53 protein-coding genes and 1 pseudogene (2 of these 54 cut by a window edge) are annotated in these 57,671 nt (G+C 51.2%); 21 read left to right on the top strand and 33 right to left on the bottom strand.

Translation table 11 applies throughout. The features are described from left to right. From SK35_RS12610 to sra, 3 genes are all read right to left on the bottom strand, one after another. Nucleotides 1–679: the start of an ABC-F family ATP-binding cassette domain-containing protein gene (locus SK35_RS12610; RefSeq protein WP_048214182.1), read on the bottom strand. 1,037 nt of this gene lie to the left of the window's left edge; only the first 679 of its 1,716 coding nucleotides appear in the window; it begins with the start codon at nucleotides 677–679; its stop codon lies off the left edge, out of view. Nucleotides 680–988: 309 nt separating this feature from the next. After that, nucleotides 989–2,686: a malate dehydrogenase gene (gene maeA, locus SK35_RS12615; protein WP_048214183.1), complete on the bottom strand. Its 1,698-nt coding sequence runs from the start codon at nucleotides 2,684–2,686 to the stop codon at nucleotides 989–991. A 179-nt stretch (nucleotides 2,687–2,865) separates the two neighbouring features. After that, nucleotides 2,866–3,006, bottom strand: coding sequence for a stationary-phase-induced ribosome-associated protein (gene sra / locus SK35_RS12620; RefSeq protein ID WP_003833009.1), 141 nt, complete (start codon nucleotides 3,004–3,006; stop codon nucleotides 2,866–2,868). Between the two features lie 227 nt (nucleotides 3,007–3,233). On the opposite strand from sra, the gene osmC reads away from it, so the two are divergent. Then, a complete protein-coding gene (gene osmC, locus SK35_RS12625) occupies nucleotides 3,234–3,665 on the top strand; it encodes a peroxiredoxin OsmC (protein ID WP_003833007.1) in 432 nt (143 codons plus the stop codon). 84 nt (nucleotides 3,666–3,749) lie between these two features. Here the strand turns inward: osmC and SK35_RS12630 are convergent, their stop codons facing one another. From SK35_RS12630 to SK35_RS12655, 6 genes are read right to left on the bottom strand one after another with little or no spacing between them, the layout of a single operon-like run. Next, nucleotides 3,750–4,520, bottom strand: a complete 771-nt coding sequence (locus SK35_RS12630; RefSeq protein WP_048214184.1) for a 3-hydroxybutyrate dehydrogenase — start codon at nucleotides 4,518–4,520, stop codon at nucleotides 3,750–3,752. Nucleotides 4,521–4,531: 11 nt separating this feature from the next. Next, nucleotides 4,532–5,926 (bottom strand): GntP family permease, encoded by a 1,395-nt coding sequence (locus SK35_RS12635; protein WP_196776256.1) that lies wholly within the window; start codon nucleotides 5,924–5,926, stop codon nucleotides 4,532–4,534. Between the two features lie 43 nt (nucleotides 5,927–5,969). Beyond that, a complete protein-coding gene (locus tag SK35_RS12640; RefSeq protein ID WP_048214185.1) occupies nucleotides 5,970–6,893 on the bottom strand; it encodes a 3-hydroxyacyl-CoA dehydrogenase family protein in 924 nt (307 codons plus the stop codon). Further along, entirely contained in the window at nucleotides 6,883–8,088 is a 1,206-nt protein-coding gene (locus SK35_RS12645; RefSeq protein WP_048214186.1) for an acetyl-CoA C-acetyltransferase, read from the bottom strand. The genes SK35_RS12640 and SK35_RS12645 overlap by 11 nt, the downstream gene beginning before the upstream one ends. Before the next feature lie 10 nt (nucleotides 8,089–8,098). Beyond that, nucleotides 8,099–8,755, bottom strand: a complete 657-nt coding sequence (locus tag SK35_RS12650) for a CoA transferase subunit B (RefSeq protein ID WP_032943469.1) — start codon at nucleotides 8,753–8,755, stop codon at nucleotides 8,099–8,101. Nucleotide 8,756: 1 nt separating this feature from the next. Beyond that, nucleotides 8,757–9,464, bottom strand: coding sequence for a CoA transferase subunit A (locus SK35_RS12655; protein WP_003020020.1), 708 nt, complete (start codon nucleotides 9,462–9,464; stop codon nucleotides 8,757–8,759). A gap of 142 nt (nucleotides 9,465–9,606) precedes the next feature. On the opposite strand from SK35_RS12655, the gene SK35_RS12660 reads away from it, so the two are divergent. Beyond that, nucleotides 9,607–10,497, top strand: coding sequence for a LysR family transcriptional regulator (locus tag SK35_RS12660; RefSeq protein ID WP_048214187.1), 891 nt, complete (start codon nucleotides 9,607–9,609; stop codon nucleotides 10,495–10,497). A gap of 19 nt (nucleotides 10,498–10,516) precedes the next feature. Here the strand turns inward: SK35_RS12660 and SK35_RS12665 are convergent, their stop codons facing one another. The 7 genes from SK35_RS12665 to SK35_RS12695 are packed head-to-tail and all read right to left on the bottom strand — an operon-like array spanning nucleotide 10,517 to nucleotide 17,434. Beyond that, nucleotides 10,517–11,452, bottom strand: a complete 936-nt coding sequence (locus tag SK35_RS12665) for an ABC transporter ATP-binding protein (protein ID WP_032943466.1) — start codon at nucleotides 11,450–11,452, stop codon at nucleotides 10,517–10,519. After that, nucleotides 11,445–12,431, bottom strand: a complete 987-nt coding sequence (locus SK35_RS12670; protein WP_048214188.1) for an ABC transporter ATP-binding protein — start codon at nucleotides 12,429–12,431, stop codon at nucleotides 11,445–11,447. The genes SK35_RS12665 and SK35_RS12670 overlap by 8 nt, the downstream gene beginning before the upstream one ends. Beyond that, nucleotides 12,428–13,324, bottom strand: coding sequence for a D,D-dipeptide ABC transporter permease (gene ddpC / locus SK35_RS12675; protein ID WP_048214189.1), 897 nt, complete (start codon nucleotides 13,322–13,324; stop codon nucleotides 12,428–12,430). The genes SK35_RS12670 and ddpC overlap by 4 nt, the downstream gene beginning before the upstream one ends. Next, nucleotides 13,321–14,343 (bottom strand): ABC transporter permease, encoded by a 1,023-nt coding sequence (locus tag SK35_RS12680; RefSeq protein WP_048214190.1) that lies wholly within the window; start codon nucleotides 14,341–14,343, stop codon nucleotides 13,321–13,323. Before SK35_RS12680 ends, ddpC begins: the two co-directional genes overlap by 4 nt. A 44-nt stretch (nucleotides 14,344–14,387) precedes the next feature. Further along, complete coding sequence (locus tag SK35_RS12685; protein ID WP_048214191.1) at nucleotides 14,388–15,950, bottom strand: ABC transporter substrate-binding protein; 1,563 nt, start codon at nucleotides 15,948–15,950, stop codon at nucleotides 14,388–14,390. Between the two features lie 15 nt (nucleotides 15,951–15,965). After that, nucleotides 15,966–16,553 (bottom strand): D-alanyl-D-alanine dipeptidase, encoded by a 588-nt coding sequence (gene ddpX, locus SK35_RS12690; protein WP_003832991.1) that lies wholly within the window; start codon nucleotides 16,551–16,553, stop codon nucleotides 15,966–15,968. 14 nt (nucleotides 16,554–16,567) lie between these two features. Continuing rightward, nucleotides 16,568–17,434: a MurR/RpiR family transcriptional regulator gene (locus SK35_RS12695; RefSeq protein WP_048214192.1), complete on the bottom strand. Its 867-nt coding sequence runs from the start codon at nucleotides 17,432–17,434 to the stop codon at nucleotides 16,568–16,570. A 401-nt stretch (nucleotides 17,435–17,835) separates the two neighbouring features. Between SK35_RS12695 and hdeB the strand changes: the two genes are divergently transcribed. The 4 genes from hdeB (at nucleotide 17,836) to SK35_RS12715 (ending at nucleotide 22,022) form a co-directional block, all read left to right on the top strand. Beyond that, nucleotides 17,836–18,165, top strand: coding sequence for an acid-activated periplasmic chaperone HdeB (hdeB, locus tag SK35_RS12700; protein WP_003019999.1), 330 nt, complete (start codon nucleotides 17,836–17,838; stop codon nucleotides 18,163–18,165). A gap of 155 nt (nucleotides 18,166–18,320) precedes the next feature. Then, nucleotides 18,321–20,267, top strand: a complete 1,947-nt coding sequence (locus SK35_RS12705; protein ID WP_048214193.1) for a methyl-accepting chemotaxis protein — start codon at nucleotides 18,321–18,323, stop codon at nucleotides 20,265–20,267. Between the two features lie 176 nt (nucleotides 20,268–20,443). Continuing rightward, nucleotides 20,444–20,758, top strand: coding sequence for a helix-turn-helix domain-containing protein (locus tag SK35_RS12710; protein ID WP_048214194.1), 315 nt, complete (start codon nucleotides 20,444–20,446; stop codon nucleotides 20,756–20,758). Next, complete coding sequence (locus SK35_RS12715) at nucleotides 20,751–22,022, top strand: type II toxin-antitoxin system HipA family toxin (protein ID WP_048214195.1); 1,272 nt, start codon at nucleotides 20,751–20,753, stop codon at nucleotides 22,020–22,022. The genes SK35_RS12710 and SK35_RS12715 overlap by 8 nt, the downstream gene beginning before the upstream one ends. A gap of 96 nt (nucleotides 22,023–22,118) precedes the next feature. On the opposite strand, the gene SK35_RS12720 is transcribed toward SK35_RS12715, so the two are convergent. From SK35_RS12720 to SK35_RS12740, 5 genes are all read right to left on the bottom strand, one after another. Then, nucleotides 22,119–23,486, bottom strand: a complete 1,368-nt coding sequence (locus SK35_RS12720; protein ID WP_032943455.1) for a glycoside hydrolase family 10 protein — start codon at nucleotides 23,484–23,486, stop codon at nucleotides 22,119–22,121. Nucleotides 23,487–23,498: 12 nt separating this feature from the next. After that, nucleotides 23,499–23,786 carry a VF530 family DNA-binding protein gene (locus tag SK35_RS12725; RefSeq protein ID WP_048214196.1) on the bottom strand — a complete coding sequence of 96 codons (288 nt, stop codon included), beginning with the start codon at nucleotides 23,784–23,786 and terminating at the stop codon, nucleotides 23,499–23,501. Between the two features lie 102 nt (nucleotides 23,787–23,888). Further along, nucleotides 23,889–25,217 carry an HlyD family type I secretion periplasmic adaptor subunit gene (locus SK35_RS12730; RefSeq protein WP_187426957.1) on the bottom strand — a complete coding sequence of 443 codons (1,329 nt, stop codon included), beginning with the start codon at nucleotides 25,215–25,217 and terminating at the stop codon, nucleotides 23,889–23,891. Beyond that, nucleotides 25,217–26,956, bottom strand: coding sequence for a type I secretion system permease/ATPase (locus tag SK35_RS12735; RefSeq protein ID WP_048214197.1), 1,740 nt, complete (start codon nucleotides 26,954–26,956; stop codon nucleotides 25,217–25,219). Before SK35_RS12735 ends, SK35_RS12730 begins: the two co-directional genes overlap by 1 nt. A gap of 10 nt (nucleotides 26,957–26,966) precedes the next feature. Continuing rightward, the gene (locus SK35_RS12740; protein ID WP_048214198.1) at nucleotides 26,967–32,300 is read right to left on the bottom strand and encodes a peroxidase family protein; all 5,334 of its coding nucleotides are present in this window, start codon (nucleotides 32,298–32,300) and stop codon (nucleotides 26,967–26,969) included. Nucleotides 32,301–32,932: 632 nt separating this feature from the next. Between SK35_RS12740 and SK35_RS12745 the strand changes: the two genes are divergently transcribed. Further along, entirely contained in the window at nucleotides 32,933–34,120 is a 1,188-nt protein-coding gene (locus tag SK35_RS12745) for an OmpP1/FadL family transporter (RefSeq protein WP_048214199.1), read from the top strand. A gap of 239 nt (nucleotides 34,121–34,359) precedes the next feature. After that, the gene (locus SK35_RS12750) at nucleotides 34,360–34,989 is read left to right on the top strand and encodes a winged helix-turn-helix transcriptional regulator (protein WP_008784772.1); all 630 of its coding nucleotides are present in this window, start codon (nucleotides 34,360–34,362) and stop codon (nucleotides 34,987–34,989) included. A 116-nt stretch (nucleotides 34,990–35,105) separates the two neighbouring features. Here SK35_RS12750 and SK35_RS12755 read toward each other — a convergent pair whose 3' ends face one another. Next, nucleotides 35,106–35,492, bottom strand: coding sequence for a hypothetical protein (locus SK35_RS12755; protein WP_008784771.1), 387 nt, complete (start codon nucleotides 35,490–35,492; stop codon nucleotides 35,106–35,108). 243 nt (nucleotides 35,493–35,735) lie between these two features. Between SK35_RS12755 and SK35_RS12760 the strand changes: the two genes are divergently transcribed. From SK35_RS12760 to SK35_RS12770, 3 genes are all read left to right on the top strand, one after another. Next, on the top strand, nucleotides 35,736–37,718 hold the full coding sequence (locus SK35_RS12760) for an alkyl/aryl-sulfatase (protein WP_048214200.1): 1,983 nt from the start codon (nucleotides 35,736–35,738) through the stop codon (nucleotides 37,716–37,718). A gap of 153 nt (nucleotides 37,719–37,871) precedes the next feature. Beyond that, complete coding sequence (locus SK35_RS12765; protein ID WP_008784769.1) at nucleotides 37,872–38,138, top strand: type II toxin-antitoxin system TacA family antitoxin; 267 nt, start codon at nucleotides 37,872–37,874, stop codon at nucleotides 38,136–38,138. After that, nucleotides 38,126–38,608 carry a GNAT family N-acetyltransferase gene (locus SK35_RS12770; RefSeq protein WP_048214201.1) on the top strand — a complete coding sequence of 161 codons (483 nt, stop codon included), beginning with the start codon at nucleotides 38,126–38,128 and terminating at the stop codon, nucleotides 38,606–38,608. Before SK35_RS12765 ends, SK35_RS12770 begins: the two co-directional genes overlap by 13 nt. A gap of 387 nt (nucleotides 38,609–38,995) precedes the next feature. Here SK35_RS12770 and SK35_RS12775 read toward each other — a convergent pair whose 3' ends face one another. Next, on the bottom strand, nucleotides 38,996–40,609 hold the full coding sequence (locus tag SK35_RS12775; RefSeq protein WP_048214202.1) for a mechanosensitive ion channel family protein: 1,614 nt from the start codon (nucleotides 40,607–40,609) through the stop codon (nucleotides 38,996–38,998). 378 nt (nucleotides 40,610–40,987) lie between these two features. Here SK35_RS12775 and SK35_RS12780 point away from each other — a divergent pair, with 378 nt between their 5' ends. Together SK35_RS12780 and SK35_RS12785 are read left to right on the top strand one after the other, a co-directional pair. Next, nucleotides 40,988–41,365, top strand: coding sequence for a hypothetical protein (locus SK35_RS12780; RefSeq protein WP_020996403.1), 378 nt, complete (start codon nucleotides 40,988–40,990; stop codon nucleotides 41,363–41,365). A gap of 52 nt (nucleotides 41,366–41,417) precedes the next feature. Further along, nucleotides 41,418–42,254, top strand: coding sequence for a DMT family transporter (locus tag SK35_RS12785; protein ID WP_082193783.1), 837 nt, complete (start codon nucleotides 41,418–41,420; stop codon nucleotides 42,252–42,254). Nucleotides 42,255–42,263: 9 nt separating this feature from the next. Here the strand turns inward: SK35_RS12785 and SK35_RS12790 are convergent. Next, nucleotides 42,264–42,784: pseudogene (locus SK35_RS12790) on the bottom strand (GNAT family N-acetyltransferase). A gap of 110 nt (nucleotides 42,785–42,894) precedes the next feature. Here SK35_RS12790 and tam point away from each other — a divergent pair. Both tam and SK35_RS12800 read left to right on the top strand, forming a co-directional pair. Continuing rightward, nucleotides 42,895–43,653: a trans-aconitate 2-methyltransferase gene (gene tam / locus SK35_RS12795; RefSeq protein WP_048214203.1), complete on the top strand. Its 759-nt coding sequence runs from the start codon at nucleotides 42,895–42,897 to the stop codon at nucleotides 43,651–43,653. Between the two features lie 131 nt (nucleotides 43,654–43,784). Then, nucleotides 43,785–44,168, top strand: a complete 384-nt coding sequence (locus SK35_RS12800) for a GFA family protein (protein ID WP_048216316.1) — start codon at nucleotides 43,785–43,787, stop codon at nucleotides 44,166–44,168. Here SK35_RS12800 and SK35_RS12805 read toward each other — a convergent pair. The 7 genes from SK35_RS12805 to sad form a co-directional block, all read right to left on the bottom strand. Beyond that, on the bottom strand, nucleotides 44,160–45,074 hold the full coding sequence (locus SK35_RS12805) for a bestrophin family protein (RefSeq protein WP_032943428.1): 915 nt from the start codon (nucleotides 45,072–45,074) through the stop codon (nucleotides 44,160–44,162). The genes SK35_RS12800 and SK35_RS12805 overlap by 9 nt on opposite strands. Before the next feature lie 215 nt (nucleotides 45,075–45,289). Continuing rightward, nucleotides 45,290–46,741 carry a tagaturonate reductase gene (locus tag SK35_RS12810; RefSeq protein WP_032943427.1) on the bottom strand — a complete coding sequence of 484 codons (1,452 nt, stop codon included), beginning with the start codon at nucleotides 46,739–46,741 and terminating at the stop codon, nucleotides 45,290–45,292. 106 nt (nucleotides 46,742–46,847) lie between these two features. Then, nucleotides 46,848–47,375, bottom strand: a complete 528-nt coding sequence (locus SK35_RS12815; protein WP_032943426.1) for a GNAT family N-acetyltransferase — start codon at nucleotides 47,373–47,375, stop codon at nucleotides 46,848–46,850. Between the two features lie 80 nt (nucleotides 47,376–47,455). Then, nucleotides 47,456–47,815, bottom strand: a complete 360-nt coding sequence (locus SK35_RS12820) for a DUF4186 domain-containing protein (protein ID WP_008784753.1) — start codon at nucleotides 47,813–47,815, stop codon at nucleotides 47,456–47,458. Beyond that, the gene (gene glsB / locus SK35_RS12825) at nucleotides 47,815–48,741 is read right to left on the bottom strand and encodes a glutaminase B (RefSeq protein ID WP_003832944.1); all 927 of its coding nucleotides are present in this window, start codon (nucleotides 48,739–48,741) and stop codon (nucleotides 47,815–47,817) included. Before glsB ends, SK35_RS12820 begins: the two co-directional genes overlap by 1 nt. Nucleotides 48,742–48,803: 62 nt before the next feature. Then, on the bottom strand, nucleotides 48,804–50,381 hold the full coding sequence (locus SK35_RS12830; protein ID WP_048214204.1) for a methyl-accepting chemotaxis protein: 1,578 nt from the start codon (nucleotides 50,379–50,381) through the stop codon (nucleotides 48,804–48,806). Nucleotides 50,382–50,484: 103 nt separating this feature from the next. Next, nucleotides 50,485–51,873 carry a succinate-semialdehyde dehydrogenase gene (gene sad / locus SK35_RS12835; RefSeq protein ID WP_048214205.1) on the bottom strand — a complete coding sequence of 463 codons (1,389 nt, stop codon included), beginning with the start codon at nucleotides 51,871–51,873 and terminating at the stop codon, nucleotides 50,485–50,487. Nucleotides 51,874–51,975: 102 nt separating this feature from the next. On the opposite strand from sad, the gene ptrR reads away from it, so the two are divergent. Both ptrR and SK35_RS12845 read left to right on the top strand, forming a co-directional pair. Continuing rightward, nucleotides 51,976–52,851: a putrescine utilization regulator PtrR gene (ptrR, locus tag SK35_RS12840; RefSeq protein ID WP_048214206.1), complete on the top strand. Its 876-nt coding sequence runs from the start codon at nucleotides 51,976–51,978 to the stop codon at nucleotides 52,849–52,851. Nucleotides 52,852–53,073: 222 nt separating this feature from the next. Further along, on the top strand, nucleotides 53,074–54,270 hold the full coding sequence (locus SK35_RS12845) for a sugar transporter (RefSeq protein ID WP_008784749.1): 1,197 nt from the start codon (nucleotides 53,074–53,076) through the stop codon (nucleotides 54,268–54,270). A 43-nt stretch (nucleotides 54,271–54,313) separates the two neighbouring features. On the opposite strand, the gene SK35_RS12850 is transcribed toward SK35_RS12845, so the two are convergent. Next, a complete protein-coding gene (locus SK35_RS12850; RefSeq protein WP_003832936.1) occupies nucleotides 54,314–54,979 on the bottom strand; it encodes a MarC family NAAT transporter in 666 nt (221 codons plus the stop codon). Between the two features lie 257 nt (nucleotides 54,980–55,236). Between SK35_RS12850 and marR the strand changes: the two genes are divergently transcribed. From marR to marB, 3 genes are read left to right on the top strand one after another with little or no spacing between them, the layout of a single operon-like run. After that, entirely contained in the window at nucleotides 55,237–55,671 is a 435-nt protein-coding gene (gene marR, locus SK35_RS12855; RefSeq protein WP_003832935.1) for a multiple antibiotic resistance transcriptional regulator MarR, read from the top strand. Nucleotides 55,672–55,689: 18 nt separating this feature from the next. Then, nucleotides 55,690–56,073, top strand: a complete 384-nt coding sequence (marA, locus tag SK35_RS12860; RefSeq protein WP_003032424.1) for an MDR efflux pump AcrAB transcriptional activator MarA — start codon at nucleotides 55,690–55,692, stop codon at nucleotides 56,071–56,073. Nucleotides 56,074–56,103: 30 nt separating this feature from the next. Continuing rightward, nucleotides 56,104–56,322 (top strand): multiple antibiotic resistance protein MarB, encoded by a 219-nt coding sequence (gene marB / locus SK35_RS12865; RefSeq protein ID WP_008784747.1) that lies wholly within the window; start codon nucleotides 56,104–56,106, stop codon nucleotides 56,320–56,322. Nucleotides 56,323–56,352: 30 nt separating this feature from the next. On the opposite strand, the gene eamA is transcribed toward marB, so the two are convergent. Continuing rightward, nucleotides 56,353–57,252 (bottom strand): O-acetylserine/cysteine exporter, encoded by a 900-nt coding sequence (eamA, locus tag SK35_RS12870; protein ID WP_032943417.1) that lies wholly within the window; start codon nucleotides 57,250–57,252, stop codon nucleotides 56,353–56,355. 198 nt (nucleotides 57,253–57,450) lie between these two features. On the opposite strand from eamA, the gene ydeE reads away from it, so the two are divergent. Then, nucleotides 57,451–57,671, top strand: the start of a protein-coding gene (gene ydeE, locus SK35_RS12875; RefSeq protein ID WP_032943415.1) for an efflux MFS transporter YdeE. The gene runs 967 nt beyond the window's last position; only the first 221 of its 1,188 coding nucleotides appear in the window; its start codon is at nucleotides 57,451–57,453; the stop codon falls past the right edge of the window.

A 57,671-nucleotide genomic window follows, 5' to 3' on the forward strand; every position in this document is an offset into this window, starting at 1 on the left:
CCTTGTGGCGCAAGGCATCGCTGGCGTCTCTTTCTGCCAGAGCCTGACGCGCCGCGCTACAGGGTAGATCGAAGGCATGCAGGGTGCGATCGCGCAAGATCCAGGTTCCGTGAGTCACCGCGTCCAGCAGCTGCGGGTCGTGGGAAACCACCACAAAACTGCCAGACCAGTTCTGTAAGAACTGCTCCAGCCACAGTAATGTTGGCAAATCCAGGTGGTTACCCGGTTCATCCAGCAGCAGCAGGTCAGGATTACGCATCAGCGCCCGCGCTAATAGCAAGCGCGTGTGCTGGCCACCGCTCAACGTTTGCGCAGTCAGAGATAAATTCTCTGGCGTAAAACCCATTTCGGCAAGCAGTGCTTCAACTCGCCACTGCTGAGCTGCGCGTTCATGCTCGGGAAGTTGAGCGAGAACGGCTTCCTGTAGCGTAAGCGGCAGTATATCGTCAGGTAGATGTTGTTCTACACGCGCGAGATGGCAGTGATTCGCCTGCGCGATTGCCCCACTGGTGGGCGAGATCGTGCCATCGAGCAGTTTTAACAGCGTGCTTTTGCCGCAGCCGTTGTAACCGATAAGCCCGATGCGGTCGCCTTTTTTCAGGGTAAAGGAAAGATCGTCGAATAGCGTGCCGAATGCCGTATCAACGTGTAAGGATTGTGCGGTTAGTAATGTGCTCATTGTTGCTTACTCAAGAGTTACAGGCGTGAAAACGCCTCGTCAAACATCGCTGACGATAACCCGGTAAGCCCGAGAGAAGGGGATTTAGAAGTTAGCTTCGCTCAAGCAGAAGTTATCGCAGCACGATACCGATAACGCTTGAGCACTGGCGATCGCCAAAAGCATGTGAAACGATAAAACGTTCACAGTACAGCATAAGTATCCTCCTTTTGTTTTTCAGAATGTTAATCGGTGGTGAAAGTGTAATCGTAAGTTACGCAAAAGCGCAAGTGTTGAACGCCCGGCAGCAGTGTGCCGCCGGGCAAACCGTCAAATAGAGGTACGACGGTAGTCGCGATATTCTGCCTGCCAGAAATTATCGTCAATTGCCTGTTGCAGCGCTTCGGCGGAGGTTTTCACTGCCACACCTTGCTGCTGAGCCATTTTACCGACGGCAAAGGCAATGGCGCGAGAAACGGTCTGAATATCTTTCAGTTCCGGTAGCACCAGACCTTCACCGTTGAGCACCAGCGGTGAATACTGCGCCAGCGTTTCACTCGCCGACATCAGCATTTCATCAGTGATGCGCGACGCGCCAGACGCAATCACACCCAGGCCGATACCCGGGAAGATATAGGCGTTGTTACACTGGGCGATTGGGTAAATTTTATCTTTCCACAGTACCGGTGCGAACGGACTACCGGTCGCAACCAGCGCGTTACCTTCGGTCCAGGCGATAATATCCTGTGGTGTAGCTTCAACACGGGAAGTGGGGTTGGACAACGGCATGACGATCGGACGCGGACAATGCTTGTGCATTTCGCGGATGATCTCTTCGGTAAACAGGCCGGTTTGTCCGGAAACGCCGATCAGGATATCCGGCTTAACGTTGCGGACCACATCGAGCAACGACAGCACATCTTCTTGGGTATCCCAATGCTGGAGATTTTCGCGTTTTTGCACCAGTTTGGTTTGGAAGGAGAGCAGGTTCGGCATTTTGTCTGTTAACAGGCCGAAGCGGTCGACCATGAATACACGTTGACGCGCCGCTTCTTCGCTTAAACCTTCACGCTGGATCTGCGCAATGATCTGCTCGGCGATCCCGCAACCGGCGGAACCTGCGCCGAGGAAGACGATGTTCTGTTCACTCAACTGGCTACCGGCCGCGCGGCTAGCCGCAATCAGCGTACCGACAGTAACCGCCGCGGTGCCCTGAATATCGTCGTTAAACGAGCAAATTTCATCACGATAACGGGTCAGCAGTGGCATAGCGTTTTTCTGGGCGAAATCTTCAAACTGCAACAGCACGTCCGGCCAGCGATGCTTCACGGCCTGGATGAATTCATCAACGAATTCGTAGTATTCATCATCAGTGATACGCGGATTGCGCCAGCCCATATACAGCGGATCGTTCAGCAGTTGCTGGTTGTTGGTCCCCACATCCAGTACCACCGGAAGAGTATAGGCCGGGCTAATTCCGCCACATGCGGTATACAGCGACAGTTTACCGATTGGAATACCCATCCCGCCGATCCCCTGATCGCCAAGACCTAAAATACGTTCGCCATCGGTGACAACGATGACCTTGATATTGTGGTTAGGGACGTTTTGCAGGATATCGTCCATATTGTGGCGGTTCTGATAAGAGATAAACACGCCGCGTGCGCGACGATAAATCTCAGAGAAACGCTCACAGGCCGCGCCGACCGTTGGGGTATAGATAACTGGCATCATCTCATCCAGGTGATTATGCACCAGTCGGTAAAACAGGGTTTCGTTGGTGTCCTGGATGTTGCGCAGGTAAATATGTTTGTCGATTTCGGTTTTGAATCCCTGATATTGGAGCCAGGCGCGTTCAGCCTGTTCCTCAATCGTCTCGACCACTTCCGGCAGTAACCCCAGCAGGTTGAAGTTACGGCGTTCTTCCACACTGAAGGCGCTCCCTTTATTCAGTAAAGGGAATTCCAGCAGTACCGGGCCAGCGTAGGGGATGTAAAGGGAACGCAATTTTTTGGTTTCGTTTTCCATGTCACTCACTCTTTTTTGAATAACCGTCCCTGGCGCTCTTTATGATCGTATGTAGCCTGTCCGCCAGGGAAACGGGCGAAGTATAAAGCATTGTGAATGGGTTAAGGGGTTTTATAAGCAAAAACACCACTGCGGTTGCAATGGTGTTTATCTCGTTACTCAGTCAGACGTGCGAAAGGCTACTTGCCGTCAGTGCGGCGCTTTCTTCCAGTAGGATTATTGACCACGTTGGTTTTGTCACCTTCGGTCACGATTTTACGTTGATTTGAGATTTTGTGGTCCAGTCCGAGAATATGACGGGCCTGACGGTTCGATTTCATTCTAACTCCTTAATCCTGTTACTGGTTTCAAGGGCGAGCCCGTATGAGAACGGACGAAATACAACCTGATATAAAGCCGATGTTCAACATAACGGCTTTCTGGATGGTCGGTCATTTTATCTGAAAGGTCAATGCTTAAGCGGCAAATGAGAACTATCCCGTATGTAACATGCTTTTTCTCAGCCGTCCTATACTAGTAACTCCGACGACAACACAGGAGAGCGGTAATGACTATCCATAAGAAAGGTCAGGCACACTGGGAAGGCGACATTAAGCGCGGCAAAGGCACTGTGTCGACCGAAAGTGGCGTGTTGAATCAGCAACCGTATGGGTTTAATACACGATTTGAAGGTGAGAAAGGCACCAATCCTGAAGAGTTGATTGGCGCGGCCCATGCAGCCTGCTTCTCGATGGCGCTTTCGCTGATGCTGGGTGAAGCGGGGTTTACCCCAGATGCCATTGATACCACTGCCGATGTTTCTCTGGATAAAGTAGATGCCGGGTTTGCGATCACTAAAGTCGCGTTGCATAGCCAGGTGAGCGTGCCGGGGATAGACGCCGCCACGTTTGACGGCATCATCCAGAAAGCAAAAGCCGGATGCCCGGTATCGCAGGTACTGAACGCGGAAATTACGCTGGATTATCAGCTGAAGTCTTAATCGTGGCGTGCCGGATGCGACTGCGTCTTATCCGGCCTACGATTGCGCCGGATGTAAGTCAGTCTTATCCGGCACCTGATGATGTTATTGCGCTACCCAACCGCCATCCATATTCCACGCCACGCCACGCACCTGCGCCGCACCGTCTGAACACAGAAATAGTGCCAGCTCACCTAACTGTTCCGGCGTGACGAATTCGCGCGACGGCTGCTTTTCCGACAGCAGGGCGTCACGCGCAGCCTCAGGTTCTGCGCCTTCGGCAATACGCTTATCGATCTGCTGCTGGACCAGCGGCGTGAGCACCCAGCCGGGACACAGCGCATTGCAGGTGACACCCGTCTGCGCGGTTTCCAGTGCGATGGTCTTGGTGAATCCCACCACGCCGTGCTTCGCCGCTACGTAGGCAGATTTCTCTTTTGAGGCCACCAGGCCGTGAACAGAAGCGATATTAATGATGCGCCCCCAGTTTCGCGCGCGCATACCAGGAAGCGCCAGACGCGTGGTGTGAAAAACGGAAGAGAGATTAATGGCGATAATCGCGTTCCATTTATCAACCGGGAAGGTTTCCACCGGGGATACATGCTGGATTCCCGCGTTGTTGACCAGAATATCAACACCGCCGAATTCGCTCTCGGCATAGCGCATCATGTCGGCAATTTGCGCTTCATCGCTCAGATCCGCGCCATGATAACCTGGCGTTTTGCCATATTGCGCAACAGCGTCTTTGGCGGCATCCACATCACCAAACCCGTTGAGGATCAGGGTGGCGCCCGATTGCGCCAGCACCTGTGCGATACCTAATCCGATACCGCTGGTCGAGCCGGTAACCAGGGCGGTTTTTCCCGTTAAGTTCATGATGATTCTCCTTAAACAATTCCGGTGGTGTAGAAGACGCCGATGACAAACAGTACGGCCAGACTTTTAATGACGGTAATAGCAAAAATTCCGCCATACGCCTGACGGTGGCTGAGACCGGTGATAGCTAATAAGGTAATGACTGCGCCGTTATGCGGCAGGGTGTCCATACCGCCGCTGGCCATAGACGCCACGCGGTGAAAGACTTCAAGTGGGATATTGGCAGCGTGAGCGGCCGCGATAAAGGTGTCAGACATGGCGGCAAGGGCAATACTCATCCCGCCAGACGCCGAACCGGTGATCCCGGCGAGCGTAGTGATACTGATAGCTTCATTGAGCAGCGGGTCAGGAATAGCCGCCAGTGCTTTTGACAGTACAAGGAAACCTGGCAGGGCGGCGATCACTGCGCCAAAACCGTACTCTGACGCGGTGTTCATCGCCGCGAGGATCGCGCCGCCAACCGCCGTTCTGCTGCCTTCCGCCAGGCGACCTTTAATGTTGCGATAGCCGAAGAGCACCACCAGCAGGATCCCAGAAATCAGCGCCGCTTCCACTGCCCAGATAGCAGTGATTTTACCGACTTCGGTGGTAATCGGTTTGGCGAGACCCGGAAGCTCCAGTTGATGCGTGGCGCCATACCATTGCGGGATCCAGCGGGTAAACAGCAGGTTAAATACCCCAACCAGGATCAGCGGAGAGATCGCGATGATCGGGTTCGGCAGATTAATGTTATCCGGCGTTTCCGGCTCGTTTAACAGTTCAGTCCCATAGCCTTCATTCTTTGCCTGCGCTTTACGACGCTGACGTTCGAGATAAACCAGACCAACAACGATGATAAACACGGAACCTATCAGACCCAGCCACGGCGCGGCCCAGGCGTTGGTACCGAAGAAACTGGTCGGAATAATGTTCTGGATCTGCGGTGTGCCTGGCAGGGCATCCATGGTGAAGGAGAACGCGCCCAGCGCGACGGTGGCCGGGATCAGCCGCTTCGGGATATTGCTCTGACGGAACAGTTCGGCCGCGAACGGATACACCGCAAACGCCACGACGAACAGCGATACGCCGCCGTAGGTCAACAGCGCACATACCAGCACAATAACCGGAATGGCATGGCGACGGCCGAGAATGTTGATAGCGGCGGCAACAATGGAACGTGAAAACCCAGATAACTCGATTAACTTGCCAAACACTGCCCCCAGCAAGAACACCGGGAAGTAAAGCTTCACAAAACCGACCATTTTTTCCATAAACAGGCCGGTGAAAGCAGGGCCGACGGCGCTAGGTTCGGTAAGCAATACAGCACCTAATGCCGCGATGGGGGCAAACAGGATAACGCTATATCCGCGATAGGCTGCCAGCATCAGCAGGCCCAACGCTGCCAGGGCGATTAATACACTCATCATGACTCCTCAATATCATTGTTATAGTGGGGTACAGAAAGAGAAGTTACGGTTTCAGGGCAAAGCGCAGTTGATGCTCCCTGCGTTGCTGGATGTATTCCTTGCGCGAATCATCCCAGCGATAAAATCCCTGGCCGCTGCGCAACCCGGTATCACCGTTGGCAACCTTGTCAGCGACCAGCGACATCATGTCGCTGCCTGTTGCCAGTTCCGGAAGCAGATGCCGACAAATGTCCTGCACCGTAGAAAGTCCGGTCATATCAGCAGCCTCCAGCGGACCGACCATTGCATAGCGACGTCCGAGCGAGGCGCGCATCACCTGATCAACCACTTCTGCGCTGGCGATGCCGCTTTTAACGATATGTAGCGCTTCGCGCAGCAGGGCAAACTGCAGTCGATTGCCAACAAACCCTGGAGCGGCGCGGTCGAGCACCACCGCCTCAAGTTGCATCGCGATCAGTTGTTGTTGCAATTCATGGAGATATTCCGGCTTCGTTGCGGTGCCAGGTACAATTTCGACCAGCGGAATAAAATGTGGCGGGTGCCAGAAATGGGCGATCAGCAACCGTTCGGGATGGGCGAGTTTTTCTGCCAGCGCATCAGGCGGCAGGCCGCTGGTATTACTGGCAATAACGGCCTCCGGCGCGATCAGCTCTTCCAGTTGCGCATACAGTGCGTGTTTGAGTTCGAGCCGCTCCGGGATCGCTTCAATCAGTAACCGGCATGCGGCAATATCCTGTAGCGAGGTTGTGCCGTGCAGGCGAGCCACGACCGTCGCTTTTTCACCAATTGCAAATTGATCGGTGACAATCAGCTCATCCAGGATACCGCCAGCAACTCCGCTTATTTCTGCAATTCGGCTGCTATCGGTATCGTATAACCAGACATCGTAACCAAAACGGGCGAAGTGGGTAGCAATGCCGACACCCATTAACCCCGCGCCCAGAATGCAGATAGGCTTACTTTGCATGAGCTACCCCCTGCGGACGTTCTACCGCCAGCGCCACACCTTGACCGCCACCTACGCACAGCGTAGCCAGCCCTTTAGCTGCATTGCTGCGAGCCATTTCGTGCAGCAGTGTTACCAAAATTCGGCAACCTGATGCGCCAATCGGGTGCCCCAGCGCAATCGCACCGCCGTTCACGTTTACCCGGTTGCTGTCCCAGTTCAGGGATTCGCCAACCGCCAGCGCTTGCGCAGCAAAGGCTTCGTTGGCTTCGATAAGATCCACGTCATTTAGCGTCCAGCCAGCACGCTTCAGGCACTGGAGTGACGCTTCTACCGGCCCAATGCCCATAATGGCGGGATCGACGCCAGAAACCGCGTAGCCCGCCACCTGGGCAAGCACTGGCAGATTGAGTTCCGCCGCTTTGGCGGCGCTCATCAACATCACCGCGGCGGCACCATCATTGATGGATGATGCATTTCCGGCGGTCACCGTGCCGTTACCCGGACGAAACGCCGGTTTAAGTTGCGCCAGCTTGTCGGCCTGAGTATCCGGGCGAGGTTGTTCGTCACGGTCCACCACACGTGGCGGCTTTTTGCCCTGTGGGACGCTGACCGGCGTGATTTCCGCGTTAAAACGACCCGCTTCAATGGCGGCGGCAGCTTTTTGCTGGGAGTGCAGGGCAAAAGCGTCCTGCTGCTCACGACTGATTACGAACTTATCCGCCAGATTTTCGGCAGTAATACCCATGTGATAGTCGTTGAACGCATCCCACAGGCCGTCATGCACCACGCTGTCTTTCATACAGGCATGACCCAACCGCAGACCGGCCCGCGCGCCGTCGAGATAATAGGGCGCATTGCTCATGCTCTCCTGGCCCCCGGCAATCACGATTTGCGCATCGCCACAGCGAATCGCCTGTACCGCCTGATGCACCGCCTTCAGACCCGAACCACACACCAAGTTGATGGTTAACGCGGGCGTGGTGACCGGCAGTCCTGCCCGTAACGCCGTTTGTCTGGCCGGATTCTGACCGCAGCCCGCAGTCAGAACCTGACCTAAAATCACCTCATCAATTTGCTCAGGCGCCACAGCCGTTTTTTCCAGCAGCGAACGGATCACCACTGAACCAAGCTCAACCGCGGAAAGTGGTGCCAGCGCGCCATGAAAACTGCCAATCGGGGTGCGCGTCGCCGCGACAATGACAACATCCTGCATGGTCAGCTCCTCAGCTAAAGTGCATTTCGGGGACAGTTTCGGGAACGATCAGCTTGCCTGCGGTTCTGGCGACAATCTCATCCACGCTAATGCCCGGTGCGCGCTCACGCAGAATGAACGCACCGTCGGCAATTTCCAGCAGAGCCAGGTCGGTAAGCACACGTTTGATGCAGGCCACGCCGGTCAGCGGCAGGGTGCAGGCGGGAAGCAGTTTGGACTCACCGCTTTTGGAAGCATGGGTCATTACCACAATGATATTGTCGGCTCCGGCAACCAGATCCATCGCGCCGCCCATGCCTTTCACCATTTTTCCGGGGATCATCCATGAGGCGATATTGCCGTTAACATCGACTTCAAACGCACCGAGCACCGTCAGATCAACGTGGCCGCCGCGGATCATGGCGAAGGATTGCGCCGAGTCGAAAATCGCCGCGCCTTTACGCGCCGTCACAGTCTGTTTCCCGGCGTTGATCATGTCGGCATCAATTTCGTCTTCTGTGGGAAACGGGCCCATACCCAGCAAACCGTTTTCTGATTGCAGCATCACATCCATGCCATCAGGGATGTAATTTGCCACCAGCGTGGGAATGCCGATCCCAAGATTGACGTAATATCCGTCGCGCAGCTCGCGGGCGACGCGCATCGCCATTTGTTCACGCGTTAACATGTCAGGCTCCTTTCTGGCGCAGGGTGCGTTGTTCAATACGTTTTTCAAACTGCCCCTGAATAATGCGGTTAACGAAAATTCCGGGAGTGTGAATCGCAGCAGGGTCCAGTTCTCCGGGAGGGACAATTTCTTCGACTTCCACGACGGTAATGCGCCCGGCGGCGGCCATCAGCGGATTAAAATTCTGTGCGGTGTGGCGATAGATGACGTTGCCGTACCAGTCGGCTTTCCAGCCTTTAACCAACGCAAAATCACCGGTTATCGCCTGCTCAAGGATGTAAGGGCGTCCGGCAAACTCGCGAACCTCTTTCCCTTCCGCCACGGGGGTTCCATATCCGGTCGCGGTAAAAAATGCCGGGATCCCCGCGCCGCCCGCGCGCAACTGCTCTGCCAGCGTACCCTGTGGCGTCAGGATGGCTTCCAGTTCGCCGCTAAGCACCTGTTTCTCAAACAGGGCGTTTTCCCCCACATAGGACGCGACCACTTTGCGCACCTGACGCGTTTCCAGCAGCACGCCAAGGCCAAAGCCATCCACGCCACAGTTGTTTGATACAACGGTAAGTCCCTGAACCTCACGACGGCGTACTTCGGTAATCAGGTTTTCAGGGATCCCACATAAACCAAAACCGCCCGCCAGCAGCGTCATGTTGTCGGTCAGCCCTTCCAGCGCCTCTTGATAAGTGGCAACACGTTTATCCAGTCCAGCCATACACTTGCCTCCCCAGTTGTCCTTGCCGACATCATTGGGGGTGAAAAATGATTTGTTAATTTTAAATTTGTGACTCACTCATTGGGTTTTTTTATCAATTTAATGTTAATTAAAGGTATTCAACAAGTTAAAGGAATGCGAAATGGGAATGAGCATCAAACAGTTACGCGCGTTTTTAGCGGTAGCTCACACTCTGAATTTTGCTCATGCCAGCGAAAGACTGAATATGTCGCAACCCGCGTTAAGCCTGGCGATTAAAGGACTGGAAGATTCGCTGGGCGGGGCGTTACTGTTAAGAACAACTCGCAAAGTGACCCTGACGCAGGAGGGAGAAACGCTGCTGAATATGGGGCGACAGCTGCTGGCGGACTGGGAGAATACGGAAGAAGCCATGCGCCAGCGCTTTACGCTGCAGCGCGGTAAAATATCGATCGCCGCCATGCCCTCATTTGCCGCTAACGTCCTGCCATCGGTACTGAAAACATTTCGTGATTCTTATTCCGGTATCAACGTAACGGTTCACGATGTGATCAATGAACACGTGATTGAAATGGTCAGTGAAGGCCGGGTCGAGATGGGCATAGCCTTCGAGCCGGACTATTCGGGACATCTGCATTTCACGCCGCTCGGCGTGGATCGTTTTATCGCAATTGTGCCGCCAACCTGTCGGCTGGCAGACAGGGATCGTATTGCGTGGCGCGAACTGCTGACGCTGGATTTTATCACCCTGCAACGCCCGTCCGCCGTGCGGCTGATGCTGGAAGAACAACTGGTGCAAAGCGGACATACGCTGGAAGTAGCGCTGGAGAGCCATCAACTGGTGACCGTTGGCCGTCTGGTGGCTAACGGTCTGGGCGGTAGCGCCGTACCTGCACTATGCCGCACGCAAATGACAGAGTTAGGCGCAACCTGTATCGATCTGGATACGCCGGTGATTCAGCGTCGGATCGGGGTTTTGCGTTCGGCGCATCATAAATTATCTACCGCTTCCGAGGTGCTGGTGGACTCACTGAAAAAGGCGTATGGCACCTGACTTTTCTCAACGGCTCAGGTCATGTAACCGCCCGCCAGCAGCGAACGTCACATCCGGTATCACTCTTCAGCAATGCCTGTTTCTTCTCACAACCGTGGGTTGCCAATGGACATCTGTCACGGAAAAAGCAGCCCTGGGGCAACGTTCGGTTTCCCGGTAGCTCGGTTTTACGTAACACCAAATCTTCCGCCAGCGGTGCGCCCGTTTTAGGTACCGAGTCCAGTAATAATCGTGTGTACGGATGGGCGGGATGAGTGAGAACCTGTTGGGCATCACCCAGCTCAACAATTTGCCCGAGGTACATCACCGCCACACGGTCGCTCATATGGCGGACCACCGACACGTTATGCGATATCAATACGTAGGTCAGGTTTCTGCGCGCCTGTAGCGACACCAGCAGGTTGAGAATTTGCGCCTGCACGGAGATATCCAGCGCTGAAGTGGGCTCATCGAGGACGATAACATCCGGCTCTGACGATAGCGCCCGGGCAATAGCAATACGTTGGCGCTGTCCACCGGAAAACGCGTGCGGCAAGCGGTCGAGATATTCAGGACGAATGCCCACCTGCCGTGCCAAATCCTCGGCAAGCATGCGTCGTTCACGCTCCGGGCTCCGTTTTTGGATCCACACCGGTTCGGTAATTATCCGCCACACCGGTAAGCGCGGGTCCAGTGATGAAAGCGGGTCCTGAAAGACCATTTGCATACCGTTATGCTGCTTATCACCACGGCGAGAATAGCTTCCCTGACTGGGTTTCAACATGCCCATCAACAGTTGCGCCAGCGTACTTTTTCCACAGCCGGATTCGCCAACAATCCCCAGCGTTTCACCCTGGCGAATCTGTAAATCCAGACCGTTGAGCGCATGCACCCGTTCCGTAACCTTGCCAAGCCAGTTTTTACGCGCAGGAAAGTTGACATGTACATCCTGCAGCGCCAGTAAAAAATCAGACATGTGTTGTCTCCAGTTGCGGATACCAGCAGGCAGATTGTTGATCTGCACCTCCCTGACTACTTAACACCGGCGTTTCTTCACAACGAGGACCAGCTGCAAAGCAGCGGTCGCGAAACGCGCATCCGGCAGGTAAGCAGGTTAGGTTCGGCACGGTGCCGGGAATGGCGGGCAGCAATGTGCGCGGTTCGCCGTGTTCCGGTGCACATTTCAGCAAGCCGATGGAATAGGGGTGAGTCGGGCGTTGAATAACAGTTTGCGTCGGGCCACTCTCAATCACACTCCCGGCATACATGACATACAACCGGTCGCATAACTGTGAAACCACCGCCATATCATGGCTGATAAATAACACCGCTGTTCCGCTGGCGCGTGCTTTTAACTTCAGCAAACGCAGCACCTGCAGCTGCACCGTGACGTCCAGTGCGGTGGTCGGTTCATCGGCAATGATAAGCTCCGGCTCGCACGAAAAGGCCAGCGCAATCATCACGCGTTGGCGCATACCGCCTGAAAGCTCAAACGGAAAACGTTTCATGACCTCCGGCGCATCCGGGATTTGCATCTCTTCCAGTAGAGCGACGGCTTTCTGGCGGGCATCCGTGCGGCTTAACGCCTGATGATGGCGGATTACCTCCACCATTTGCTGGCCAATACGCCGGGTCGGATTAAGTGCCGTCATGGGCTCCTGAAAGATCATCGCGACGCGTGCGCCGCGCCATTGGCGCATTTGTTTCTCACTGGCGTTGAGCACATCTTCACCCAGCAGCGAAACGCGTCCCTGGTGAATACGATAGCTTCCCTCCGGTAGCAGACGCATGGTGAGCATGGCGGTCACGGACTTACCGGAACCGGATTCACCCACCACGCCAACGATTTCTCCGCGGTTGATATGCAGCGATACATGGTTCAGCGCATGCACATCAGCTTGATAGCCGGGGAAACTCAGATGCAAATCTTCGATTTCCAGTACGGGTTGTGTCATGACTGTTTTCCTCCGGCTTTCGGATCCAGCAGATCGCGAATACCATCGCCAAAGAGATTAAAGCCCACGGCGGTAATCAGAATGGCGGCGCCGGGGAAAGCGCAATACCACCACTGATCAAGCACGTAATTGCGGCCAATTGCGACCATCGCGCCCCATTCAGCGCTGGGCTGCTGCGCGCCCAGACCGATAAACCCGAGCGTGGCGGCCATCAGGATCGCACTGCCGATATCCAGCGACGCCTGAACAATGAGCGGCGGCAGAGAATTGCGTAAAATGTGCCAGCTAATCAGATGCCAGCGTGAAGCGCCGTAGGTCCGGGCAGCCTGTACATAAGTAAACTGGCGCACCACTAACGTCTGACCGCGGGCGAGGCGTACATAGAATGGGATACGGACGATTGCAATCGCCAGCATGGCGTTAAACAGGCTGGGGCCCAACGCGGCGGCCAACGCCATCGTCAGCACCAGCGAAGGAATGGACAGCATAATGTCCATCATCCGCATAATTATCGCGTCGGCACGCCCGCCCATGACACCCGACAAGCAACCCAGCAGTGAACCCAATCCCCCGGCGATACCCACTACCACCAGACCCGCAACGACAGATTGCTGACTTCCTACCAGAACGCGGCTGAACAGATCGCGACCGACTTCATCGGTTCCAAACCAGTGAGCGGCTGACGGGGGCAGCAGGCGCGCACTCAAATTGATGGCATTCGGATCGTGGGGTGTTATCCACGGCGACAGCACCATCAGCAGCAGTATCAATACGATGATGACCCCGCCAACCAGAGTCAGCGGGCTACTTTTCATCATCCAGAACAGTTTGGCCCAGTCCGTGCGGCGACGTGCTGTCTGAGGGGTGGTCGGTGTTTCTTGTGTGAGCATCATTCAGCACCTCCACGTCCAATTCGAGGGTCTACCCACAGATAAAGTAAATCCACCACCAGGTTGACCAGCACATAGGCGAACGAGACCACCACCGCAAATCCCATTACCGCCGGGAAGTCGAGTGCCTGAATAGAGGTCACCACCCAGGCACCCATGCCAGGCCAGGCAAAGACCGTTTCGGTCAATACCGCACCGTAGAGCAGATCGCCCAGCGCCAGGCCGAGGACGGTGATTGATGGGATAAGTGCGTTAGGCAATGCATAGCACAGCACGATGTACCAGCCCGGGAGCCCGCTGGCGCGGGCGGTACGTATGTAATCTTCACTCAGTTGCTCCAGCATGGCGGAACGAATCTGACGGGCAACGATCCCAAGATGTACAAAAGCCAATGTCAGCGATGGCAAAATCAGGTGCTGAAGCGCATTGAAAAAGACTTCGCCGTTGCCTTCCAGCAGAGCATCAATCAGGTAGAAACCGGTGACGTGAGCAGGTGGATCCAGCCAGTCGTCTAAACGCCCACCGCCGGGTAAAATTTGCAGATGACCGTAAAACAGCACGATAACCCCCAGCCCCAGCCAGAATGCAGGCGTGGAGATACCGGTAATTGCCATTAGCCGAACAAGGTGATCAAGCCAGCGGTTACGCCAGACCGCAGATAAAATACCCAGCGGGATACCTATCACCAGCGCCAGCAACAAAGAGCAGAAAGCCAATTCAAGGGTCGCGGGGAAGAAAATGCGCAGCTCATCCAGTACCGGACGTCCGGTGCGAATGGAAGTGCCTAAATCGCCGTGAAAAATATCGCTGACATAGCGAAAAAACTGGACATACAGCGGTTGATTCAGCCCCAACTGTTGGCGAATATTTTCGACAATTTCATCGCTGGCGCGATCGCCCGCCAGCAGCCGCGCGGGGTCGCCAGGTATCAGGTGTGAAATAATAAAGGTGATTACGCAAACACCGATAATCACCAGAATAAGTCCCCAGCATCGCTGGCGTAAAATACTCCAGAACGTCATTAGCTTCCCCTTGCGGAGCCAGAGCGGCTCCGCATAAACGTGGCTTATTTACTCATGGTGGAGATATTGAAGACCTGTTCCAGCATGGGGTTGAATACAAATCCTTTGACGTCTTTATTCATCGCCAGCTGATAGTTTTTCTGGAATAAATAGACGTAGGCCGCTTCATCAATCACGATGGTTTGCGCCTGCTGGTAGTCATTGGTTCTGGCCACCTGATCGGTTGTGGCCAGCGCGCTGCGCAGCAGCTTATCGACCTCACCGTTTTCATAGAACGAACGGTTACCGGGCAAACCCTTCTTATCTGACTCAAACCAGTAGTTCATAAACATGTACGGGTCGGCAAAATCCGGACTCCAGTTGCCAATGGCAATGTCGTAATCGCCTTTGCCCACGCGGTCGCGCATGGTGGCGTTTGCCAGTTTTTCCAATTTCACCTTAATGCCCAGTTTGCCAAGGCTTGCCTGGGTGGCGAGCGCGATAGGTTCCCAGTTAGGGTCATTATCAGAGTACAGGAAGCTCAGGCTTTCAGGTTTGCTAGCAACTTTGTCCCACGCGGCTTTGGCTTTGGCTTCATCGAAGCTGTACTGCATGGCCTTATCGTCAAAACCCCACATGCCTTCAGGGATCGGGCCACGCATTTGCTTTCCATTACCGCTCAGGATCCCGTTAACCATGCCTTTATAATCAGTGGCCCACGAGATGGCACGGCGTAAATCCACCTGATTGAGCGGGGCTTTACTGTTGTTGAGATACAGATAGGTCACGCGCAGCGAGGGATAATCCGCCACGTTCACTTTGCCTTCCTGTTTCAAAGCGGCAAGCTGGTCAACAGGCAGCGCATCGGCAATGTCGATATCGCCACGCGACAATTGCAGGCGACGGGAGGCGCTTTCACCAATGATTTTGACTGAGACACGCTTAAATGTCGGTTTTGTACCGGGATAATGCGGGTTAGGCACCAGCACCAGTTGTTGTCCCTTTTGCCAGCTCTTCAGCATGAAGGGACCAGATCCAGCCGTGTTCTGCGCCAGGAATCCGCGGGCATCGTCTGCGGCATGCTCTTTTAAGATGGCCGGGTTAATGATTGAGGCACCGTCATTTGCCAGCGTATACAGAAACGGGGCAAACGGCTGGCTGAGGGTAAATTTCACCGTGTTGTTATCAATGACGTCGACCTTCAGATCTTTTGGGAAAGCCTCCGCAGGTCCCTGACCAATCTTGAGCAAACGTTCAAAGGATTGCTTTACCGCATCTGCCGTTACCGGCGTTCCGTCGGCGAATTTGGCATCGTTTTTCAGGGTAAACGTCCACTCTTTCTGATCGTCAGAGGCTTTCCAGCCGCTGGCTAAATCACCTTCAACTTCCGTGGAGCCTTTGCCTCCGTCGGTTTTGTATTGAACCAACCGCTGGTAGGAGGGATAGGTGACCGTCCAGTCATTGTTATCGATGGTCACGGCGGGGTCGAGCGTCTGCGGATCGGCGGCTTTACCAATCACCAACATATCTTTGGGAACGGCAGCCTGTGCGGCGGGCAGGGCAAATGCTAACGCAACGGCTATCAGAGCGGGGCGGAAAAACGTGTTTAACGCAGGTGTAGTCTTCATAACCAGGCTCCAGAATTAAAGGGGATGTTGTGTTGTTATGGGCGTGACAGTGTAACAATCTATTTGATCGTCAAGCAGCGGGTAACGGGCGGCATCAGGTAATTCAAAATGCCACCATTCACTGTTAATACCGACAAAACCACCGCCAAACATAATGGCATTGAGCAGCAGGCGGTTACGCTGCGCTGCCGGAGGTACAGACGGGTGCCAGGCGTGGGAACGGTCGTGCATTTCATCAAAACCGGCCCCCATATCAAGGAGATGGCCGCGATCGTCCATCAACGTGACGTCAATGGCCGTACCCCGACTGTGATTGGAACCAATCGCGACATCGACAACATACTGCGGGTCGGGACAGGCATTCCACAGTATCGCCTGCGCCTGCTGGGGGCGATACGCGTCGTACACCACAAGCTGCAGGCCGGCCAGTTGCGCAATACTGATGCTTTTAGCCAGCGCGGTAACCGCCTCAGTGTGCAACAGACAACGCGCTTCCCGGTAGATTGGTGCGCCGGTAATGTTGTCGGCAGTAGCGTATTTAAGATCGATATGCAGCGACGGAAATATCACCGACAGATCGACCAGTTCTGGGAGTTCTGACATAGCACGTTTCCTGTTTATTGTTCGAATTGACCAAATTGTTGTTGTAACTGGCGATTGGTTTGCAGGCGTCCTGCGAGGGCGTCACCCAGTTGTGCCACCACCGCAGAAAGTAATAAGTTGAACAGACAGCTCACCGGTGCCAGTGAGTCCCAGAAATGTCCGGTGTCGGTTTTTACCTGAAGTAAATCAATGGAATAATCCCTGGCCCATGGGCACCACACATCGGTAATGAGCGCCAGCGGAATGCAGCGCTCTGTGGCGACACGGCAATATTGTCGCGAAATAGCGGAGTAGGCGCGCATATCGGTAATAACCACGTAAGGCTGGCTGAATCCCGAGTTCAGCGACTCAACCCAACTGCCGGACAGGCCTTCGGAGTAGCTGACTTTAGGTCGCAGGTATTCCAGGTGACTAAAAAAGGCGTTGGCGATCCCGCGGGTGGACTGGATCCCGAGGATGTACACGGCTTCCGCATGCGCCAACTGCTGTGCAATGCGTAAAAACGTTTCGCCTTGTGCGAGCTGGTAGACGTGGGTAATAGCGTCGATCTCCAGCAACAGCGACTGCTGTGCCCGATCCGGCAGGCTTTGTTGCTGGTGCCAGGAGTCCAGTCGTTCATTCATTCCCCAGGGCTGATACGGAACAACGGGAAGCTCACGCAGACTGGCTTTGGCATCCTCCAGGTTACGAAAGCCCAGTTTACGCAGATAACGTCCGACGGTAATGCCACTGGTTCCGGTTGCTTTGGCGATGCCATCCGCGGTTTCAAATGGGATCTGCACAGCATGGGCTAACAGCCACCCGGCCACGCGCTTTTCGCTGGGCGTTAGCTGGCTAAAGGTTTGCTCTATGCGGGTAAATAACTCTGGTTTGGCTGTCATTACCTTCTCGCTGTTAGTTGTCTGTCAGATTCCGTATCTCTGTTAGCGAATTAACAATGCAGGACGCGTGCCATGTCAGTAACAGCGGCACGTCGGCTGTTTTTGTTAAAAATAAACCGATATTTATTAACCAATGATCAACATTTGTGCAGCGTAGTTCAGTTTTGGTGCAACGGCAGAGGAAGCGGGGTATGAATCTGCTGATTTCGTCGGAACGATCACATTGTGGGCAACATTTATCCCTCAGACATAAGAATCAGTAATGGGAAATATAAATTTCAGCCATATCAATAACCCCAATCTTTATTCTTATGATGGTAGGGGTATTATTTTTCGCGAGCTACATTAACGGTGTTAAGCGCAAGTGTAGATATTATTTATATTATAAATGGAGTACTACAATGAATAAATTCTCCCTTTCTACAGCAGGTATTCTGGTTGCAGCGCTGTTAACCAGTGTCAGCGTCAATGCAGCAACAGATAACGCTAAAACTGAAGTGACTCCAAAAGGCATGAACTGCCAGGAGTTTATTGATTTGAACCCACAAACTATGGCTCCGGTGGCCTTCTGGGTGCTCAATGAAGACGAAGACTTCAAAGGTGGTGACTACGTCGACTATAACGAAACCGTTACGACCGCAGTTCCTCTGACCGTCGAACTTTGTAAGAAACATCCGCAGAGTGAATTAAGTAAAATAAAAGACGAAATCAAAAAAGAATTATCTAAATAAGATTAAACCGTTATTAAAACCCAGCCAAAGTGCTGGGTTTTGTTATTTGTGACACTGTCACTAATTTGTTTTGTGATACTTAAGAAAACTTTATAAAGATATAAACGCCTGTGCCGATACTGGATAAAAGTTAGCCTTTTGCAGAAGGAGTTTGTATGGCCTGGTATCCTACTCGTATTTCAACGCGTTTAACCATCGGCGGCATTCTGCTGCTTGCAGTAACGACCCTTGTTATCGTGGTGATTATGCTCTGGCGCGGTCAGCCGCGCGTCGTTGAAATCAACACCGCCCTGATCGAAGAAACAGGGCAAGGTTTAACCCGTCAGTTGAGTACCGTATTGTCCCGAATTGAAGGTGAGACCGTCAGCCTGTCGCGACTGGCTGAAGTGTTGCCTAACGATGAATCTCTGTACCAAAGCGTTGTTCCGCATCTGATTGGTGAGGGTAAAGACTCGATTATTACCGGCGGCGGCATCTGGCCAGAACCAGACGCCTTCACCGCAGGTGTGGAGAAAAGAAGCTTTTTCTGGGCGCGTAATGCTGAAGGAAAGCTGGTGTATTCCAATGATTATAACGTCGAAGGATCGAGTGGATACCACAATGAAAGCTGGTATCAACTGGCCAAAGGCCATTCACAAAACAGCTGTTTATGGTCTGACGTTTACCAGGATGCCAGTTCAGGCGTCAACATGGTGACATGCAGCGTGCCTTATCAACAGGCGGGCAAGTTTGCCGGTGTCGCTACCACCGATATCCGTCTGGATAACGTCGCTACTTTCATGCAGCAGCAGGGAAACAGCACCGGTGGTTACGCGTTTGTGCTAGACAAGCAGGGACAAATTCTCTATTTCCCACAGGCCGACCTGGCAAAATATAAAACCATTAACGATTTGGCGCAAAGCGCGCAGTGGCTTATCCCGGTGCAAAACGGTCTGAAATCTTTGCGCCCGACAGATGGGGTGAAGACTATCACGCTGGCAAACGACAACGTCCTGAATACCGCGTCACAAGTAATGCTGTTCCCGATGCCAGATACCGGCTGGGTCGTAGGACTTGCAACCCCGGAATCTCGTATTGTCGGTCTTGCCAAAGTGATGATGCAGGACGTTCTGGAAGTATTGATCCCTATCATGACGCTGTTGCTGGTGGGATCATGGCTGGTGGTTCGTCGACTGATTTCACGTCTTGATGATACCCGTCAGGCACTTGATGATATCGCGCAGGGAGAAGGCGATCTTACCCGTCGTCTGGATGTTCGTGGCAAAGACGAGATTTCGGCTATCGCCGAGGCGTTTAACCTGTTCGTCGATAAAATCTCGGCCATCCTGATCACCGTCAGAAGCAGTAGCACAGTGGTAGCGAATAACGCCGTTAGCCTGGCTGACAGTAATATGGAGCTTTCATCTCGCGTAACGCAGCAGGCCGCTGCGCTGGAAGAGAGTTCGGCGGCTATGGAACAGTTAAATGCGACCGTTCATCAAAACGCCAGTAATACACAACTGGCGGATGAGCTATCCGATAGCACCGCGCAAACGGCCAACCGCTGCGGCGATGTGATGCAGGGCGTGATCTCAACAATGGATAACGTCAGCGCCTCATCCGGCAGAATGGTGGAAATTGTCGCGGTCATCGACAGCATTGCGTTCCAGACCAATATTCTCGCCCTGAATGCCGCGGTTGAAGCCGCCAGAGCGGGCGATGCAGGCAGAGGGTTTGCCGTCGTGGCCTCCGAAGTGCGCACGCTGGCTCAGCGCAGTGCCACCGCCGCGCAGGAAATTAAAACATTGATTGATGAATCCGTTTCTCATGTTGGTAGCGGAAGTCAGCAAATTCACAATGCTGGTGAGCGTCTGGGAGAACTGGTCAACAATGTGCGTCAGGTGCGCCAGTTGATGGGGGAAATACGCGTTGCGGGTGAAGAACAACGTAAGGGCGTTTCCGAAGTTACGCTGGCCGTTACCGAAATGGACAGCACCGTTCAGCAGAATGCCTCGTTAATTGATGATGCCGCCGCACGGACGCAGGCGCTGAAAGAGGAGGCGGAACAACTGGCGTTGCTGGTCTCTTCCTTCAGGTTACCTGAGCCTGGCGTTGCCGGATAACCACACCATATCCGGGTACAGACAATGTGCCCGGATAACTCCAGTATAATGGTCCTTAAGCAAGATTTTCCGGTTTAACTCCTTTTTATTGTGTCTTATTATACTTTGAATCATTCCCCACTTAACTCTATAATATTGTGTGTAAAGTCGTTTTTATCCCAATAAGAGCCAATATTATGGATTTAACGCTAAATACTGCAGCTGATATCGTCAAACTGCTTTGCGACAGATTGCGTAAAGAACGACTCGCGCAGCAAATGACGCAAGCTGATGTTGCCGCGCGTTCAGGTGTCGGTGTGAATACCGTTTCAAATCTGGAAACCGGTAAGAATGTAGGATTTGAGAATCTGGTCAAAGTCGCGATGGTGTTAGGCTATGGCGATGCGCTGGAGGGGTTATTCAAACCCAGGATTGATAGTCTGGATGATATTTTGCGTTACGAAAAGAGCGCGGCACGTCAGCGGATCAAAAGGAAAAATTCTGATGCCTGAGCAAGTTGATGTCTTCTATGAAGGCTGGGGTGAGAAATGGCTGTGGGGCAAACTGGTGTCTTCCACAGCCCTGACCGGACGTCCGTTGATCGCCTTTGAATACAGTGAAGAGGCCTTACGTAAGGGGCTGGAACTGTCCCGACTGATGTTACCGCTGAACGGTCCCCGTTTACGCAGGGATTTCCCGGCTCATCAGCTGGGATTACCTGGGCCAGTCTATGATTCGCTACCTGACGGCTGGGGTATGCTGTTGATGGACCGACTATTTAAACGCCGCGGGCTCAACGCAGCACGCATTGGTCCATTGGAGCGCTTAACCTGGGTCGGCAACAACGCGATGGGCGCCATGACATTCCAGCCCGTTCAGTCAGATTCCGAGACGCTGTCAAAAGAGGATGTTCCTCTCGCACAACTGGCCGCTGAGGTTCAGGAAGTCCTGAGCGGCGAAGGCGGGGAATTCTTGCAAAAACTACTCCAGATGGGCGGTTCGCCACAGGGAGCAAGGCCTAAGGCGTTACTTTATCGTGACACTGTCACGTCTAAATTCACCACGGCGCCGCTACCCGGGAGCGAAAGCTGGCTGATTAAATTTCCCGCCAGGCATGAGCATGCTGAGGTATGTGCCATCGAAGCGGTTTATGCTGAATGCTTGCGCCAATGTGGGATCACCACGCCCGATACTGCGTATTTCAATCTGCCCGGCGGACAGGCGGCATTTGCCACTCGCCGTTTCGACCGTGACCAGTCGATACGTATTCCTATGCAGAGCCTGGCGGCACTTACCGGGGCAAATTACCAGATACCCGGCGCTTTAGACTACCGGGATTTTCTGCGCGCCACGCAGATTTGTACCAATGATGTCAGAGAAAAGGCAAAAGCGTTCGAACGCGTGGTTTTCAACGTGGCATTTAACAACCGCGACGATCATCCGAAGAATTTTGCCTATTTAATGTCATCCGATGGAGACTGGACTCTGGCTCCGGCTTACGATGTCACCTGGTGCGAAGGGCCTGGCGGGTATCACCAAATGGACGTGCTGGGAGAGGCGCTGGATATCAAAAGAAAGCACCTTCAGTCGCTTGGCGTTCAGGAAGCTGAGTTATCTGCTGACCATGTGAACGGCATAATCGAAAAAGTCTGTCACTTTGCCACGGCATTGAGCGCCATCGCCAGGGACAAATACCCCGATCAGATAACGCAATCCACGCTGAAGACGATTCAGAAACAAATTGATGATAATGTCCGTCGGTTAATGTCCCGGTAACGCAGATACAGCCGCAACACTTCCCGGAAAATTAAAGCTGAGCGGGGCAATGTTTCCCCGCTACATTTCCTCGCTAAACTGACCAGAGGATAACTATTAACGTCCCCAACGATTACGAATATAGGTCACGGCTTCCTGCGTTTGAGGTTGATTAAGATAATCTTCGCGAAACAGGATCGTGCCGTTGATGTACGGTTCGGATTCGTTTAAATCGAGCTGCTTTTTCAGTTCCGGCACACCGCCTTTTACCGTCCAGTCTGGCTCTTTTCTCGATGGTTCACCAACTTTATACAGCGCTACACCAATGTAGAGGCGGGTGTTGGTTGATTTCACGACATCTGCCCACCATTTTGCCAGTACATCGTAACGCGCTGCGTCGCGGGCAAAAGGCCAGTAGAGTTGCGGTGCAATGTAATCCAGCAAACCTAGTTGCACCCAACGGCGGGTGTCTGCATACGATTCATCATACGCTGCCGCGCCGCGCGTGTCGGAGCCCGCTGGATCGTGCGAACGGTTGCGCCACACGCCCGCAGGACTGACGCCGAATTCAACCTCAGGCTTGAGTTTCTTGATGGTCCGCGATACCTGGGCAATCAGCCGTTGCGTGTTATCGCGACGCCAGTCAGCCTTGGAAGCGAATCCCTGGCCGTATCTTCTGAAGGTCTGGCTGTCGTTGAGCGCAGAGCCGGGAGATTCGGTATAGAAGTAATCATCAAACTGCACGCCGTCGACCGGGTAATTCTCAACCACTTCCGCCACGATGCTGGTGATCCAGTCGCGCACGTCGGGAATACCGGGGTCTAACACAAAACGCTCGCCCGCAGTGCGGATCCAGTCCCGATGCAGGACGTATACGCTGGACGGCGTCTGTGACAGCGTGCTGTTTAATTCAGTGACCGTCGAAGGTTTGGTGTTCACGGAAACACGGTAGGGGTTAAGCCAGGCATGAACTTTCATTCCGCGTTTATGCGCTTCATCGAGCATAAACTGCAGCGGATCGTAACCCGGATCCTGGCCAATCGTACCGGTCAGGGTATCTGACCACGGTAGAATCTTTGACTTCCACAATGCGGTCCCATCGGGCTTAACCTGGAAAAAAACGGTGTTAATACCAAGCCGTTTCAGGTTGTCCAGCTTATCCGTCAGCGCTTTTTGCTGCAGGCTGATGCGTACGGCAGGCGAACTGATGTTCACGGATGAGATAGGTGGCCAGTCTAGACGTGAAACTGTCGCCAGCCAGATCCCGCGCACTGGCTCCTTGCTCTGCTGTGGTTTGCTCACCGGAGGTAGCGGAGTGGTTTTGGGACCGGGCGGTTGTGAAGAACAGCTTCCCAGTAACAACATACTGCCTACGAGTACAGCAAACCATTTCATGTTGGTCAGCGGTAGTCTGGCACGAGAACGGGCGAGAATCTTCGCCAGTTTTTTCTGATAATTTCCTGAAAAGAAACCGGATGCTGCCATCTGATTTTGCTCTTATTTCTTTTTATTGCGGCTGTTAGCCCAGGGATCGAAGGCCGGTTCGGGGGTGTTGTTTGAGGCCAGGTCATGCAGCGAATCAAGGTACAGCGCTTCAACTTCTGCCCGCGCCCACGGCGTACGGCGCAGAAACTTCAGACTGGATTTAACGCTCGGTTCATTTTTAAAGCAGTTGATATTAATGCGTTGCGCCAGTTCACCCCAACCATAACGTTCAACCAGGGCATTGACCTGCATTTCAAGCGTTACGCCATGTAAAGGGTCTTTAGAAATATGAGCATTCATATGAAGTCCAGTTCAGTGGTTCCAGATTTTGTCAGTAGTGAGACGGGAAGAAGGTTACAAGAAAGCAAAGCTGCCAGCAACGCCATACCGGCAATGGATGGCTCAATACTCTTTAAAAGCCAGTTCCAGACGGGCAATCAACGGTTTAAACAGGTAACTCATCAGGGTTCGCTCACCGGTCTTGATCGTCACGCTGGCAGGCATTCCCGCTTTAATTTTGTAATCGCCCAGCAAACGCGCGCCCTCTGCTGAAACCTGTACTTCCGCAAGGTAGTAAGGCTGCTGAGTGGCTTCATCAATTAAGCGGTCCGCCGAGATAGTCAGAACCCGGGCCGGAACCGACGGCAACAGGGCATGGTTAAGGGCAGGGAAAAGCACATCAACGGTTAAGCCGGGGACTAGTTTATCAATGGCATGCACGGGTATTTTGGCATCAATTTGCATGGGTTGTCCGGCGGCGACAATATCCATAAGATGTTCGCCGGGTTGAATGACGCCGCCCACGGTACTGACTTTAACATCCAGCACGATACCGTTAATCGGTGAGCGGATCTCGGTGTTATCCAGCTCGTGACGGGTGGACACCAGTTCATCCTCCAGCATCGCCACTTCTTTTTGGTTTTCCGTCAGTTCAGACTCAACTTCACGTAAATATTGATGACGCACCTGGTAGGCTTTAATTTTTAATTCGTTTTGCTGCGATTTCAGTTTGGCAATGTTAAGAATATCTTCTGAAACGCTGCCAGATATTTCAGCCGCCTCGCGCTCCAGCACCAGTAATTGCGCTTTGGGGTAATAATTCTTTTCGCTCAGCGCGCGAATAGCCCCCAACTCCCGGTTAATCAGAGAAAACTGGTGGTCGCGATAGCCTTTTATTTTATTGAGATTATCCGTTTGCCCAACCAGACCATCGAGCGTCTCCTCAATCATCGACAGTTCGTCCTGAATCGTTTTGCGACGCGTATCGAAAAGCTTGGCCTGCAGATTTCTGACTTCTGTCAGCCGTTTATTGCCAGAGAATTGCTGCGTCAGCGTCGTATTAAAGCGGATCGCTTCCAGGCCATCGCGTTCTGCCAACAGACGATCTTCGATACTTTTTGCAGAAATATACTGGGCATTTAACGCGCTAAAACGCATTTCGAGCTGCATTTTATCCAACCGGACGAGAACCTGATTTTTCTTCACGAAGTCGCCTTCTTTGATAAAGATATCCGTTACCCGACCGCCGCTCAGATGCTGAATGGTTTTGCGGTTACTCGATACGGTTACCGTACCATCAGCGACCACGCCCGCATCTAACGGAGCTTGCACTGCCCAGAATATAAAACTACCGACACCAAGCACAATGACGATCACGCCCCGGATAATCGGCGACCAGATATTGGTATCTACGCCAGCAGATGCCGTATTGTGGGGATTCTTTTTCATCATCAGGCCTCACGTTGCTGTTCAGTCGTGGATGGAGAAGGCGTAGCCACCGGTTTCAGTACGTTGGCCTGACGCAAATGAGCAAAAACCTGATCGCGGGTACCAAACTCCTGTATGGCGCCATCGTTAAGCAGCAAAACCTTATTGACCACGCCGAGCAGCGTCGGGCGGTGTGAGATAATGACGGTAGTTTGTCCCTGTGTACGCAGGGTATTGATGGCTTTAACGAGTGCAAATTCGCCCGCGTCGTCAAGATTAGCATTCGGTTCATCAAGCACGATGAACGCAGGATTGTTATACACGGCGCGTGCCAGTCCGATGCGCTGCCGCTGCCCGCCGGAGAGCTGGTATCCACCTGCGCCCAACAGCGTGTCATAACCTTGTGGCAAGCGCAGGATCATCTCATGAACGCCTGCCAGTAATGCGGCGGCGACGATAAGCTCACTGTCATTCTGCGCGAAGCGGGCAATGTTTTGCGCGATGGTACCGTCAAACAGTTCCACATCCTGCGGCAGATAGCCAATAGACGGGCCTAGTAGCGCTTTATCCCACTGACAAATATCTGCGCCGTCTAATCTGACTTTCCCTGATAGCGGTTTCCAGACGCCAACCAGAACCTTTGCCAGCGAGGTTTTCCCTGAGGCTGAGGGGCCGATAATCCCCAGAACTTCACCTTGCTCCAGCTGGAATGAGATATTACGCAGTAGCGGGGAAGGCTGGCCGGGGGCTGCAGCGAAGACACTTTCGACGCTGATGTTGCCGTTCGGACGCGGCAGGGTCAGTACCTCTTTCGGTGCCGGATACTCCTTCAGCAAGGTTGAGAGCTGATGCCACGCGCTACGAAACTGCACGAACTGCTTCCAGCTGCCAATAACTTGTTCTACCGGGTTGAGGACGCGGCCAAGAATAATCGAGGCGGCGATCATCAAGCCAGGAGTAATATGGCCACCGATCACCAGTAAAGCCCCGGCACCCAGCGCAATAGATTGCAGCAACACCCGCACAAAGCGGCTGAGGCTGCTCAACCCGGCCGTTTTGTCAGCAATCTGCGTTTGTAGCGCCAGCACTTTGTTATGTTGCTCCTGCCAGTTGGACTTCAGGGTCGAGAGCATTCCCATCGCCTCAATGGCATCGGCGTTTTGCAGCTGTTTATTCAGTTTGCTGGCATTGTTAATGGTTAAGGCGTGCGCTTGCTGAATCGGGCGTTTGGTAGAGATTTCCGAGACCAGCGTCAGAATGAATAATAACGTTATTCCGCCGAGAGAAAGGTATCCCAGCAGGGGATGGACCAAAAAGGCGATGAACAGATATATCGGCGTCCAGGGAATATCCAGTAAGGCGAATAGACTATTCCCGGAAAGAAACTGACGGAGCTGATCCAGTTCGGCTAAAGATTGCGCCGGGTTGTTATCGCCGGTAACCATCTTTCTTTTAAATGCCGCGTTAAAGACTAACTGGCTTAGCTTTATATCCAGCCGGTTGCCAAGCCTGACCATGACCTGCGCGCGGGCGGATTCAATCATGGCTATAACGATGTACAAGCCGACAATCAATAAGGTTAGCATTAACAGCGTGGTGGTATTTTTACTCACCAGCACGCGGTCGTATACTTGTAGCATATAAATTGCCGGCGCCAGCATAAGCATATTAATCACACAACTAAAAAACAACAGCATCAGAAAAGTGGGTTTCGTTCCTTTTAATGCATCATTCAGTTCTGTTGGCGTATGCTGGCGCGACATAGTCTTCTCCTTATACGATCAATGAACTATTGCCATTGTTGCTGGCAAGGGTGGTGGGCATTTCCAGATAAAAGTCACCAATATTCACGGTGGTTGAGTTGACGCCCACCAATGTGATGGTATCTGTACCGATAGTCACAATGGTGTTGCCATTGTTTCCGGTGATAGACACGCTGCTGGCAAAATTACCCGCGTTGATACCTAACAAGACGAGATCAAGGAAGTCCTGCCCGCCGTTGGGGTTACTGTCAAAACCGGTAATTCGGTCCTGCCCAAAGTTGGCGCCAAAGGCAAAGATATCGCTACCGGCACCACCGTCCAGAATGTCGTTACCTTCCTGACCATTGAGAATATCGTCCCCGCTACCGCCGGAGAGGGTATCCGCGCCCGCACCGCCAATCATGACGTCGTTACCAACTCCGCCTTGCAGGTTATCAGCGCCATCTCCGCCATCGAGGAAGTCATTCCCGATACCACCAAACAACTGGTCGTTACCGCCCATGCCGAACAGATAGTCGTTACCGGTCCCTCCCGTAATGGTGTTCGCAATGGCATTACCGGTACCGATAAAACTACCGCTGCCGGTAAATACCAGTTCTTCCACGTTATCGGTGAGGTCGTAGCTGCTGAGGTTGGTTCGGACAACGTCCGTGCCGCCATTCACACCTTCGATAACTACATCACCGAAATCATCAACGATGTAGGTATCATCGCCCGCGCCGCCGGTCATACTGTCGGCACCAAGCCCGCCATCAAGCGTGTCATTACCGGCATCACCTTGCAGAATATCTTGCCCCGCCTGACCAGAGAGGTTGTCGTTTCCCGCACCGCCAATGAGCAGATCGTCACCTGCACCGCCGAGTAAGGTGTCATTACCGCCTTCACCGCGTAGGATATCGCTCCAGGCAGTACCGACGAGGGTGTTAGCCCCGTTGGTACCCACAATCAGATCGCCCACGGGCTGGGTGGTGGTCGACGTCAGGACAACAGGGGGGTTGCCTTCATCGTCGACGACGGTAACGACCACCTGCAACGTTCTGCCAACCATAGCCTGACCCGGCGTATAGGTGGCGGAAGTCGCACCGTTAATGTTGACGAATCCGGTTGGCGAACTCATTCTCCATTGATAAGTGAAATTACCGCCGCTCAGACCATCGGCGTCAGCAATGCCTGAAACCACCGCGGTCAGCGTCAGGCTTTCAGTTGGGGTGAGGTCGTTAATTACCGGCACACCAGTCGTGGCCTGATTTCGCGGTAGGATCGCCTGAGTTTGTGCCGACACCAGGGTTTCAGCGTCACCCATGCGGTCGTTAAAACTGGCTACCACACGCAGCGGTGCGCCCTGAATAGCGCCTGGCACTCTGAACTCAACGCCGGTTGCCTGATCTCGCCATTGGCCGTTGACGAATGCCTGCCAGGTCATGGTAATGGCCACATCCGCCGCCAGGCCGTTACCATCCAGCAAGTTCGCCACGTTGACGCGCAGCAGGTCGCCCACCGAAGGGTTAGGATTGCTGATGGTAAGATCGCCCGTCGCTTGCTGCGCCGTCACCCACAGCTGCTTCCCATCACCAAACTCCAGTTTTTCGATGTTCAACAGACGATCGATGCCATCATTCAGGTTCAGCGCGGCATCCGGCGTGGCGTGATCGACGCGCAGGCTACCGTCCGCCATACGGGTAAAGACATAGTTGCTGCTAACATCACGGTACACCGCGACGTCAGTTTCCGTGCCGTTACCTTCATGCAGGATTTCTCGCACAATCGACAGCTGATTCGGTTTCAGCGTGCCGGCCAGCATGTACGATTTCAGTTCGGCCATTCCTTCGGCGCTGGTGAGTCCTGCCATACCCGTAACGGCAATACGCACGTTGAGCCATGCATCACCATCAATGATATCGTTACCGGCTTTACCCATAATGCGATCGCTACCACCACCGCCGAGTAAAATATCGCTACCATCATCAGGGTTCAGGAGCACCGCGTCCGGATTTGTAGAACGCTCTACGCCGAGAATAGCCTGTAAACCGGTGATCCGGTCCGCACCTTCCTGGGTCAGGTTGTTAGAGAGGGGAACGCCCTGAACAGGCGCAGTACCTATCGGCTGTTCTGTCCCGGTCAGGATATCGTCGTATTTCCAGCCCGACAGCCCTTCAACAAGATCAAAACGGTCGCGTAGAATAAACTCCTGCTGGTTGACAAAAATAGGGATCCCAAGGTCAGAGTTAGCGCCATTTGGGTCGCCTTTATGGATAGCCCAGTCGAAACCGGCCATGCCATTATTGCGCTGGATCCCCGCGCCCTGAACCATGATGTCGTCACCGGCTTCGCCATCGTAGTCGGTGTCGTTACCCTGACCGTTAAGAACATCGTGACCGATAATGGTACTGTTGAAGAACAACTCAGAGTTGTCACCCGCCAGCGTGTCAAACCCGTCGCCACCTTCCAGCCAGTCATCGCCTTCGTTGCCCATCAGGAAATCACCACCCGAGCCGCCAAGCGCAAAGTCGTTATCCTGACCCGAGAAGACCTCCTGTGCATCTTCGCCGACCACCACGAAGTCGCTACCGCTGCCACCAAAGACCAGATCGTTTCCGTTACCGGAGAAGATAACGTCATGTCCGGCATCACCGTGCAGGAAGTCCGCATCACCTACAGGCGTACCGGTATCGGTAATAATGTCATCACCGTCACCACCATGGACCACGTCGGCTTCGTCGCCGCCGTCCAGTCGGTCATCTCCGCCATCACCCCACAGACTGTCGATCCCTTTACCGCCGATTAACGTATCATTGCCTGCCGTCCCTCCAAGCACCACATGCCCATCGCCGGTATATTTCAGATACCCGCCATCGGCAAAACTATCGCCGTCAACATCCGCACCTGGGTCACGACGCACCAACAACGGCGAGAGCAGATCCTTCAGTGGATTTCCCCATTTCGGGTCGATTTCCGTTTGCAGCACGCGGTTCACTTCAAAAATATGGTCCGGTGTCTGGAACAGATTTGCGGGCAGGTGGGAGGATCCCTCATCGCCAAGATCGCTGTTACGCATTACCAGCGCGGAAAACGAGTTGGCCTCCAGTTCATTGAGTAAGTTCAGCCCCTGAACGCGGCTCAGATAGTAGAAACGATCGCCGTCCTGAAGCATTTCCATTTGTGTTTCAAAGACGAAGTTGAAGGTTGAGCCGAGCATGCCGCCAAATTCATTTTTGCGCTCTGCCAGCCCGCCAATCCAGAAATCGACCATATTCAGGCCGGTCTCTTTGGTTGCCCACGCTCCGGTACTGTTAAAGAAATCCATCGCATCCGCAGGCGGGGCATTGTTAGCATCACCAAACAACAGGAAGTTTACCGCTGCACGCTTACCTTCAAGGCTGGTGGCATTGAGGATCAGCTCATGCTGACCATAGGCGGCCATAAAGTTAATGATTGAAGCGGGATTTTTCAGGTAGGTAGTGAAGTCAGCCCAACTGGTATAAGGCTTCAGTTGACTATCACCGCTTAATGCAAAAAACTGCTCGCGGGCCTGGTTCAGCGTCGGCATTGCGGTGTCACGGCCACGGGCTATATTAAGCGCGCCTAAATCGAGGGGCAGGCCGATGAGATTATTACGCAGAGCATCGGTAATAAATTCATCAATTTCGTTACCCACCTGACGCGTCATACCACGCACAATTGCGCCAATAGCCTGATCGTCCGTGACGGTGGCCCCGTTGATTTGATTAAATGCTACCGGATTCAGGAATGCTGAAATCAGGTCAATATCGCCGCTTTGCATATCAATGTCGGTGCGCGCCACGGTTTCTGTCAGCATTGAATGCCCAAAACGGTAAACCACATGCGCAAACTCGGCAAAGATCATCGGGTTTATATCCGCCGTGTTGGAGAAAACAAACGGATCGACGGCGGGTTGTACGGTACGGGCAAACTCCTCGAATACGAGGTGCTGATATTGCATTTCCGTGGAGAAACGACCTGCCTGGAATAGGTACTCACCGTTCCATACCAGCGTACTGGTATCGGCAGGTAATTCCGTGATTTGATGATTGGGCATCAACCACTGATTAATGAGGTCGATATCACCGGTTTCCAGCAGTGTTGTTTTATATTGCTCAACCAGACGGTTATGCTCGCTGTGAAAAACGGCGTGCACCGCGGTTAAACCTATATTTTCGTTCCCACGCCCGTCACCGGTAATAAAGTGACGATCGAGCAGTTCGTTATCATAGGTTCCTGCCGGTTGCGCTCCTTCGCCTCCAATCGCAGTGTCATCATCTGCCAGCAGACCCGCTTTTGGCGCGGCAGTATGCGCAATATCATCAAGAAACGCATGGCCGGTGCGGAATGTTCCCTCAGGCAACAGACCGCCGTTGGCTTCAATGAGTCCCCCGGTGGTAACAATCTGTACCTTTCCATTTTCACTTAAAATCAAATTACCATAGCGATCCGTAGCCAGCAGGGGAACATTAAACACATCCTGATCGGTGAGTTTAATGCCAAGCAGAGTTTCAGCCTGGTTTTTAACGTCGGCCCAGGTCGCCAGTCCACCGTTCGCACCGCCTAATAAATTCCCGGTAGGCTCAGGTTTCCCATCAATAATGACGTATTCGCGGATGAAAATCTGATGTGAAGGATGGGAGGTGTAGGTTTGGTTTTGGTCGATGAAGGGGGTAGTCAGGTTTACTGTCTCTCGGTTTTCATCCACCGTTGCCCGGGTTAATAGCATAAAGTTTGTCGACGCCCCTTCAACATATAAAGGGTCATCCGGCTGTAGCGGAATGAAAACGATACCGTTGCCTCCTTTGGGAATCAAATCCAGACCGTGGTCAAAAAACTGGCCAAAGAAGGTCATCCAGCCGTTAAAAGCAGGGGAGAGACCGATATCGGGAGACTGGTTAGGAATGGATAACGTTTCTCCGTCTCCTGTAATAGTCCCCCCGCCGGGAGCATCTTTTAACGCGTTAAATACCTCCAGTGCGGCTGGGTTAGATGCCGTTTGATCGGAAATTAAGTTACTAATAATTCGTGGGTCGGCATCAATAACGGTGCCACCAATTTGGATATAACTGGTCATTTGGTCCGCATCTTGCCAGTTTAACGCGGTTAATCTCGGCATTGTCTGGTCGGCAGAGCCATATAACTCCTGACCCGGTAGAAGATTATTCCATGAACCATCTACCGTGCGAAGTCCATAAGGTAATAGCGGGCTGGAAACTAATTCTCTAAGCAATTCAGCATTAACGCTACCATCTGGGTTAGTTGCCGCTTCGGATATTTTGATCTGCTTAAGAATAAAAGCAAGATCGTGCAGGGTGACAGTAAAGTCATATTGTGAGGCCATAAGTCATTACCCCTATCTTTACCTGTATTAGCTATCATCACTCTTTTCTTCCGCTTACAAAAAATGACAGAAGAATGAGTCGTATCAGATACCTGATTGTTATTGCATGATTAAAAGTCCATATTTTAAAAATGATGTATCCATGACCAGATTAGCGTTATTCTCCTGAAGATTAGTTAGCACAATAAGATATTCACCTCACTTATATATTAGGTTTTAGAGGTTAACGATCATCGTGTCCCATTGAAATCAAAGACATATTTGAGACACGAAGTTTTGAGAAGACAAGGTCTCCTCAAGGCTGTAAAGGTTTTACTTTTTAAACCACATATTACAGTTATGTGATGATCATAACTATGGTTTTTCCGTTGGCGACTTCACTCATACTTTTTTATGAAAAGATTAAATTTTCATTTCTTTACATTAGAATTTATGTCAAATCACTTATTAAGAAGAGTTCTCATTAAGTCGGCTTTTAAGATGTCGTTGTGTTGAATTATAAAATTTAATATTGGATAAAATTTAACACGACATCATTCCTGATGCCTGATTATGCTATTAGCATAAATCAATACCGTGTGATAGCTGACCCTACATTTAGTAAAGAACGACCTCTCCAAACAGGTAATACAATGAAAAAAAATATAATTTTTCTCTCCGGGATGATCTTTTCATCGGTCGGTCACGCCAGTGCGCTCTATTTCTATGAAATCGGAACGGAGGATACCGCACTGGCTGGTGCAGGGCAGGCCGCTCGTGCTCAGGATGCCTCTACGCTGTTAACAAACCCTGCGGGGATGACTCGTTTACCTGACCATATGGTCACCGGAGGATTACAGGCGATGGGCGGAGATATTCCCTATACGCTGAATAATACGACAGATGGCAGACAAAGCCCCGGTAATGTAATGACGCTTTTCCCCAATGCCAGCATGTTTTATACACAACGGCTGAGTGATACCGTTTCTGCCGGTTTGGGTTTGTACGGCAACTATGGGTTAGGTATCGACTTCGGCAACTGGGCAGGGGATCGGTTAATTAAACAAAGTACCATGGTTGCGATGACGCTGAGTCCCGCCGTTGCATGGAAACTAAGTGATAAGGTGTCGGTTGGCGCAGCTGCAGGGCTAAACTATGGTTTTCTGTCGCTAAGCAGAGATGTCGATGGCCACGATGAGAAACAAAACGATCATGACTGGGCGATGAATTACCACCTTGGGTTATTAATGGACTTAACTGACAATACTCGGGCGGGTGTAATCTGGACCAGCAAGACTGATTATCATTTTAATATAGACGGGACAGCGCGTTTTCCCAATATACCTAATATTGGATATGATCTGCCGATCTCCACACAGGTCCGTGCTCCGCAGCAGGTGATGTTTAGTCTGGTTCACGATATCAACAGGCAGTGGTCAGTGTTGGGCGATCTTGGCTGGCAGGACTGGAGTCAGTTTGGCAGCCCGCAGATTACAATAAATGGTCAGCAAAGCGATCGTGATAATCGTCTGAAAGATACATGGCATACAGCGCTGGGCGTGCAATATCATCCCGATGAGCAGTGGCGCATTAATGCCGGTATTGCATATGACAGTTCACCGTACAAATCGCAAAGTGATGTAGCGCTTTCGATGCCAACCGGCGATGAATGGCGACTTGCCACCGGTGCACAGTACCAGATTACGCCAGCCAGCAATATTGGCGTTGCCGTTGAGTATTTGCACATGCAGTCGTCCAACGTCAAATCTGATATCTTTGCAGGCCAATATAAGAACCCGTGGTTATGGTTTGCCAGTGTCAACTACAGCTATCAATTCTAGCGCCGTTATTCCCGATTAAATATCTCACGCATTGTTAATAGTCACCATAGCGGATTATCTATCCGGCGGTGTCTGGTGACCATCTGCTGGTGGTCTTATCACTCACGCTCGTTTAAATAAAAATAAATTTGTACTTTTATTATTGAGCGATTTATGGTTTTAATATGAATCTGTACTACCTTCATGGAATATAGGTAAAAGCATATTGTTTTCTCGATCAAAATAATACAGGTTTGATTATGCAAATTTCACCTCCGGTACGCCCAGAACAAAGCATACAACGCTTAATGCAAGCACTTGAACCGATTGCAGAAAAGATGAAGGTTGTGCCGCGGCGTCGTATCATGTGGAAATACAAGAATAAGCCTCAACTCTACCTTTTTTTGCAAGGGGAGCTGTCCATTTTACGTTCTTCTGATGGTCTGTTAATCGTGACCGTCTATGAACCCCATCTGTTCGGTATTGCCGAAATGATCCAACCGGTACACGGCCATTTATTGCGCGCTGAAGCTGAATCAACCTTATTACGCGTTGATGCCGATAAAGCACGAGAACTCTTTCATCAACAAGGCTTGTGGGAAGATGCGGCGGCAGTGCTTTCATATCATACGGGTTATCTCTTTTATCGTGATGATTTAGTCGTACAGCAGCGTACTTATTCAGTGATACGTAACCACCTCGAAGAGATGATTTTGTTGCCGGAAGAGACGCGCAAGCGAGTTTCTATTTTGGATTATATTCAGGATCGGACCCACTTATCGCGCAGCAGTGTTTTAAATGTTGTATCTGCGTTAAAGAAAGGAGGGTATATTGATTTTGAACGCGGAGGGTATCTTACTTCCATCAATAAATTACCTGAGCGCTTTTAAATAAACCCACAAACAAGTTACAAATCGATTTTCTAAATTTAATATTCTATTGTAGTGGCATGCTATATATCAATCGCAAAAAATCCTCCTCATCATTCTCTGAGGAGGATTTCTTGTTATTCAATAAGAGAGTTCACGGACTGATTAATGCTTAACAGTCCTGTTTGATTATGCTCCTTATAATAAAAATTGTTCATTTGCTGCATTTGTTCGAGCTTGGTTAAAGAAGCATAAACCTGGTATGCCTGGCTATGAACGTCAAACATCTCTCTTGGCTTAACCTCATGAAGATATTCATTTTTTAACGAACTCACGACGTTTTCAATTTGCTGTTTATTATCCTGGTATAAGGACAGGGATGCCGAGTCACTACTTGATTTTGACTCGGGTTGTGCCTGAACAACAGGGATCACCATTTTATTGATTTTAACAACTTTCTCTGGGGGAGAAGTATTACAGCCAGAAAGTATCCCAGTGATGAGAAGTAGATAGAGAGTGCGCATATATAGTGTTCTAAAGACAATGGATGCCAGCCATTATCTTTTTATACAGTCAGGTGTCTACAGCTATTTTGTTTAAATAAAAACAAAATGAAATTTAAAATTAAATGTCATTGCATTATATTGTTTCATAAGATCATGTTAGCCTACGAGCATTAGATCATAGAAACCTGATAAACACAGTATTACGGAAGCTTCTCAACAATCAGAGCAGCAGGGTTTCTAATATATTATTAGTGAGGATTTATGAAACTTAATAAACTAGTGAGTTATCTGGCATTAGCTGGCGTGTGTTCAACATCATTAATATCACTACCTGTATTGGCACAGGAAGGGGCAAAAGATGCGACTGCTCAGACCAAAAGTGCGAATGACGCCTTATATGGTCAATTGCCATTCACTGATAAAACCGATTTTATGAACGCTCATAAAGGTTTTATTGCTCCGCTTCCCAGTGAATTGATTAAAGGTAAGCAGGGAAATGTTGTTTGGGACCCTCAGCAATATGCCTTTATCAAAGAGGGCGAAAAAGCCCCCGACACGGTTAATCCAAGCCTGTGGCGTCAGTCGCAGTTGATCAATATTGGCGGCTTGTTCCAGGTCACTGATGGCGTGTATCAAATCCGTAATCTTGATCTCTCGAATATGACAATTATGGAAGGGAAAGCGGGCATTACGGTCATTGATCCGCTTGTCTCGGCAGAAACCGCGAAAGTAGGAATGGACCTTTATTATAAGAATCGCGGTAAAAGACCCGTTGTTGCCGTCATTTATACACACAGCCATGTTGATCACTACGGTGGCGTCCGCGGCGTGATTAATGACGCTGATGTGAAATCCGGGAAAGTGAAGGTATATGCACCGGCTGGTTTTATGAAGGAAGCTGTATCTGAAAATATTATGGCAGGTAACGCCATGAGTCGCCGAGCCAGTTACATGTACGGCAATCTGCTGAAACCGGATGCAAAAGGTCAGGTCGGTGCGGGTCTGGGGACGACAACCTCCGCCGGTACGGTGACGCTGATTGAACCCACTAACTATATTACCCACACCGGGCAGAAAGAAGTTATCGACGGTCTAACCTATGACTTCATGATGGCACCGGGATCGGAAGCACCTTCTGAAATGCTGTGGTATGTAGAAGAGAAGGGAATGATCGAAGCTGCAGAGGATGTCACCCATACGCTACATAACACTTATTCATTACGTGGCGCGAAGATCCGCGATCCGCTGGCATGGTCAAAATATATCAATGACGTTATTGGCCGCTGGGGTGGAAAGGCAAACATTATTATTGCTCAGCATCACTGGCCGACCTGGGGTAATGAAAATGTGGTGAAGTTAATGAAAAGTCAGCGTGATATGTACCGTTACATCAACGATCAGACGCTGCGTATGGCTAACCAGGGGCTGACCCGTGACGAAATCGCCGCTAACTTCAAACTGCCGTCTGGTCTGGAAAAATCATGGGCCAGCCGTGGATACTATGGTTCTGTCAGCCATGATGTGAAAGCAACGTATGTCTTTTACCTCGGCTGGTTCAACGGTAATCCGGCAACACTGAATGAATTACCGCCCGTTGATGCCGCGAAGAAATATGTCGATTATATGGGCGGCGCTGATGCAATCATGCAAAAAGCGAAAACGGATTACGCCCAGGGCAATTACCGTTGGGTGGCGCAAGTCACTAACAATATCGTCTTTGCTGATCCGAGCAATAAAGAAGCCCGTAATCTGGAAGCCGATGCCCTTGAACAAATGGGTTACCAGGCTGAGTCCGGTCCATGGCGTAATTTTTATCTGACAGGTGCACAAGAATTACGCAACGGTGTGGTAAAAGGCGCGACGCCAAATACCGCCAGCCCGGATACCGTTAAGGCCATGTCGCCGGAGATGTTCTTTGATTATCTCGCGGTACATATTAACGGAGAAAAAGCGGCAAATGCGCAGGCAGTCTTCAACGTCGATTTAGGTGCTGACGGCGGTAAATACAAACTGGAACTGGAAAACGGTGTTCTTAACCATAGCGCTGATGCACAGGCCAGCAACGCTGATGCCTCCATTACACTTAACCGTGCAACGTTGAACAAAATCATTCTCAAGGAAGAATCGCTGAAACAGGCAGAAGAGAAGGGTGATGTACAAATTTCCGGCAATCATGCCAAGCTTGATGAGTTCCTCGGGTATTTAGATAGCTTTGATTTCTGGTTTAACATGGTAACGCCTTAACTTTAGAGCCAAACCATGCCATAACCCGCCAGCACTGGCGGGTTTTTTATTGTTGCTTATCAGAGTATTGAGTTGTACGAGACTGTATAGCAGTTGCTATACATAAGCCTTATGGTATGCTTGTAAAGCAATTGCTATACAAGAGGCTTAATAATGAAATCAGATGTCCAGCTCAACCTTAGAGCTAAAGAATCCCAACGCGCGCTTATTGATGCGGCCGCAGAGATTCTACATAAATCGCGTACAGACTTTATTCTGGAAATGGCCTGCCAGGCGGCAGAGAACGTTATTCTCGATCGCCGAGTGTTTAATTTTAATGATGAACAATACGCTGAGTTTATCGAGATGCTTGATGCTCCGGTTGCCGAAGATCCCGCTATCAGGAAGCTACTGGCAAGGAAACCACAGTGGGATTTGTAACCGCACCAGAGCCGCTAACTCACATTCATCAATTGGCGGAATTTGTCAGCGGAGAAATTGTTCTCGATGATTGGTTAAAGCAAAAAGGGTTGAAAAATCAGGCTCTCGGTGCAACCAGGACGTTTGTTGTCTGCAAAACAGACACGCGACAAGTCGCTGGCTTTTATTCACTGGCCACTGGTAGCGTCAACCACACAGAAGCAACAGGCAATCTTCGGCGTAACATGCCAGATCCAATCCCCGTAATTATCCTTGCCAGATTGGCCGTAGATCTTTCTGTTCGTGGAAAAGGGTTAGGGGCCGATCTGCTTCACGATGCGGTACTGCGGTGTTACAAAGTGGCAGAAAATATTGGCGTGCGTGCCGTTATGGTGCATGTGCTCACAGACGAAGCTAAACGTTTTTATCTTCACCACGGATTCAAAGCATCTCAACTGCAGGAGCGAACTCTGTTCCTTGGGCTTTCATGATTGTAATGAGCAGAGGAGGTCAATGGCCAAACGTGGGCCACATTGGGATTCAACTGAGTACGTATCAAATTGCATTTAACATAATATACATTATGCGCACTAAAGTAGATAAAGGCTGAATCTGATGTTTTATGGTCATCCTTGTGCTGCTCAATAATGACGCCTCAAAACCCTTTCAAGCGCAGTTACCTCAACAGCGCTAACAGTTCTGGATGATGGCTCTCGACTGCAACTGGTTATGCAAATAGCTGTTTTATGTCTTCTACAATTCCACCGCGACTCTCACTTCACTGAACATTAGAACTGATAACTGTAGTTCACACTGGCAAACCACAGATACGGATTATCGTAACTCCCCTGAAGCGAGAAGCAGAAAAAGCCAACGCATTATTTCCCGCCTTCTGGCGGTGTTGCGGGTGCGGTATACCAATTCTCTTTGGCCACCATCACGCTGTTTTCTGGCTGTAGCACAAAATTCGGAGACATAATCTGCACGTTAAATTCGTTGAAGACGTCCTGAATATTGCTATGCAGTTCATTACGGGCATCTGCCAGTGATACATCCGGCAGCAGGCGCACCTGCAATTCATAGGAAATATACCAGTCCATCAGACTCAGCTGACGCACCAACGGCGGCTGTGAAAGATCGATTCCTTTGGCCCGCTTGGCCGCCAACTCCAGCATTGCGTGGACCTGGCGCCAGGGCGTGTCGTAGCCAATGGTAACGCCGACCGTCAGGTTGACGCCGCCGTTGGTGCTTTGCGCGCTAAGGTTAGTAATTTTTCCACTAACCACTACCGCATTTGGCACTGTGACCACGTAATTTTCACGAGTGATAATTTTGGTCGCGAGCATACCAATTTCGCTTACCAATCCCTCGTTGTCCGCTACCCGAATCATGTCGCCTTTGCGCAGCGCGCGCGAATAGATCAAAACCAGTCCGCTCATTGCGTGGTTCATCACCCCGGCCGACCCCAGCGTGAGCATCAGGCCAAAGAAAACGCTGATACCTTTAAACGCCAGTGAATTGGCACCGGGCAAAAAGGGATAGGCTGCAGATAGCGCAAAGAGCCACACCACCACAGAGATTAACTTACGGGTTGCGCCCACGGTTTCTGGATGAATTCCAGGCAACTGCAAACGCCCTGCCTCCACCTGGTTGAGAACCACCTTAAGCAACTTCAGGATGAACGCCGTGATGAGAAAAATGATCAGGACGATCATCAAGCCAGGTAACGCTGAGACAATCGACAATGCAATATCACGCACTACGCGTACAGACCAGTCACCAAGGGACTCTCCCCAGACGCGCGTCCAGGGAAACAGGCTAAAGACCCAACTCAGCCAAACGTAAAGTGCAACGATACCCAGCAGGATCATCAACAGTGCGTACAGGCGTGTCTCGATAGCGCCGATAAAACGCCGCCAACTCTGGGGGATCCAGCTTTTGTTCTCAAAAATGCGACGACGATAAACACGTCTGACCCAACGCCAGGAACGGTATGCACCGAACCAAAACAGCACCAGTCCCACCAGACCAGCCACCGTTTTCACCGCCGACAGCGCCAGCCAGCCGCTGTTATACTGATCGTTCAATGCAGACCGCTGCGCCTCCATGCGCGCCAGTACGCGCTGCGCCGCCTGGTCGAGCGTAAGATCGTCTCCTTCGTCGAGATCGCCTTGTGTCAGCAACATCACCGGTTTACCGTTCATCACGATAAGCCTTCCCGGCTGGTTATAACGCGTGACCGACACAACCTGTAACGGTTCGCGAACATCGGCTTCAGTGAAATTTCGTAGCGTATTGCGGATGCGCAGCACCCGCTCTTCTGGCGTGGTAAGGCCGAATTTCGCCTGGAGCATGACAATCGGTTGATGAAAAATATAAACCGTTCGCGCGCGTTCCTTTTCGGTGGGTTCCTGACGAGGTTCCGCCGCATATGTGTTAACAACCAAAGAGGAAAGAAAGCACATTAAAAAAGCGATCACAATCCTGTTCATATTCGCCACCGAAAACGCGAGAATTATCGTTATTATTCAAAAAGCCAACGCAAATTTGATTGCTTTTTTTAGCATAGACCAGCCTTTCACTTACGCAATGTTAGTGAGAATGAGATCTTCATTTGATGTGAAAGATGACATCTCTGGGAAGGCTCTTATCTTCATCGTCGCTAATTTGAAACGCATACCTCTGACCAAAAGTACATAGTCTCAATTATTACGTCATGAGATTTTGGCTTTGGAAGCTTTCATTTAAAAATATAAAGCCGCACATCTGTGATTTTTTAGCAATGGTATGTAATCGTTCGTTATATACTGAACCCGGTGACTTCACTTACTTTCAGAAATACGATAATAAAATTGAGTACATATCGGACAATGCGAAACAAAAAAAGCAAAACCATCCTACGCTTCATGCTCTTGCTACTATTTACCTCTACGCTGACGAGCTGCACATTAACCCGTGTTTCCGACAGCACACATGCCAAAGAGGTCGATGAGCTGAATGTTATTGGTCTGAGCCTGGAGGCAGCAAGGCAAAGAGCAACTGAAAAAGGTTTTGTGTGCAGCGAATACGGAAACGTGAACACGGTTGTAACCGAACAGGGTGAGCATCGATGGCTACAAACTGAATGCAGCAAGAAAAGTGCAGAGCTGTTCTGCCCACAAATGCGTTTTGTCGTTCTTAATGTCGATCCCAACACGAATAGAGTCGTTGATGTTGGCAATTATGTTAATCAACACACCTGTTTTTAAAGACAACACCTGCATCTTTTACTAATTATCGTATCGACTAAAGGACGTTATCTTGCTCATCAGAATCATCATCGCAATGGTCGCATTTGCCGGCAACTCCGTACTTTGCCGACTCGCGTTGAAGGGGATGCATGCTGATGCTATTTCATTCAGCAGCCTCCGGTTGATAAGTGGCGCAATTGCCCTTTTTTTATTTATTGCGATAACATCTGACAGCAGAAAATTTGAATTCAAGTGGTTAAATGCCCTGCTACTTTGCATCTATGTTTTTTCATTCTCCATTGCCTATGTTTCTCTCAGCACCGGCGCTGGTGCCCTGCTGCTCTTTGGTACCGTTCAGCTCGTCATGACAGTATGGGGGATAGCTCAGGGAGAAAAGCTCGTAATTTTAAAAATAACAGGAATACTCGGAGCATTGGCTGGAATAGCCATATTGCTGCTTCCTGGTGCAGAACGCCCTTCCTTGTATGCTGCAATAATGATGGTTATTGCTGGGTTAGCCTGGGCGTTCTACAGTATCACAGGGAAAAAAATCACGGATGCTGCTGCTTCTACCGGGGGGAATTTCATCCTGTCAATCCCGGTCGCATTGATTATTCCTCTGTTCTTCCGCTCTCATCTTCATATTGATATATATGGATTAGTTCTGGGCGTGCTTTCTGGTGCAATTACATCGGGAGGTGCATATCTGCTCTGGTATTCATTGCTCCCCTTACTCAGGTCCACAACGGCCAGTACTATTCAACTCAGCGTACCTTGTCTGGCCACTCTCGGTGGGATCATATTTTTGGGCGAAACGCTCACCGTCAGAATCCTTCTCGCAAGCATCATTATTTTGGCTGGAATTGGCTTAGTTATTTTCTCTGATATGAGAAAAGGAGCAAAATAGACTGATTAATTATCGGCAAAGACGATACAGAACATGTTGTGCCAATCGATGATCTGGCGGCAACGCGGGATGCGTAAACTCTTCTGTTTTATTCATACCAAGTCGTATCATCAGATTCTCTGACGGTTTATTCAGCACAGAAGTAAATGAAACGACTTCATTTAGCGCCAGTACGTCAAAAGCAAATGCAAGACTCGCTTGCGCGGCTTCTAACGCCAGCCCCTGGTGCCAGTATGCTTTAGCAAGCCGCCAGCCAATTTCGGTACAGGGTGAAAAATAAAATTTATCAGGTTGTGGATGCAACCCCACACAGCCCACAAACTGGTGTGTTTCTTTTAGCTCTACGGCCCAAAATCCCCAGCCGCGTTCTGCAATACCTTCACTAAATCTATCGGCCAGGTTATCGCTTTCAGCTTTCTGTAGCGGCGCGGGGAAAAAACGCATCACGTCAGAATCGGCATTGAGTGCAGCAAAAGGGGCTCGGTCTTTAGCCTCCCACTGTCGTAATATCACCTTGATGTTTCCAGCATATTCCTGCCCTTATCATTCATTTTCATATAATCTTCTAAAATAAGTGGCTCATCGGCAAGGTCTTATAACGTCCTTTTCCGACTTTTCCTCTCATACTGGAGATTTATACATGGCCGACTGGAACCCTTCGCTTTATCTGCAATATGCAACCGAACGTTCAAGACCCGCAGCAGAATTACTCAGCCGTGTGGCGTTAGAAAATGTCCGCTCAGTTGTTGATCTTGGTTGTGGTCCGGGAAACAGTACGGCATTGCTGCATCAACGCTGGCCCACGGCAAAGACAACTGGCGTCGATTCTTCACCTGCTATGCTGAATGAAGCGCGCAACGCATTACCTGACTGCCATTTTATCGAAGCGGATATTAGCCAGTTTCAGCCCGAGCATCCCGTGGATCTGCTTTATGCAAATGCGTCGTTACAGTGGGTGCCCGATCACTATGAATTATTCCCATATTTGGTCTCACAACTGAGTCACAACGGCGTTCTGGCCGTGCAAATGCCGGATAACTGGCTGGAGCCCACGCATGTACTGATGCGCGAAGTGGCTTATGAACAAGATTACCCCGACCGGGGGCGTGCTCCGCTTCCTGGCGTTCACGCCTACTATGATATTTTGACCGAAGCGGGTTGTGATGTAGATATCTGGCGTACAACGTATTATCACATTATGGATTCGCATCAGGCGATTATCGACTGGGTAAGCTCAACGGGACTACGCCCCTGGTTACAGGATTTGAGCGAAAGCGAGCAGCGTCATTACCTGGCTCGCTACCATGAACTGCTTCAGGATCAATATCCGTTGCAGGAAAACGGCAATATTTTGCTGGCCTTTCCGCGGTTGTTTATTGTTGCCAGACGCAATAGTTAAGCGTTTATCATCAGACAGATCACAGGACAGGGCTACCGAGTATGCGCGCCCTCGCCTTTTTATCATAAGGATCTAGTGGCTATGTCAGGCATCTGCTAGTGTCTTGCCACATGTTACTGACGGGGGTTGTTATGTCTAAAGTCTACATTGGTGGGTGTCTGTGTGGCTCGATCCGCTTCACAGCCAGCAGTCCTAATAATTCCCATACCTGCTCATGCGATATATGCCGGAAACATACGGGTGCCCCGACCGTCGTCTGGATTGAGTTTGATGCAGAAAATGTAGAATGGACAGGAAAAGCCGGAAAACCGACAACCTGGCGCTCATCTGAAACCACCAGTCGGGCTTTTTGCCCTCAGTGCGGTAGTTCCGTGGGCGCCATCGATGACGCTCCGGTCATTGCGCTTTTAGCCGGCGCTTTTGACGATCCTAATGATGAAGATCTGGCGCCGGAGTTTCATTCGTTTTCTGATATGCGGCCAGCATGGTGGGGAAACAGAACGAAACTAAGTTAGTTGGTAATGTTTATCCGGCATATGTTTTGCTGGCACATTGGTTTCATCGTTCATTTGCAGTAAATCGATTTCGATTGCATTGCAAATCGCATCCAGCGGCAGGTCATTGTTCTCAGTACCAAACGGATCTTCAAGCTCTTCCGCAAGCGCATCAAGCGAGATAAAAGTATAGGAAATCAGCACTGAAATAAACGGCGTCATGTAGTGAAGATCCACCACCAACGCGAATGGCAGCATGATACAAAACAGATAAACAGTGCGATGAAGGATCAAAGTATAAGCAAACGGAACGGGTGTATTCGCGATTCGCTCACAACCTGCCAGTACTGCCGACATATCATTTAATCTGTTGTTTAAACTATGAAATAATATATCGGACAGCTGCCCATCACGTCTGCGCACGGCCAACCACTCCCCCATCAGCAACAAAATGCGGTTTGCTGGCGATTGTGCGGCAAATACCGTCTGCAGATCTTTCTCGCTGAGATATTTCGCCAACGGCTCTGCCTGTGGGTTTCGACGTAATGTCATGCGTAAACAGTGGGCAAATGCGATTTGCAGACGAACAAACTGCCCCAGTTCGGCGTCATCCGGTAAGGTGGTTTTCACCTCGCGAAGTAGTGACCGGGAAGCAATCATCAACTGCCCCCACAGGTGTCGGGCTTCGACATAACGTGAATAGCAGGCGTTATTGCGAAAACCTAAAAAGATAGCAATCGCCACGCCCAGAATACTGAACGGTGCCAGGGTAAATTTGATACCCAACATCGTATACCAGGGCAACATGATGATAACGGCGATGGAGAGCAGGAAGTTCAGCAGCAGTCGTGAAAATATTTTAGATAATACGGAACCATGCCAGACGAATATCAGGCGCAGCCAGTGTTGTTGGGGACGAACGATCATGGTTATCTTCGGGAAAATGTGAAATCCGTCACATTAGACGCGATAGCGATCAATGTTGCAAGTTAATCGCAACATTATCCCAACAACTTTGGCCCTGCTTAAAATGAAGCCGCACCTAAGTCACAGACCGGGTTTATGATATAAACCACATAGTATGTTGTAACTAATGTATATCCAGAAAAAACCCGGCCTGAGCCGGGTTATCGGTAGTCGTCTTAGCACAGTGGCTTAACGGCTTCACGCATACCTTTTGCCAGAATGGTATCCAGATCGGCAGAGACCTGTTCCACCAGTCCAGAAACCTGCGTCAGATCTTGTTCCCAGTGTTCTTTGACACCCAGAACAGATTTGACCAACGCTTCGGTACTTATCTGGCGATCGCGATGCTGGGACCACAGCTGTTGAAAACGTTCTATCCAGTGCGCATCATCCTGAACCGGATAAGACTCACCGTTGCGCTCTCCACGATAAAAAGCAATTAACGCGGCAAGTGCAAACGTCAAACGCGCCGGCAGCTTACCGCTGGCCTGTTGCCCTGCCAGCAGTTGCGGCAATATACGGGTGCGGAACTTGGTCATGCCATTCAGGGCAATCGACAGCAGCTGATGTTTTATATACGGGTTGCAGAATCGACCGGTTACCGCGCTGGCGAAAGAAGCTAACTCATCACGTGGTAAATCCAGTACCGGAATGATCTCTTCATAGATCGCTTTCTCCACGAAAGCACAAATCTCAGCGTCATTCATCGCCTCGCCCACGGTGTCCAACCCTGCCTGCCAGGCAACAGGGACCAGCGCGGTGTGAGCACCGTTGAGAATCGCCACTTTGCGCTCTTTGTACGGTTTGATGTCATCCACGATCAGGACATTCAGCGGATACTTATCCAGACGTAGTTCGGCGGCTAATGACTTTGGCCCCTGAATGACAAACAGATAGAAGTGTTCAGCCGTATCCAGGAATGCATCATGATAGCCAAGCTCAGCTTCAAGTTGCGCTACTTCGTCACGCGGATAACCGGTAACAATGCGGTCCACCAGCGTGGAACAAAATGCGTTGGCTTGATCCAACCACTGAATAAATGCTTCCGGTAGCGCCCACTCCTGAGCGTAGCGCAGAACCAGTTCACGCAGTGCATCACCGTTATAATCAATCAGTTCGCAAGGGATGATAATCCAGCCTTTATCCAATGCGCCGTTAAAATAGCTGAAGCGTTCGAACAGCAGACGCGTCAGTTTAGCCGGATAACTAACTGCTGGCGCGTCGTCAAACTTATCGCCCGCGTGGTAACTGATACCTGCTTCCGTGGTGTTAGAGAACACAAAACGCATATCAGGATTATGCGCCAGCTTCAGGAACTCATCGTATTCGCTATAGACGCTGATTTCACGGTTAACTGAACGAATTAGACGGGCATCACTGACGGCCTCGCCCTTCTCATTCAAACCACGAATGATAGTGGTATAGAGGCCATCCTGCGTACTCAGCGATGGCGGGAAGGAACTTTCGATAGGACGAACAATGACCACACCAGCGTTCAGATCGGTATGTTCGTTCAGCAGATCTACCTGCCAGTCTACAAAGGCGCGCAGGAAGTTTCCTTCACCAAACTGAATAATACGTTCAGGATACTGAGCACCGGGGAAATCGCGACGATTTAGTGTTTGCACAATGGGTTCCCTTTATGATTAGTCATACAACCTGATTGAATTGGTCCAATATGTTAGCAAACTTTAATACATTGAAACCCTGTTTTGATCAATCCCCGGCGACAAATTAGAGCGTTTTATAGAAAAGTGTGGTTCCGGTCAGCATACCATCGGGCATTTGGGCATAGTCAGGTATCACCCCTACCTTTTTCCACCCACAATTGTGGTAGAACAACTCCGCACCACTGCCCGTCGCCGTATCAAGCACCAGCAGCGTTTTACCTTGTTGACGCGCGCAACTTTCCAGTTCGTTCATCAATTCACGGGCCAGGCCACCGCGTCGCGCTGAGGGGTGAACCAGCAGTTTGGCGACATCAGCACGATGAGGTTGATTTTCGGGTTGATCGATAATGAGTTGGACGGTACCAACAAGCACCCCCAGCGCATTCTGCGTACCAAGAACGATCCGTTCTCCGCGAGAAACACTTTGCGCGACCTTCATCCAGAAAGGCTCTGATTTTTCGCGATTAAAGGGCAGCATAAAACTGATGGAGGCGCCGTCATTGACGCACTGTTCAAGAACATCGCTGAGCTCGTCGATTCGCGACAGAATCTGTGCCGCGCTCAGCACAAAGCAGGGTTTGCCGGAAGCCATGGTTTCTCCTTAGATTGACCCCTTCATACTGCTTTTAACAATTACACAACACAAGGGGGGATATCATAGGATAATGTTATCTATGGCTTGTTCATTTGGAGCACTAACCAGTGGTAAATAACCGTGACAACGTAACGTTGCTGTTCATCGTTTAGCGCTACACCCTGAGGTATATCATGCCATTTCGCCAGACACCCTCGACAGCACGTCGCCGTAGCATGTTGAGCAATAAATACCGGGTGACCACGCATAGGAGTCTGTTTTCCATCATTGGCGGGAAACGCAGGTGCCAGTCGTTTAGCTATAAAATCCGCAGCATGTTGTTCGATAACTGGCGCCCCTTTATCTAGACAATACTGCCTTTCTTTCTGACCAAGACGAAACCGCGAGCGAAACGTTGATTTCGCCAGCCGGGCAAAAAGAGGATCGAGCGTTTTCATCAGTAAACCGAGCGCCCCAGCTGTTGTGTTAATTGCTCCAGCACGGCGATACCGGCCAGTGAATTTCCCGCCGGATCCAGTTCCGGACTCCAGACAGCAATCGCCATCTCGTGTGGCACGATCGCCACGATGCCGCCACCCACACCTGATTTCGCCGGAAGCCCGACCCGCCAGGCAAATTCCCCTGCGTTCTGATACATGCCGCTGGTCGCCATCAGCGCATTGATCTGCCGGGCCTGCATAGGAGTGACCACAGGCTCAGCAAGATGAAAGGCATGCCCTTGATTTGCCAAAAAGACAAAAGTCCGCGCTAGTTCCACACAGCTCATTTTCAGCGCGCAGTAGTGAAAATAGTTCTGCAAAACGGTGGGCACGTCATGGTGAAAATTGCCGAAGGATTTCATCAACCATGCAATAGCGGCGTTACGCGCCGAGTGCTCAAACTCCGATCGCGCGACCGTCGCATCATAGGCGATATCCGAAACGCCGCTTAATGCCCGCACCACTTCCAGCATCCGTTGACGCGGTGCGCTTAGACGCCCTTGCAGCATATCGCAAACCACCAGCGCCCCGGCATTAATAAAGGGATTGCGAGGGATACCCTGCTCCATTTCCAGCTGCACCAGGGAGTTAAAAGGATGACCGGAAGGATCTTTGCCGACGCGCTGCCAGATCTCCTCTTCCTGATAGTGACGCATCGCCACGACCAGACTGAGCACCTTTGAAATCGACTGAATAGAAAAACGTTCTTGCGCATCTCCCGCCTGATAGTGCTGCCCATCAACGGTACAGATAGCAATACCCAGTTTTGAACCGTCGACGGAGGCTAATGCCGGAATGTAATCAGCGACTTTACCCTGACCAATCAGCGGACGAACCTGCTGCACAATGGTCTCTAAAATTGAATTGTCCATGGCCCTGGCCACAACATGCTCCTTGCTCGCAGGTATGAAAGGCCTGCGAGTATAACAGAGCTGAATACGCAGCGTCAGGCCGGAAGGCGGAATCTGGCCACGGCCTGCAAAAGCTGGTTAGATTCATGGTGAAGCTGTAAGGAAGAATCAGATGCAGCATTCACCAGATCACTGGTTTGTCGGGCTTCGCCGTTCAGGACATGAAGCTGACGGGTTAACTGGTGAATACTGTTCCCCTGATTTAACGTTGCAGTCGAAATATCGTTCAGTAACGCGCCGAGGTTTTCCACCAGTGCGATAACCTGCTGCAAATTCTTATCGAGTCCGTTAACCGCGTGAAAGCCCTCTTCAATGCCCTGTAACGAGTGTTTAATCAGTGTCTGAATGTTTTGCGTAGACTGACCGCTTTTTCGCGCCAGCAGCCCAACTTCTTTCGCAACCACGGCAAACCCGCGCCCTTGCTCCCCGGCATGTGCTGCCTCAATTGCGGCGTTGAGAGCCAGGATATTTGTCTGAAATGCAATGTTGTCGATAAGCGTTGTAATCCCTCGCATTTCAGACGAGCGAGTCACAATCGCCTGCATTGACGCATTTACCGTCGCCATCATTCGGTCTCCACCTGCCGCAATATCACGCGCCTGCACTGCGCGTTGATTCGCCAGTTCAGCAAAGCCACTGTTATCCTCAACATGCGTTTCCAGAACCGAAATATGCGATGTCACAGTGCTCAACTCTTCACTTTGTTTTGCCGACTGCTGGTATAGCTGTTTATTGTTCTGCGCAAGTTCGTTGATATTTCCTACCATTGCGGTGGTGGCATCATTCACCTGCCGCACCAGCGCACAGAGCCCCTGCTGCATTGCAGCAATACGCGAACTTAATTGCGTCACTTCCCGATTAAACTGACTCACCTGCGGGGCTGGCCGAGAAAGATCCCCCGCCGCTAAAATATCGATATGATCGATCAGCCGTCGCAGCGGCATAATCACCCAACGGAACATACTACGCCAGACCAGAAAGGCGATAACCACCAGCACCAGAGGAATAAACAAAAATAGATTCTGTAAACGCTCAAGACTGGTCAACAGCTGCTGACGCCCAGCTTCCGCATGTCGCCCACTGTCCTGCTGAAAGCGCGCGTAATTAGCGTTAAAGTCTGTCTGAAAGGCCTGCACGGGTACGGCAAAAAACGCATCAATGGAACCTGACTGCATCAGCCCATCCGCCTGCTCCTGAATACCGCTATAAAAACGCTGATAGCTCTCAGTTAGTTCCTGATCCGACTGCGGCTTCATATCCCGCCAGGCATCCCATGCACTTTTTGACTGCGCCAGCGCCCGATACGCCTCTTCCATTAACGGACGCCAACTCCCGTCCGAACCGGTGGCGGCATCCTGCATAAAATAAATTCCCGCACGGTTAAGTAAATCGCTGGCAGATAATAACGCCACCCGCGCTTCATCGACCTTTGCCTGCTGCAAAAGCGCGAGTTGATTACGCCCTTCATTATGCTGTGCGTCGCTGACTGAGGCCGAGAGCATCAAGGAGGACACGACCTGCAAAACAGAGAACAGCGCAATAATGCAAAAAATGCCGGTTAACAGACCGAACTGACGGGGTATTAGACGATGGAAAATTTGCGTTATGTTCATATTACTCTTCTGTATCAAAGCGCTAGCCGCGAGTGTACGGAGAGTAAATGACAGAAAAATTGCAGAAATAAGACAGGTGCCCCCAGCGGAGGCACCCACACCATCAAAGGCGGTTTTTCCAGACGGTCTGCACGTTACAAAACTCATGCAGGCCAAAGTGCGAAAGTTCGCGGCCAAAGCCACTTTTCTTCACACCACCAAACGCAACGCGGGCATCGCTGGCGCTGTAACCATTGATAAATACGCCACCACACTCCAGGCGTGACGCCATCTTCTGCGCCAGCGCTTCATCCGCGGTAAACACCGTGGCGGATAAGCCGAAATCACTGTCATTCGCCAGCGCTAAGGCATGTTCAGCATTCTTCGCCACGGTAATTGCCGCAACTGGACCAAACAGCTCCTGGCGGAACGCCGTCATCTCTGGAGTGACATCGCCCAGTACCGTCACGGCATAGTAATTGCCCTGAGCAGCAATTTTTTCCCCGCCGAGAAGTAACCGTGCCCCTTCGGCAAGGGTAGCTTCTACCTGCTGGTGCAGCTCATCACGCAGATCAAATCGCGCCATCGGCCCCAGATCGTTTTCTTCGTTCAGCGGATCGCCCATTTTGAGCGCGCTCGCAGCGGCCACAAAGCGTGAAGTAAATTCTGCCGCAATCCCTTCTTCGATAATAAAGCGCTTGGCTGCCGCACAAACCTGCCCGGTGTTCTGATAACGCCCAGCGACCGCTGCCTTAACGGCCAGATCGAGGTCAGCATCATTGAGGACTATAAACGGATCGGAGCCGCCCAGTTCAAGCACACATTTTTTCAGCGCGGCACCCGCCTGGGCGCCAATCGCCGCACCGGCACGTACACTGCCTGTCACCGTTACCGCCGTAATACGCGGGTCCTTGATCATCTGACTGACCCCAGCGTTATCGGCATTAACCCAACCGTAAACCCCCGCGGGTACACCAGCATCAGCGAAAACCTGCGCAATAATTGCAGCACAGCCGGTTACGTTAGGCGCATGCTTTAACAAGTAGCCATTTCCGGCCAACAGTATCGGGACGGCACCTCGCATTACCTGCCAGAGCGGGAAGTTCCACGGCATGATCGCCAGAATGGTTCCTACCGGGCGATATTCAATCACCGCCTGATTATTCTCCACCAGCGTAGGTTCCGGATTGAGCATCGCCGGTCCATGCTCGGCGTACCAGTCACACAATGCAGCTGACTTGGCGACTTCAGCACGCGCCTGCTTAATGGGTTTACCCATTTCACGTGAGATACACTCCGCCATCTCTTCCGCACGATGGCGCAGAGCTTGCCCGATCTGGCGCAGCGTTTGCGCACGGTGCTCAACGGAAGTATGTTTCCATTCGCTATAGCCATTCGCGGCAAGGTTCAGCGCATGATCAATCTCTTCCGCGCTGGCCCACGGCGTCGCCGTCAGCCTTTCACCGCTGGCAGGGTCAATGGAAATCGCATGTGTTGCTGCTGTGATAGTCATAAGTGCCTCTCTTTATCGCAGGGTATGGTTATATCATGAGCATATTTACTCTTTCTGAAAAATGAATAATATTAACCATACCATTCACGAATAGAGAAGATTATGGATCTGACGCAGCTGGAAATGTTCAATGCCGTCGCGGAGACTGGCAGTATTACGCAGGCCGCCGCGAAGGTGCATCGCGTGCCATCCAATCTCACCACCCGTATACGTCAGCTTGAAGCCGACCTGGGCGTTGATCTGTTTATTCGTGAAAACCAGCGCCTGCGGCTTTCCCCATCCGGGCACAACTTTTTGCGCTACAGCCAGCGGATCCTGGCACTGGTTGAGGAAGCCAGGATGGTCGTCGCCGGGGATGAGCCACAAGGACTCTTCTCTCTCGGCTCGCTTGAAAGTACAGCAGCAGTTCGCATCCCCGCTACGCTGGCTGAATATAATCAGCGTTACCCCAAAATTCAGTTCGCGCTGGCGACAGGTCCTTCAGGCACAATGCTGGACGGCGTACTCGACGGAACATTGAACGCGGCCTTTGTCGATGGCCCAATTACCCATCCGGGACTTGAAGGAATGCCGGTCTACCGTGAAGAGATGATGATCGTGACGCCGCACGGCCATCCCCCCATTCAGCGGGCCAGCGACGTCAACGGTTGCAGTATTTACGCCTTTCGCGCCAACTGTTCCTATCGCCGCCATTTTGAAAGCTGGTTTCATGCCGATCGCGCCATGCCCGGCACCATTCATGAAATGGAGTCATATCACGGTATGCTGGCCTGCGTCATTGCCGGCGCGGGTATCGCACTGATCCCGCGTTCGATGCTGGAGAGCATGCCAGGGCATCATCAGGTCAACGCCTGGCCGCTAAGCGAGAACTGGCGCTGGCTGAATACATGGCTGGTCTGGCGCAGAGGTGCAATGACACGTCAACTGGAAGCGTTTATTGAGGTGTTGAACCCTCAGTTATCACAGAGCCCAGAGTAACTGGCGATCCTCAAAAAACATGAATACCTGTAAATCCGGGTGAAGTCATACGCCCGGAATTTCATTATTATTGAAATACTTAAAAATACGAGGAATGTTCGGCAGCAAATTGTAGCGCCCTACCAATGAAATGAGATCCATATCACAAAATGATTGTATTTTCGCCAGCAAACGTTTTAAGATCGTGGCCTTACCTTTTCGCAGCTAATCCTCTTATTTGATATGACAACAGACACTGTTTCCCGCAAGGTCGCGTGGCTACGGGTAGTTACGCTTGCCATTGCCGGTTTTATTTTCAATACCACCGAGTTTGTCCCTGTCGGCTTGCTGTCCGACATCGCACAAAGCTTCAATATGCAGACCGCTCAGGTCGGGATCATGCTGACGATCTACGCCTGGGTTGTCGCCCTGATGTCGCTCCCTTTTATGTTACTTACCAGTCAGGTGGAGCGCCGAAAACTGCTGATCTGTCTGTTTGTTGTGTTTATCGCCAGCCATGTGCTCTCTTTCCTGGCATGGAATTTTACCGTGCTGGTAATTAGCCGTATTGGTATTGCTTTTGCGCACGCTATTTTCTGGTCGATTACCGCATCGCTGGCGATCCGCCTGGCCCCTGCCGGTAAACGTGCACAGGCTCTCAGCCTGATTGCCACCGGCACCGCGCTGGCGATGGTGCTTGGCCTGCCAATCGGACGTATCGTCGGTCAGTATTTTGGCTGGCGCACGACCTTCTTCGCCATCGGTATGGGGGCGTTAGTTACCCTGCTTTGCCTGATTAAGCTCCTGCCCAAACTACCCAGTGAGCACTCCGGCTCTTTAAAAAGCCTGCCGGTGTTATTTCATCGTCCGGCATTGATGAGTCTGTATCTACTGACGGTGATTGTGGTCACCGCACATTACACGGCCTACAGCTATATCGAGCCGTTTGTGCAGACCGTCGCGGGTCTGAGCGCAAACTTTGCTACCGTGCTGTTGCTGGTTCTGGGTGGCGCGGGAATTGTCGGTAGCGTCATTTTCGGTAAGCTGGGGAATCTGCATGCATCCGTGCTGATTAGCAGTGCCATTGCCCTGTTGACGGTATGCCTGGTGCTGTTACTTCCCGCTGCTGACAGCGAAATGCACCTTGCTGTCCTGAGTATTTTCTGGGGCGTCGCAATCATGCTGATAGGTCTGGGTATGCAGGTGAAAGTGCTGGCACTTGCTCCGGATGCGACCGACGTCGCAATGGCGCTGTTCTCAGGTATCTTTAATATCGGTATTGGCGCTGGTGCGCTGGTAGGCAATCAGGTGAGTTTGCACTGGTCGATGTCTACGATTGGTTACGTCGGCGCAGTGCCTGCCGTGGTGGCGTTGATATGGTCGGTGATTATCTTTCGTAAATGGCCGGTATCGCTGGAAGAACAGCCTCAGCATTCGTGAAAAATATGCCCGGTAGACATTAACGATTACCGGGCACAGTGTTTTAAGCGTAGGTTTTGATAATTTCCAGCACGCCGTTAATAATAAACTGCACGCCCATACACACCAGTAAGAAGCCCATCAAACGAGAAATTGCTTCGATACCACCTTTGCCGACCAGGCGCATGATCCCCCCGGAACTGCGCAAACAGCCCCACAGGATAATCCCAACAACCGCAAAAATAATCGGCGGTGCGACCATGATCACCCAGTCCGGAAATTCGGAACCATGACGCACGGTTGACGCGGAACTGATGATCATCGCAATCGTCCCCGGACCGGCAGTGCTTGGCATAGCCAGCGGTACAAAGGCGATATTGGCAGTCGGCTCGTCTTCCAGCTCTTCTGACTTGCTTCTTGCTTCCGGAGAATCATGCGCCTTCTGCTGTGGAAACAGCATCCGGAAGCCGATAAACGCAACGATTAACCCACCCGCAATACGTAGTCCGGGAATCGAAATCCCGAAGGTATTCATCACCAGTTGCCCGGCATAGTACGCCACCATCATGATGGCAAACACGTAAACGGACGCCATGAGTGACTGACGGTTACGCTCTGCGCTGTTCATATTGCCTGCAAGGCCAAGGAACAACGCTACGGTGGTTAACGGGTTTGCCAACGGTAACAGGACTACCAGCCCCAGTCCTATTGCTTTAAACAAGTCCATCATAATGTCATCTTTCCTGTGCGTTAATCGTCAACGGCAAGTATACGGTGAAATCCGCGAGATAAGCCATTTTCGCGATGTAAGGATTCATTTTTCATCAGCACGTATAAACCATAATTATCAAACCGTTAAAATTCCACTCGCCAGGTATTAAGTCTGATGATTTAGCAAAACGTGGCATTTGCCGATCCATTCGTTTGACTTATATTTGCCTAAGCAATAATATCAGCCGTGACTAACTACTTGCCAGGGCAACCATTGTGAAAAACACCAGTGATCTGTTTAACGAAATCATCCCACTGGGTCGTTTGATCTATATGGTTAATCAGAAAAAAGATCGTTTGTTAAACGACTATCTGTCACCGCTGGATATCACGGCATCGCAGTTCAAGGTGCTCTGCTCCATCCGTTGCGCGGTGTGCATCACCCCTGTCGAATTGAAAAAAGTGCTGTCTGTCGACCTTGGCGCCCTGACGCGGATGCTGGACAGACTGGCCTGTAAAGGCTGGATCGAAAGGCTTCCGAATCCACATGACAAGCGTGGCGTGCTGGTGAAACTCACTGAGCATGGCGCAGCAATTTGCGAGCAGTGTCATCAATTAGTAGGGCAAGACCTGCACCAGGAACTAACAAAAAACTTAACGGCGGATGAAGTAGCCACACTTGAGCACTTGCTTAAGAGAATCCTGCCGTAAACAGAAAGAGGTATGACGATGTCCAGACGCAATACTGACACAATCACTATTCATAGCATTTTGGACTGGATCGAAAATAACCTTGAATCGCCGCTCTCGCTGGAAAAAGTGTCTGAGCGTTCAGGTTACTCCAAATGGCACCTGCAACGGATGTTTAAAAAAGAAACCGGTCATTCACTGGGTCAATACATTCGCAGCCGTAAAATGACTGAAATAGCGCAAAAATTAAAAGAGAGTAACGAGCCCATTCTTTATCTGGCAGAGCGTTACGGTTTTGAGTCTCAGCAGACGCTGACCCGGACATTCAAAAACTATTTTGATGTTCCGCCGCATAAGTACCGTATGACGAATATGCACGGCGAATCACGCTATTTGCTTCCACTCAATCAATGTAATTGCTAATCGCCAGTTAACGACGTAACCGAGGAAATCATGAAACTTCTGTCTTATGCAATGCTGGCCCTGATGTTTGTTATTTCGGGCCAGAGCATGGCGGAACAGACCGCGCAACCTGCCACCCAGAACAGTCGCGACGCGATGATTATGCCCCCTGCGCACGATCAGTCCCCGTTCGATTTTAATCATATGGGTGCAGGCAGCGACAAGTCCGACGAATTAGGTGTGCCTTATTACAATATGCGCAACCTGTAATTATATAGCCCCGCCACTGCGGGGCTTTTTTTAGCCCCTCACCGACGCAACCTTACGCAACCGAAAGCCAAACACATTGATATACAACCCTGCCATGATCAGTAGCGCACCGAGCAGTTGCAATCCGGTCAGCGTTTCATCCAGCAGCACGGCCGCACTCGCCAGTCCAACGACCGGCACCAACAGCGACAACGGCGCGACACGCCAGGTTTCATAGCGTCCGAGTAACGAACCCCAGATACCGTAACCCACAATGGTCGCCACAAACGCCAGATAAACCAGTGAAAGAATGGTGGTCATATCTATCTCCACCAGACTGTGGATCATTTGCGTTGGACCATCGAGAATTAATGAAGCAAGGAAGAACGGAGCAATAGGGATTAACGCGCTCCATACCACCAACGACATAACGGCTGGGCGCGAGGTATGCTGCATGATTTTTTTGTTAAAGATATTGCCGCAGGCCCAGCTTAGCGCCGCCGCTAGCGTCAGCATAAAACCGAGCATGCCAACATGCTGACCGTTCAGACTGGCCTCAATCAGTACCAGCACGCCAAATACCGCCAGCGCAATCCCTACCAATTGTTTACCCTGCAGGCGCTCACCGAAAGCAAATGCGCCCAGAACAATGGTAAAAAACGCCTGAGCCTGCAATACCAGAGAAGCTAACCCTGCAGGCATACCGAATTTGATAGCGCTAAAGAGAAATGCGAACTGCCCAAAACTGATGGTCAGGCCATAGCCGAGCAACAGCGAAAGTGGGATTTTCGGCCTGGCAACAAAGAGTATTGCCGGAAACGCAACCAGTAAAAAACGTAATCCCGCCAACATTAGCGGTGGCATATTGTGCAGACCCACTTTAATAACGACAAAGTTCAGCCCCCAAACCACGACAACCAGTAACGCTAACAACCCGTCTTTACGCGACATACCACCGCCCCTGCAAATATTAAATTTTTGTAAACAAGTTAAAGTAACGGAAATCGTTGTGCCGTAACAGATCATTATTTCAGGTAGGCCACGCAAGGCATTTTCGGACAACTTATTGAGTGTACATCACAGTTTTGACATGCTATTTGTTTCTTATATCTAAAAAAAACATAACAACATGCATTGTCGGGCAGGAAAATGAATATCTCCTTGAGAAGGTCCACTCTCGCGTTACTCGCGTCATCATTATTATTAACAATTGGCCGTGGCGCCACTCTGCCATTTATGACGATTTACCTCAGTCGGCAGTATCATCTGAGCGTTGACCTGATCGGCTATGCGATGACGGTCGCGCTGACCATTGGCGTGGTGTTCAGCCTTGGCTTTGGTATTCTGGCCGACAAGTTCGATAAAAAACG

The organism is Citrobacter sp. MGH105, from assembly GCF_001037485.2.
GTDB classification, from domain to species: Bacteria; Pseudomonadota; Gammaproteobacteria; order Enterobacterales; family Enterobacteriaceae; genus Citrobacter; species Citrobacter portucalensis.

Bases quoted from the DNA above. Each gene is read 5' to 3' on its own strand.
- SK35_RS12635 (WP_196776256.1), bottom strand. From the start codon at position 5,926: ATGATGAGTGTATTAATCGCCCTGGCAGCGTTGGGCCTGCTGATGCTG.
- SK35_RS12760 (WP_048214200.1), top strand. From the start codon at position 35,736: ATGAAACTTAATAAACTAGTGAGTTATCTGGCATTAGCTGGCGTGTGT.
- SK35_RS12630 (WP_048214184.1), bottom strand. From the start codon at position 4,520: ATGAACTTAACGGGAAAAACCGCCCTGGTTACCGGCTCGACCAGCGGT.
- SK35_RS12830 (WP_048214204.1), bottom strand. From the start codon at position 50,381: ATGAACATAACGCAAATTTTCCATCGTCTAATACCCCGTCAGTTCGGT.
- hdeB (WP_003019999.1), top strand. From the start codon at position 17,836: ATGAATAAATTCTCCCTTTCTACAGCAGGTATTCTGGTTGCAGCGCTG.
- SK35_RS12845 (WP_008784749.1), top strand. From the start codon at position 53,074: ATGACAACAGACACTGTTTCCCGCAAGGTCGCGTGGCTACGGGTAGTT.
- sra (WP_003833009.1), bottom strand. From the start codon at position 3,006: ATGAAATCGAACCGTCAGGCCCGTCATATTCTCGGACTGGACCACAAA.
- SK35_RS12640 (WP_048214185.1), bottom strand. From the start codon at position 6,893: ATGCAAAGTAAGCCTATCTGCATTCTGGGCGCGGGGTTAATGGGTGTC.
- SK35_RS12775 (WP_048214202.1), bottom strand. From the start codon at position 40,609: ATGAACAGGATTGTGATCGCTTTTTTAATGTGCTTTCTTTCCTCTTTG.
- SK35_RS12685 (WP_048214191.1), bottom strand. From the start codon at position 15,950: ATGAAGACTACACCTGCGTTAAACACGTTTTTCCGCCCCGCTCTGATA.
- osmC (WP_003833007.1), top strand. From the start codon at position 3,234: ATGACTATCCATAAGAAAGGTCAGGCACACTGGGAAGGCGACATTAAG.
- SK35_RS12660 (WP_048214187.1), top strand. From the start codon at position 9,607: ATGGGAATGAGCATCAAACAGTTACGCGCGTTTTTAGCGGTAGCTCAC.
- SK35_RS12820 (WP_008784753.1), bottom strand. From the start codon at position 47,815: ATGAAAACGCTCGATCCTCTTTTTGCCCGGCTGGCGAAATCAACGTTT.
- SK35_RS12805 (WP_032943428.1), bottom strand. From the start codon at position 45,074: ATGATCGTTCGTCCCCAACAACACTGGCTGCGCCTGATATTCGTCTGG.
- SK35_RS12765 (WP_008784769.1), top strand. From the start codon at position 37,872: ATGAAATCAGATGTCCAGCTCAACCTTAGAGCTAAAGAATCCCAACGC.
- ddpC (WP_048214189.1), bottom strand. From the start codon at position 13,324: ATGATGCTCACACAAGAAACACCGACCACCCCTCAGACAGCACGTCGC.
- SK35_RS12705 (WP_048214193.1), top strand. From the start codon at position 18,321: ATGGCCTGGTATCCTACTCGTATTTCAACGCGTTTAACCATCGGCGGC.
- SK35_RS12740 (WP_048214198.1), bottom strand. From the start codon at position 32,300: ATGGCCTCACAATATGACTTTACTGTCACCCTGCACGATCTTGCTTTT.
- SK35_RS12665 (WP_032943466.1), bottom strand. From the start codon at position 11,452: ATGTCTGATTTTTTACTGGCGCTGCAGGATGTACATGTCAACTTTCCT.
- SK35_RS12650 (WP_032943469.1), bottom strand. From the start codon at position 8,755: ATGTTAACGCGTGAACAAATGGCGATGCGCGTCGCCCGCGAGCTGCGC.
- SK35_RS12645 (WP_048214186.1), bottom strand. From the start codon at position 8,088: ATGCAGGATGTTGTCATTGTCGCGGCGACGCGCACCCCGATTGGCAGT.
- SK35_RS12780 (WP_020996403.1), top strand. From the start codon at position 40,988: ATGCGAAACAAAAAAAGCAAAACCATCCTACGCTTCATGCTCTTGCTA.
- SK35_RS12680 (WP_048214190.1), bottom strand. From the start codon at position 14,343: ATGACGTTCTGGAGTATTTTACGCCAGCGATGCTGGGGACTTATTCTG.
- ddpX (WP_003832991.1), bottom strand. From the start codon at position 16,553: ATGTCAGAACTCCCAGAACTGGTCGATCTGTCGGTGATATTTCCGTCG.
- SK35_RS12725 (WP_048214196.1), bottom strand. From the start codon at position 23,786: ATGAATGCTCATATTTCTAAAGACCCTTTACATGGCGTAACGCTTGAA.
- marB (WP_008784747.1), top strand. From the start codon at position 56,104: ATGAAACTTCTGTCTTATGCAATGCTGGCCCTGATGTTTGTTATTTCG.
- marA (WP_003032424.1), top strand. From the start codon at position 55,690: ATGTCCAGACGCAATACTGACACAATCACTATTCATAGCATTTTGGAC.
- SK35_RS12815 (WP_032943426.1), bottom strand. From the start codon at position 47,375: ATGGCTTCCGGCAAACCCTGCTTTGTGCTGAGCGCGGCACAGATTCTG.
- maeA (WP_048214183.1), bottom strand. From the start codon at position 2,686: ATGGAAAACGAAACCAAAAAATTGCGTTCCCTTTACATCCCCTACGCT.
- sad (WP_048214205.1), bottom strand. From the start codon at position 51,873: ATGACTATCACAGCAGCAACACATGCGATTTCCATTGACCCTGCCAGC.
- ptrR (WP_048214206.1), top strand. From the start codon at position 51,976: ATGGATCTGACGCAGCTGGAAATGTTCAATGCCGTCGCGGAGACTGGC.
- SK35_RS12670 (WP_048214188.1), bottom strand. From the start codon at position 12,431: ATGACACAACCCGTACTGGAAATCGAAGATTTGCATCTGAGTTTCCCC.
- SK35_RS12695 (WP_048214192.1), bottom strand. From the start codon at position 17,434: ATGACAGCCAAACCAGAGTTATTTACCCGCATAGAGCAAACCTTTAGC.
- SK35_RS12655 (WP_003020020.1), bottom strand. From the start codon at position 9,464: ATGGCTGGACTGGATAAACGTGTTGCCACTTATCAAGAGGCGCTGGAA.
- SK35_RS12745 (WP_048214199.1), top strand. From the start codon at position 32,933: ATGAAAAAAAATATAATTTTTCTCTCCGGGATGATCTTTTCATCGGTC.
- eamA (WP_032943417.1), bottom strand. From the start codon at position 57,252: ATGTCGCGTAAAGACGGGTTGTTAGCGTTACTGGTTGTCGTGGTTTGG.
- SK35_RS12715 (WP_048214195.1), top strand. From the start codon at position 20,751: ATGCCTGAGCAAGTTGATGTCTTCTATGAAGGCTGGGGTGAGAAATGG.
- tam (WP_048214203.1), top strand. From the start codon at position 42,895: ATGGCCGACTGGAACCCTTCGCTTTATCTGCAATATGCAACCGAACGT.
- SK35_RS12710 (WP_048214194.1), top strand. From the start codon at position 20,444: ATGGATTTAACGCTAAATACTGCAGCTGATATCGTCAAACTGCTTTGC.
- SK35_RS12730 (WP_187426957.1), bottom strand. From the start codon at position 25,217: ATGATGAAAAAGAATCCCCACAATACGGCATCTGCTGGCGTAGATACC.
- SK35_RS12735 (WP_048214197.1), bottom strand. From the start codon at position 26,956: ATGTCGCGCCAGCATACGCCAACAGAACTGAATGATGCATTAAAAGGA.
- SK35_RS12800 (WP_048216316.1), top strand. From the start codon at position 43,785: ATGTCTAAAGTCTACATTGGTGGGTGTCTGTGTGGCTCGATCCGCTTC.
- SK35_RS12720 (WP_032943455.1), bottom strand. From the start codon at position 23,486: ATGGCAGCATCCGGTTTCTTTTCAGGAAATTATCAGAAAAAACTGGCG.
- SK35_RS12755 (WP_008784771.1), bottom strand. From the start codon at position 35,492: ATGCGCACTCTCTATCTACTTCTCATCACTGGGATACTTTCTGGCTGT.
- SK35_RS12750 (WP_008784772.1), top strand. From the start codon at position 34,360: ATGCAAATTTCACCTCCGGTACGCCCAGAACAAAGCATACAACGCTTA.
- SK35_RS12850 (WP_003832936.1), bottom strand. From the start codon at position 54,979: ATGATGGACTTGTTTAAAGCAATAGGACTGGGGCTGGTAGTCCTGTTA.